The sequence below is a fragment of the Amycolatopsis sp. NPDC033938 genome (genome assembly GCF_055575975.1).
The window spans coordinates 91,931-147,687 of sequence record NZ_JBVIRO010000008.1 but is presented as its reverse complement, the minus strand read 5'-3'; the positions used below and the strand labels follow the sequence as shown (position 1 = coordinate 147,687).

Sequence of the window (55,757 nt, the reverse complement as noted above, 5' to 3'; positions counted from 1 at the left end):
GCAGCGGGACCCCCGATCGGCGTGAAGAGCGCGCCGAGGACGCCCAGCACCGGCAGCGTCGCGGGTGCGGGACTCGCCGTCCCGCCCGCGATCGCGTGCCACGGCGCGAGATACGACGACCAGATCTCGCCGAGCCCGCCGACCGGCAGCAGTTTCCCGCCGGAGAGGTCGAGCCCGAGCCGCGAACCGTTGACCACGAACGCGAGCGCCGTCAGCAGGACGAGCATCACCACCGGCGGGGCGAACACGGTCGCGCCGAGCACCCGTTTCCGGTCGACCTCCACGAACACCAGTTCCGGCTCCGGCGCCCGCCCGCCGTCACGCGGTACCGGCGACGGTTTCGGCCTGCCCTCGCCGCGCGGCTCGGCTGCCTGCTCGGGCACCGCGACCGCGACCACCCCGCTCGGCCGCCGCAGACCGGTCCCCCGCGAGCCGACACCGCGCATCGCGCCGGCGGGCAGCGCGCCGGGGCCGACCGGCCGCTCTTGCCCGGCCTTCAACGCTTCCGGTGGAATCCAGGCGCCTTGCTGATCCGCGGTCTCCGGCACGGTCCCGAGCGCGTAATCCCGTTCGACGCCGCGCCGGACGAGACCGACGACACCGGCGCGGACCGCGTTGCGCACCCGCGTCATCCGCCCGGTGAAGAGGCCGCGGACATCGCCGGGTTTGCCGTCCTTCCGGCGTTCGCCGCGGGCCGCGCGCAATCCGCCGCGGCCGCGCAGCAGGTACCGGATCGCCGCGAGTTCCGCGCTCGCCTCGCCGGTGCGGCGCAGCAGCAGGAACGCGAGCGCGCGCAGCACCGCGAAGAACGGGATTCGAAACAAGCCGAACCAAAACGACAACGGGGAGCAGTTGACGAGGAACACCCGGAGTCCGTGCGCGCGGTTGGCGGCGGCGAGCGAAATCCCGAGCGCGTGCGGTTCCCGCTGTCCGGTGCTGAGCGCACGGGCGTGCCGAAGCCGGGCCGACGGCACCGAAAGCACGCGGCCGCCCGCGGCGTTGGCGCGCCAGCCGAAGTCGAGATCCTCGCGCAGCAAAGGAAATCCGGGGTCATATCCGCCGAGGTCGTGCCAACTCTCCCGCCGTACCAGCGATCCCGCGCTCGGCACGGCGAGCACCGCCGCGGCGGTCTCCTCGGGCGAGATCTGCTGCCGGTGGCCGATGGCGTCGGTCGACAGCCCGGCTTCGACGATCAGCCGCGGGTCGCTCCAGTCCACCGCGAGCGGACCGAGCACCGTCGCGGAAGGCTCGTTTTCGGCCGCCGCCAACAGGTTTTCGAGACAGTCGGGTTCCGGTGCGCAATCGTCGTGCAGCAGCCAGACCCAGCCGCCGGGATCACCCCAGCGTTCGACGGCGTACTCGACGGCCTCGCCGACAGCGGCACCGAAGCCCACATCACTCGATAGCGTGAGAATTCCGTCGAGGACCGGCGCTTCTCCGGCGACACCTTCGGCCGCCGCCGCATCGGTCAGGATCCGCGCGGTCCGGTCAGTGGAACCGGTGTCGACGGCGAGCACGTGCCGGGGCCGGACGCCACTGCGCCGCAACGCGGAAAGCGCCAGTGGCAACCAGTTCTCGCCGTTGTGACAGACCACAATGGCCAGAACGGGGACCGTGCGCAGTGCGGGTGACGCGGCAGTGCGGGACAACGGGCACTCCAGTCGTGGCGGCGAAGTCGAGTGCCGCCACCCTACGACGCGACCCTGTCACCCGTTGGTGGCCCCACACTGTGGAATCAAGACCGTGTGGAATCAAGACCGGTGGAAGCGGGCAGGAAGCGATCTCCGGCGCACGGGGTGCCGGAGATCGCCGTCACACAGCTCGTTTCTTCAGTTTCCGACGCTCGCGTTCGGAGAGCCCGCCCCAAATACCGAACCGCTCGTCATGCGCGAGGGCGTACTCGAGGCACTCGTCCTTGACCTCGCAACCGAGGCAGATCCGCTTGGCTTCGCGGGTGGAGCCGCCCTTCTCCGGGAAGAACGCCTCCGGGTCCGTCTGCGCGCAGAGGGCCCGTTCCTGCCAGTCCTGCTCTTCCGCGGAGGCATCGTCGAAAAGCTCGGTGAGATCGCCCAGTTGCTGCTCCGGGACCTCACCCCAACCCACGACTTGCCCCCATTCCCTTCCATCTGCTTCCAACCGCACGTCCGCCTCCTCGCTGTCCACGCACTCCCCAGGCTGGCGGTGTTGAAACACCATCCGCCGCCCCCTTCCAGCGACGAATGACATCACTGTGATTACACCCGTGTAGTGCGGTCAGGTCAAGCGGAGTAGCGAGTTCGGGGGATACTTCGGCGCGGCCGCGCAAGGGGACACGCCGAGAACTTCACATCGGGCATACGGAAGACTGGTGGGGTGCAGAGATCAGCAGTGCGGCCAAGCCCGATCTTCCTCGGCATCCTCGCGGTCACCGTCCTGGGCGGTGTACTGGCGGCTTTCGGTGACACGACCACGATTTCCACTCGGCACTACGACCCGCTGATCATCACCGGCGTGGTCCTGCTCGTGGCGGGCGGCTGGGTCGCGTCACTGTCGCTGCACGAGTTCGGGCACGCGATCGTGGCGTTCCGCGGCGGCGATCACAGCGTCGCCCACAAGGGTTACCTCTCCATGGACGTCCGGAAATACACGGATCCGGTGCTGTCCATCGTCCTGCCGTTGGTATTCCTCATCATCGGCGGCATCCCGCTGCCGGGTGGCGCGGTCTGGATCGAACACGGACGGCTGCGCTCACGCGGGGTCCAGTCCTGGGTCTCCCTCGCCGGTCCGCTCAGCAACCTCGCCGTCGGCGTGCTGCTGACCCTCGTCGTCGCGCTCGTGCCGATGGCGACCGGGCTCGTGATCGGACTCTCGTTCCTGGCGCTGCTTCAGATCGTCACGTTCATCCTGAACATCTTGCCGATTCCCGGCCTCGACGGCTGGGGCGCGATCGAGCCCTATCTCTCGCCCGGCGCGCGTGAGTTCGGTGCCAAGGCCCGGCCGTGGGCGCCGCTCGCGTTGTTCGCCGTGCTGTTCGCCGTCCCCGGAGCCAGCGGGGTGCTCTGGGATGTCTCTTACGCGCTCTTCGACACTGTCGGCGGCTTCTCGCTCGCGGCTCAATACGGGCAGGACGCCTTCATGTTCTGGAGGTGAACGTCACTCGCCTTCGGGATGCTCGGTGAACCACGTGTGCGCCCGCTTCCAGACGCGTTTCAGTCCGGAGCGCTCGCCGAGGTAGTCGCCCGCCATACCGACCACCGGCAGCTTGCCGAGCACCCGGTGGATGAAGCGGCCACGCGGCCGCTTCTCCAGTTCGTCGACGATGCCCAGCAGTCCCCGGCCAAGGCGCCACAGCGTGCCCGCGGCAGCCTTGAAGGTGACTTTGCCGTGCTTCTTCTTGGCATCCTCGAGTTCTTCGGTGAGCTTCGCCGCTTCGTCGTCTTCGGCGGTCTTGTCGTGGTCGGCGTGCTTACCCGCCGCGATCACCGGATCGATGTCGCGTTCGAAGAGCACCCACGCGATCAGCCGGACCCGGGCGCCGACGTCGGTCACGCCGTACTCCCCCGCGATCGCGCACAGCAGGATCCCTTGGGACGCCGAGCCGAGCGCGTCCTGCACCGGCAGCCGGTCGGCGAGCGCGCCGCCCAGCCCGGGGATGGCGGTGATCAGCGCGGTGACCCGGCCGACCCGGTTCACCCACCAATGGGTCCGCTGGTAGTTCGACATCTCCGCCCAGGCCGCGGTGCCGGGCACCTTGACCGACGTGATCCCGTCGAGGAGTTTGTCCTTCAGCTTGGGCTCGACGCCTTCCAGCGCGTCCTCACGACGGCCCCTGGCCTGCAGGCCGAACGGATCCGCGACCCGCAACGCGTCGACCATCGGACCGCAGGCGCGGACGAACGGCCGCAGCACCGCCACGACCTGGCGATCCGAAATCGCTTCACCCATCGTTACCTCCCTTGCCCGCCTTCGCCACCGTGCCAAGACCTCCGCCCAGCGCCAGCGCGCCCGGCAGCGCGCCGCCGCCGATCAGCAGCAGCGCCCGCCAGTCCTGTACCAGCACCAGATCACCTCCCGGGCCCGTCACGCCCATCCCGAGTACGACTAGTACCCAGACGAGCAGCGGAATCACCGAAAAGGACGGGCGGATCACTTTCGCGGTCGTCATGACGAGCAAGGGAGTGGTGAGCACGGCGAGCACCACGGTCAGCGGAATCGGCGCGTCCCCGAGTTTCGGGAGCACGATGCCGTCGAGCCGCAGCGGCAGGAAGAACAACTCGAGCAGCCCCAGCAGGAACGCGTCGAAGGACAGCAGGACCAGCAGTCCACGCTGACGCGGCGTGAGCGGCTGGGGCGTGACCGTCACTTCGCGAGTCCTCCGAACAGATCGGCAGCGGCACCCTCGGCCGGGCCGTGAACGAGCACGAAGTACTCGTCCGGTGTGATCGGCTGGGCGACGTCGTTGCTCAGCGCGAAGTGGTCTTCGGCGGCGGGCACGCTGACCTGGGTCTCGTGCGCCCGCAGCGCGGCGGCCTTCGCCGGGAGGTGCGCGCGGACGTCGAGGACGGTCGTGATCGTCTCGTCCGGCGTCACCGGCAGTTCGCCGTCTTGGGGCACCTGGAACGGCGAGTGCCCGCGCAACGCGGCGAGCCCGGCCGCGACCGCGTCACGCGAAGAAACCGTATGGAACACCCGCTCGACCGACGCGGCCTTCGGCGCGGCGGCCATCGTGATCTCGTGCGCGCGAATGTGGTCGGGGTGCCCATAACCCCCGAAAGCGTCATAAGTGACCACGACCTGCGGACGGACCTCGTCGAGGATCTCGGCGAGCTGAGCCACCTGCTCCTCGACGTCGCCGCCGGAGAAGGCGCGCGGATGGGCCGCGGACGGTGTGCCGGCCATCCCGGAGTCGCGCCAGCGGCCGATGCCGCCGAGATAGCGATGCCGGGAGACGCCGAGCGCGGCGCACGCCGACGCCAGTTCGCCCGCGCGATACCCGCCGAGCTGGTCGGAAGCCCACGAACCGAGCCCGCCGAGAGACGGCGGGATGATCTCGCCTTCCTCACCGAGAGTGCACGTGACCACGGTCACGTCGGCTCCTTCGGCCGCGTAACGGGCGATGGCGCCGCCGGTGGTGATGCTTTCGTCGTCCGGATGGGCGTGCACCAGTAGCAATTTGGCCTGAGCGGAGATCACGGCTTGAAGACTAATTCGAACACGGCGGGCATTCCTTTATAGGGTGTCGGGAACGGAAGCCACGAGCACCGACCTTAGTCGGGCGACTCTCGGTTATCCTCGCGCACGTCCGAGGCACTCTTTACCGCCGAGGACGCGTTGACACCGTCATGGCCGATGCGCCGTGACCATATGTACCCCCACGAAGGGCATCTTGGTGAGCACTGAAGCAGCATCGTCGGACCTCGGCGGCGTGTCGGGTTCGGTTCTGTCCATCTCCGACCTGAGCGTCTCGTTCCCGACCGACGAAGGCGTTGTCGACGCCGTCAAGGGCATCGGATTCGACGTCAAACCGGGTGAGATCGTCGCGGTGGTCGGCGAGTCCGGTTCCGGCAAGTCCGTGACCTCGATGTCGGTGCTCGGGTTGCTCCCGAAGACGAGCCGGATCGCGGGCGAGCTTCGCCTCGGCGACCGCAACCTGGCCGATCTCAAGGAGAAGGACCTCCAGAAGATCCGCGGGAACCAGATCGCGATGATCTTCCAGGAGCCGATGACCGCGCTCAACCCGGTCTACACCGTCGGCTGGCAGCTGCGTGAGGCGCTCCGCTCGCACCAGGACATCTCGAAGGAAGCCGCCGACAAGCGCGCCATCGAGCTGCTGGAGATGGTCGGCATCCCGAACCCGCCGCTGCGCTTCAAGCAGTACCCGCACCAGCTCTCCGGTGGTCTGCGTCAGCGCGTCGTCATCGCGATGGCGATCTCGTGCGACCCGAAGGTGATCATCGCCGACGAGCCGACCACGGCGCTCGACGTCACCGTGCAGGCGGAGATCCTCGGCCTGCTGCGCAAGCTGCGTGACACCCTCAACACCGCGATCGTGCTGATCACGCACGACATGGGCGTCGTCGCCGACCTCGCCGACCGCGTGGTCGTGATGTACCAGGGCAACATCGTCGAGCAGGCGCCGGTGCGCGACCTGTTCGCGTCGCCGCAGGTGGAGTACACCCGCAAGCTGCTCGCCGCGGTGCCGGTGCTGGGCCAGCGCCCCGAAGGACGCCGTCTGCTCGACGACTCCGGCATCGACGCCGACAGCGACGAGGCTTCGAAGATCGCCGAGGACATCCGCCTCAAGGACACCGAACTCGAAGCCGTGATCGAAGCGGACGCACCCGCGCTCGAGATCAAGAACCTCGTGCTGGAGTACCCCGGCCGCCGCGGCCAGGCGAAGAACCGCGCGGTGGACGACGTCTCGCTGAGCATCGCCAAGGGCGAGATCGTCGGCCTGGTCGGTGAATCCGGTTCCGGCAAGTCGACCGTCGGCCGCTGCGCGATCCGCCTGCTGACCCCGACCGAGGGTTCCGTGTCGATCGCGGGCAAGGACATCACGAACATGTCCAACAAGGAACTGCGCCCGCTGCGCCGCTACTTCTCCATCGTGTTCCAGGACCCGGCGTCCACCCTCGACCCGAAGATGACCATCGGCGAGTCGATCGCCGAGCCGATGGTGCTGCACAAGTTCCTGCAGGGCAAGGCGCTGAACGAGCGCGTGACGTCCCTTTTGGACAAGGTCGAGCTCGGCGGCCACTACCGCAACCGGTACCCGCACGAGCTGTCCGGCGGCCAGCGCCAGCGCGTCGCCATCGCGCGGGCGCTCTCGCTCGACCCGGCGCTGCTGATCGCGGACGAGCCGACCTCGGCGCTGGACGTTTCGGTGCAGGCACGCGTGCTGGACCTGTTCCTGGACCTGCAGCGCTCGCTGCAGTTCGCCTGCCTGTTCATCAGCCACGACCTCGCCGTCGTCGACCTGCTGGCCGACCGCGTCGCGGTCATGCAGCACGGCAAGCTGGTCGAGGTCGGCACGCGTGACCAGGTGCTGCACTCGCCGCGCGAGGACTACACCCGCCGTCTGCTCTCGGCCGCTCCGGTCGCGGACCCGGTGCTACAGGCCGAGCGCCGCGCGGCCTGGCAGGCGGGCAAGCTCGCCCCGGTGGCCGACTAGCCTCTGGAAGTACGTGAAGGCCCCCTTCACTGCGTCTGACGCAGTGAAGGGGGCCTTCACGTACTTGGAGGCGAGGGAGCGAAACGCGTGCGGCGGATTCGGCTAATTTGCCCGATTCCGCAAGGGGGTCGTGAGTGTTAAGTCGGGTTCTAACCCTACTTGCCACTCACGACCCTGACGCGAACCGCACATACCGGCATCAATCGGACATCAGGTCGGTGGAAAGCGTCCCTTGTGGACACAGCGCACGACCCCGAAGCGCGTGAAGGCCCCCTTCCCTCGGCTGGTCACTCAAAACCTGAGCCGAGGGAAGGGGGCCTTCACGCGCTAAAGAGGAGCCTTACGCCTTCATCCGGCGCTGCCGCGGGTCGAAAGCGTCCCGCAGACCGTCACCGATGAAGTTGATCGTCAGCGAGATCAGCACCAGCACGATGAACGGACCGAAGAACAACGCCGGCCGGTTCTGCAGCTGCGAGTAGTTCTCGAGGATGACGCGGCCGAGCGAGGTGTCCGGCAGCTGCACCCCCAGCCCGATGAAGGACAGCGCCGCCTCGATCAGCACGGCCTGCGCGATCGCGAGGGTCGCGTTGACCGTGATGAGGCCGACCATGTTCGGCACCAGGTGCTTGAACACGATGTGCATCGTCCCGGCGCCGGACGCGCGAGCGGCGTCCACGAATTCACGCTGGGACAGCGACATCGACTCGGCCCTGGCGATCCGCGCGATCGGCATCCAGCCGAAGGCGGCCAGCACGATCGCGACGATGTACCAGGTACCGCCGCCGAACACCTTCGCCAGGATCGCCGCGGCGGCGATCTGCGGCACGATCAGGAACAGGTCCGTCACGCGGGAGATCGCCGAGTCGGTGAAGCCACGCAGATATCCCGCCATGGCCCCGAAAATGGTGCCGATGGTGGTGGCGACGATCGACACGATGAGCGCGATCAGGAGCGAGTACTGGGTGCCGCGCAGGATCTGCGACACCATCTCCTTGCCGACCTGTGTCGTACCGAGCGGGTAATCCCCGCTGGGCTTGGCGAAGGACGGGAAGGAGCTGTCCTCGTAGTCGTACGGCCAGAAGATCGGCATGATGATCACGGTCAGCACGAGCAACAGCAGGATCGCCGTGCAGACCATCGCCAGCTTGTGCCGCAGGAACTTGCGCAGGACCAGCTTGCCCTGGCTCCGGGGTTCGGGCAGGGCCTCTTCCGGAAGCTTGCCGTCGGCGGACGTCGAGCCTTCCGCCGCGATGAGGGAGTTCAAGTCAGCCAACGCGAATCCTCGGGTCCAGGATGCCGTACATCAGGTCGGCGATCAGGTTGGCGACGATGATGCTGCTGGCGATGAGCACCAGCCAGCCCATCATCACCTGTGTGTCGTTTTTGACGACGGCTTCGACGAGCAGTTTGCCCATGCCATTCCAGTTGAACACCGACTCGGTGATGATCGCGCCCGAGAGCACCGCACCGAAGTTGACGGAGAACAGGGTGGTCACCGGGATGAGCGCGTTCCGGAACGCGTGCCGGAAGATGACCCGGCCGTTGGCGAGGCCCTTGGCGCGCGCGGTCCGCACGTAGTCCGCATTCAGTGTCTCCAGCATCGAAGCGCGCTGGAACCGGCTGTACGCGGCGAAGCTGATGGCCATGATGGACAGGGTCGGCAGCAGATACGCGCCGACGTAACTGGCGAGGAAACCGCCTGGCCCGTCGAAATTCAGTGATTCCGGACTAGTGGTGCGAATCCAGGGATTACCGAGCACATCGGACAGTCCCAGGTCCCGGACCCAGCCGTTGAACTGGATCGCGTAGCCCTTCAGCACGATGGCGACACAGAAGATCGGCATCGAGAACAGCAGGAAGGCCAGCGTGGTGGCGACGTAGTCGAGGATCGAGTACTGCTTGACGGCCGCGACCACACCGACGAGCACACCGAGGATGAGCGCGAGGATCTCGGCTCCGACGACGAGCTTCAAGGTGACCTCGAACGCGGCCATCACCTTCGGGAACACCGGGGCCTGCGCGTTGCCCTGAGCGATGGAAACGCCCCAGTCGCCGGTGACGAAGTTGCCGAGCCACGAGAAGTACCGCGGAATGATGCCCTGGTCGAGCCCGAGCCGCGCGGCCGTTTCCGCGAGTACCTGCGGGTTCATGGCCGGGTTGCTCTTCAGCTCGGCGAGCGGGTCGCCGGTGCCGGCGACCATGATGAAACACAGAAAAGTCCCGACCAGCAGGACGGGAATCGATATCGCCAGACGGCGAAGAATGTAGATCACCAGGTTCAACGAACTGCTCCTCATCCGGGCCTGGCCGCCGAAGTGCTGGACCGTCGCCCGGTTGTCCACCGTAGTGGCGGTAACCCTACGGTCAACAGCTACTTCCGGCGGGTAGGGGGGCCTGGCTTGTGGCCGGGCCCCCCTACCACCAGGATCGCGTAAGCGAGTGGTGAAAAAGCGGGGCGGAAGCCCTACTTCTTCTGCTCCCACTCACCGGCGTTCCACAGGACACCGTTGTACGACTGCATGTAAGTGCGGTCGATGCCCTTGAACGCCCACATGGACGGGGTCTGGAACAGCGGCAGCGTCGCGTACTCGTCCGCGATCGCCTGGTCGGCCTTCTGGTAGCTCTCCAGCTGGACGGACTCGTCGGTGGCCTTCACGGCCGCCTCGAACGCCGAGTCGATCGTCGGGTTGGACAGGCCCTGGTAGTTCTGGCTGCTGTCGTCGACCCGGGTGATGTAGATCGACTTCTGCTCGGCCTTGAACGGAGCGGCGGACCAGCCGAAGAGCGCGGCGTCGTAGTCGCTGGCCGCGAGGCGGCCACCCTTCAGGAAGTTCGCGTCCTGGTCGTCCGTGATCTCGATACCGGCGAGCTTGGCCTGCGAGATGATGATCTCGACGGTCTGCTGACGGCGGGCGTTCTGGTTGTGCGAGATCTTGAACGACGCGCGCTGGCCGTCCTTGGCGAAGATGCCGTCGGCACCCTTGACCCAGCCGGCGTCGGACAGGGTCTTGGCGGCGGCTTCGGCACCCAGACCGGCCTTGCTGCTGTACAGGTCCTTGAAGCCCTGCTCGCCCGGCATGAACACGATGCTGTTCAGCGGGGTCGCGTCGGCCTGGACCTCCTTGAGGAGCTTGTCGGTGATCTCCTGGCGGTTCACGACCTCGAAGAACGCCTTACGCAGGTTCTTGTCCTTGAACATGCGCTTGTAGTTGAGGTCGATGTGCTCGAAGGTCAGCTGCGAGGCCGAACCGTAGGTGACGCCCTGAGCGGAAAGGCTCTTCAGGGTGCCGGCGGCGGTGGCGTCGGGCTGGGTCGAAGCGGCGATGTCGATCTCACCGTTCTGCAGCGCGGTCGCCATGGCCTTGGTGTCCTCCATCGCCTTCACGACGATCTTGGAGGGGCCACCCTTGCCACCGATCCAGTTCGGGTTCTTCTCGAGCGTGACGGCCTTCTGGTTGGCGTCGAACGCGGTGATCTTGTACGGACCCGAGGCCGGCATGTCCTCGGCCTTGAACTGCTTGAAGCCGTTGGTCCAGAAGTCACCCGCCGCCTTGAGCTGGGCCGAGTCGCTGGTCGGCGTCAGCTTGGTGATGTCGGGGATGTTCGCGCGCTTCTCGACGATGTGCGCGGGCATGATCGCCGTCGAGTTGAACAGACCCTTGTAGTCCAGGTACGGCTCGGTGTACTTGGTCTCGAAGGTCAGGTCGTCCTTGCAGGTCGCCTGGTTGATCAGCTGGTAGCCGGTCGTCGAAGCGGCGAGGAAGGCCTGCTTGCCGTCAGAGGTCTTGGCGGCACCGGAGTGCGACAGCCACGACAGGTACATGTCGTCGCAGTCGAACGCCTCGCCGTCGGACCACTTCACGTTCGGCTTGATCTTGTAGACGACGGTCTGCGGCTCCTTGGAGGTGACCTCCCAGGAGTCGAACACGTCGTTGTTCAGCAGCACCTTGTTGTTGCCGTCGAGCACATCGGCACCGGCCAGCACGGCCGTCAGGATGTAGGTGTTGTACGACGTGTTGGTGTCGGGCGTGTCGTTGTTGTAGCCCGAGTACCCGTCGTCGATACCCACGGTGACGGTGCCCTCGTACCCCTTGAGGTCCGCGAGCTTGAAGTTTTCGCCGTTCTGCGCCTTGCCGATCGCCATGCTCTTGATGTCGGTCGACGACCCGTTCTGGTCGGAACTACCGCTGTCGCCACCGCTGCATGCGCTCAGCACAAGCGCGGAGGCCGCGACCAGCGACCAGGCGGAGACTGCCTTGGACTTCCTCATGAAGTGTGCCCTCCTAGCACTGGGTTCCTGAGATCGGAACAGGACCCCACACCGCTCCGGTGAGATGGCCCGGAGCCTATGACACGCCAAGCAACCTCATTTGGCGCACTGCGGGTGCACGCTAGAAAGGAAATGCACTAACAGTCACCAGTTGCGGGGCGATCGTGACCAAAGGGTAACTTCCGGCTGACTTCGAGAAATATATTGGTTACCAGGAGGAATCAGTCAGCCACTCGAACGTGCCGGGAAAGGTCACCCTCCGGCGCGAACTTGACCGCGATTCGGCTACTTCGGACCCCGGGTCCAGTTCACCGCCGACCCGAAAGGGCCCACCATAGGAGGACCAGCGGTTACTCCGGAAATACCAGAGCCGATGGCGAGGGTATCGGCCAGCTGGAACAACGGAATGGCCACATTCCGGCGCCACAATTCCGGTTCGAGGGTCGAAAGCGCGTCGGCGACGGGCGTGGCGCCGGTCAGCGCGGCGTCGATCGTCGGCTGCAGGGCCGGGTCGCAGAAGCCGAGCGGGTTCCCCGGCACGACGGCCTTGGTCTTGTCGGCGAGCTGATCAGGCCTGCAGCCGAAGGTGGACGCCAGCACCGAAGCGACGTCCGCGCCGCCGGTGGCCTGGCCGATCACCGCGATGTCGATGCCGACGTTGCCCGCGCCCTCGGACGTCGTCTGCTGAAGGCCGTTGAGCACCGGCATCGCCAGCAGCGTCGAGAACAGCTCCCTCGGCTGCGGCGCGATCGAGTTGACCTCGATGCCCGCGGCCACCAGTTGCGCCGTCAGCTCCTTGGCGATCGTCGCGTACGGCTCCTGTTTGGCGGGCGAGGCGACGACCAGCGAAAGGTTCTTCCCGTTCTTGCGCCAGGTCCCGGCTTCCTTGGCGTAGCCGGCGGATTTGAGCAGTTCCTCGCCCTTGGCCGGATCGGGCGCCGACGGCGGGCCCGGCGCCGGGATCGTCGGCTGGAAACCGGTTCCCGACGGCACCCGGACCTGGGCGTCGGCACGGAGCTTGTCCGACGGGCCGCCGTCCGCCGTCTCGGTGATCAGCTTGCCGCGGTCGATCAGCGCGGTGACACCTTCGCGCACCTTGGGATCCGACAGCGTCGAACTCACCGGCCGCAGGAGGATCTGCGCGACCGTCGGCCGGGCGACCGTGTGCAGCTGGACGGCGGAACCCAGCTCGCCGAGCCGTTTGAGGCCGGTGGCGCCGGTCCTGGTCATCACGAACTGGTCGTTGCCGCTGCGCAGCGCGGCCAGTGTGCCGTCCTGATCGGCCGCACGCAGCACGATCCGGTCCAGTGCGGAGGGTTTCTCCCAGTAGCGCTCGTTGCGCTCCAGAATCACCTCTCCGCGCGCGGTGTCGAGGCTTTTGATCGAGTAGGGGCCGGCGACGGCCGGGAAGGTGGTCGCCAGCGCGCCCTGCCACCCGTTCGGGGCGTCCTTGAGCAGATGGGCGGGCAGGAGGTTCGTGAACAGCGTCTGCCAGCCGGGGTAGGGCTTGCTGAAGGTGACCTCGACCCGTTTGCCGCCTTCACGCGACTGGATGTCGGAGATCAGCCGGTAGCCCGCGGCACCGATCACGCCGGGCTGGTCGCGCATCGCCTCGCGGAGGTACGCGAAGTCCTCGGCGGCGATCGGCGCGCTGTCGGACCAGGAGGCGTCCGGCCGGATCGTGTAGGCGACCGTGAACGGCTGCTGCGAGACGACCTCGGCGGACTTCATCAGGTTCTTGTCCAGCTCGACGGTGCCGTCGTCCTTCGGGCGGAACACCGACGGGAGCAGAAGCTGCGAGAGCGCCGACGTCACCTGGGAGGCGTCCGCGAGGTTATGCGGGTTGTAGCCGCCGAGAATGTCGTCGACACCCACTACGACCTGCGAAGGGGTCTTCGTGGTCGAGGAGCTCACTGGAGAGGCCGAGGAGCTGACCACGGGCGGGGGTGGCGTATTGCTGCAGGCGGCGAGGAGCACGGCCGCGCACGCCAGCATGGGCGCCGCTGTGGTCACTAACCGCACGCCTGAATCCTCCTGATTTGTCCCTCGCCATGCTGCCACGATGATCCGACCGCCACTGCGAGATTCCCATATCGGCCCGGCCGTCGCCCGACCGGCTTGAGTACCACCCATCCGGTGGACGTCCGGGAGGCCCGCGAGGTTCCTGCTCAGGCCGCGGGAAAACGCTTAGCCGCACGAAGGAGTCGGCCGCTAGCTTGCCGGGGTGACCAAACGCGCGCTCGTCCTCGTGGTCGTGCTCATGTCCACGTTCACCTTCCCGCTGACCATCACGGGCGCCTCGGTCGCCCTCACCGACATCGCCGACGACCTCGGCGCGGGCCTCGCGGCGACCCAGTGGGTCGTCAACGGGTACAACGCCTGCTTCGCGAGCTTCCTGGTGTTCGCGGGCTCTTTGGCCGACGTACTGGGCAGACGCCGGATCTACGTGGCGGGTCTCGCGTTGTTCGTCGGTGGCGGGATCGCCTGCACCGTGGCCGGGAACATCGTCGTGCTCGACATCGTCCGCCTGATCGCCGGGACGGGCGCGGCCGCCGCGGTCACCGGCGGGCTGGCGATCCTCACCGAAACCTTCCAGGGCGCGTCGAGGACGAGGGCGTTCGGTCTGGTCGGCACGGTGCTCGGGATCGGGCTCGCCTTCGGGCCGTCGATCGGCGGCCTGCTCGTCGATCTGCTGGGCTGGCGGGCCGTCTTCGGCGCACCGGCCGCCGTGGCCGCCCTCGTGCTGGCCCTGACGCCGTTTCTCCCGCGAGTTCCCGGGACAGCCGGGCGCCGGGTCGACTTGGCGGGCGCCGCGCTCTTCACCGGCGCGATCATGCTGCTGATCTTCGGACTGGTCGAAGCAGGCGAACTCGGCTTCGCGCATCCGCTCGTCGTCGGCGCCCTCCTGCTGGCCGTCGTGCTCGCGGTGGTCTTCCCGTTCGTGGAGCGGCGGCGCGCCGATCCGCTGTTCGACCTCTCCTTGCTGGCCAACCGCGGCTTCACGTCGCTCGCCGTCGCGGCGGGCGCGCTGGTGACCATCCTGGTGCCGCTGCTGGTCTATCTGCCGTCGTACCTGATCGAGGTCGTCGGGCTCGGCGCCGGAGAGGCCGGGCTGTGGCTGCTGATGCTCACCGCGCCGACCGTGCTGTTCCCGACCGTGGGTGCCGCGCTGGCGCGACGGCTGCCGTCGTCGTGGTTCGTCGCGGGCGCGGTGGCCGTGAGCGGGATCGGCGCCTTTCTGCTGATGACCATGAACGCCTCCTCCGGCGTGCTCTCGTTGCTCGTCCCCCTCGTTCTGGTCGGGGCGGGCACGGGATTGACGATGGGATTGCTGGACGGTTTGGCAATCGGTTCCGTCGGCCCGGAACATTCCGGAACGGCGGCCGGAATGTTCACCACCGCGCGATTGGCGACGGAAACGATCGCGATCGCGGTTGTCGGTGCCGTTCTCGCGTCGATTACGGGTGGGAAGCTCTCCGGCGAGGCCTATACCGACGCATTTCGCATCATTTGTTTCGCGCTGGGTTGTGTCGGCGTTCTCGGCACGGTGTCCGCGGCCGTCCTCTCACCGCGCCGGGAAGCCGTTCCGGTGTTGTGAACGCGAGTCCAAAAAGGAACGCGGAAAAACGCGGGAAATCGAATTTCTCACCGCAGGAGCCCGATCAACTACGGAGAGTAATGCCCCAGGCTGCTCATGGGCGACCGTCCATACAGGACCGTGCGGTGACAGATGTCCGGTCTGCACCTTCTGCGCGGTTCGGTCACGGCTGCGCGTGAAGGCCCCCTTCCCTCGGCTCAGTCGAGGGAAGGGGGCCTTCACGCGCAGCCGTTGTGACTGCCGATGCTCGCGGGCCACATGTGGCGGTCCCGGAGTCCGTGAACCGTCCACAGAGGTACATGAAGGCCCCCTTCCTTGCGCCTGGCGCAAGGAAGGGGGCCTTCATGTACTGCGAGCTGCGGGAGACTAGCCCCGGTTCTTGTTGCGGTTGCGCTCCTTGGCGCGCTGGTTGACGTCCAGCGTGACCTTGCGGATCCGGACGACGTCCGGCGCGACCTCGACGCATTCGTCGACGGAGCAGAACTCCAGCGCCTCTTCCAGGCCCATCTTGCGCGGGCGGGCCAGCGTCTCCATCACGTCGGCGGAGGACTGACGCATGTTGGTCAGCTTCTTCTCCTTGGTGATGTTGATGTCGAGGTCCTCGGCGCGCGGGTTCTCGCCGACGACCATGCCCTCGTACACCTCGGCGCCCGGCTCGACGAAGAAGGTGCCGCGGTCGGCCAGCTGGATCATCGCATACGCGGTGATGGGGCCGGAGCGGTCGGCGACCAAGGAACCGGAGTGGCGGGTGCGGATCTCGCCCGCCCACGGGAAGTAGCCCTCGAACACGTGGTTCGCGATCCCGGTGCCGCGGGTCTCGGTGAGGAAGTCGGTGCGGAAACCGATCAGGCCACGCGCCGGGAGGACGTAGTCGAGCTTGATCCGGCCCGAACCGTGCCCGCCCATGTGCTCCATGCGGCCCTTGCGGGCGGCCAGGAGCTGCGTGATGCCACCGAGGTGCTCTTCCGGGGCGTCGATCGAGAGGCGCTCGAACGGCTCGTGCAGCTTGCCGTCGATCATCCGGGTGACCACCTGCGGCTTGCCGACGGTCAGCTCGAAACCTTCACGGCGCATCTGCTCGACGAGGATCGCCAGCGCCAGCTCGCCACGGCCCTGGACCTCCCAGGTGTCGGGACGCTCGGTCGGCAGCACCTTGATGCTGACGTTACCGATCAGCTCCTGGTCCAGCCGGGCCTTGACCAGGCGTGCGGTGACCTTGTCGCCACCGCTGCGGCCGGCCAGCGGCGAGGTGTTGACACCGATGGTCATCGAGATCGCGGGCTCGTCGACCGCGATCCGGGGCAGCGCCTCGGGGTTCTCGACGTCGGCCAGCGTGTCACCGATGGTGATCTCGGGGATACCGGCGATGGCGACCAGCTCGCCCGCGCTGGCCTCGGTCGCCGGGACGCGGGTGAGCGCCTCGGTGACCAGCAGCTCGGAGATGCGGACGTTCTGGATGGTGCCGTCCTCACGCATCCAGGCCACGGTCTGGCCCTTGCGGAGGTTGCCGGAGTGGATGCGGATCAGCGCGATCCGGCCGAGGAAGTTCGACGCGTCGAGGTTGGTGACCAGTGCGCGCAGCGGGCCTTCCTTGTCCGCGAAGGGCGGCGGCACGTGGCGCAGCAGGGTCTCGAACAGCGGGTCGAGGTTCTCGCTCTCGGGCACCGCGCCGTCGGCGGGCTGCTCGAGGCTCGCCTTGCCGGCCCGAGCGGAGGCGAAGACGACCGGCAGGTCGAGGATCGCGTCGAGGTCGGCGTCCTCGATGTCACCGGCGAGGTCGAGGAGCAGGTCGTGGGTCTCCTCGACGACCTCGGAGATCCGGGCGTCGGGGCGGTCGGTCTTGTTGACCACGAGGATCACCGGCAGACCGGCTTCGAGGGTCTTGCGCAGCACGAACCGCGTCTGCGGGAGCGGGCCCTCGCTGGCGTCCACCAGCAGGACGACGCCGTCGACCATGGCGAGACCGCGTTCGACCTCGCCGCCGAAGTCGGCGTGGCCGGGGGTGTCGATGACGTTGATCGTCACCGGACCGTCCTCGGTCTCACGGTGGATGGAGGTGTTCTTCGCGAGAATGGTGATGCCCTTTTCCCGCTCGAGCTCTCCGGAGTCCATCACGCGGTCGACGAGTTCGGCACGCTCCTCGAAGGCCCCGGACTGCCGGAGCATCGCGTCGACGAGGGTCGTCTTGCCATGGTCGACGTGTGCGACGATGGCGACGTTGCGCAGGTCGGGCCGTGTCTTGCCGGAAAGGCGGCCGGCATCGACTGCGGTGGCGCTGGCTGCGGGCACGCGAGGGCTCCAAAGGTTTCAAGTTCGGGTGTGGTGCCCGCGCCGCCTCGAAGGCTTACTCACGCGATCGAGTAACGTCGGCCGACTTTGGCCATACGCGGACCACACCAGGGTACCTGTAGCCGAACTGTGAGCACCCCCACGCCCCAAGATCGGTTAGCCTCACCTAACGTGAGAGGGCGTGGCGGGCGCCGCCGACGGAGTCCGACGAGGAGCGCGAGTGGGCAAGAAGCTACCCGACGACCCGCACAAGCTCGTCCGCAAGTGGATGAAGGCGGGCAAGGTCAAGAAGAAATGCTGCCGATCCAAATCGCGGTGCGGCAAATGTCCCGTTCTCGCGCTGAAAAAGGCGAAGACGAAGATCGCGAAAGCGGCTTGACCTCAGTTGTCGTGAAAGATCTTCAGCGCACCACCGCCTCGTTGACCGCCCGCAGTTCCGGAGCGGTGCGGGTCGGCGAGAATTCGATCACCTCGTAGGCGGCCATGTGCTTGATCGAGAACGGGTCCGTCGCGAGGATCGCGTCGAGCTTTCCCCTGGTCATGGGCCTGGTGATGATGACCCCGCCGATGCGCGGATTGCGTCTGCCGGAGGCGAGGAAATACCCGTGCTCGTACTGCTTGGTCAGCCAGTCGGCGTGATCAGGGAGCACGTAGTCGATTTCTTCGATGGGTGCGGTGTAGGTCAGCAGGACGACATACATGAGATGAAGGTAGACCCGGATCTCCAATGTGACAGGCGTACTGCCCCGGCCGATATGAAGTGTTGACGCGACGTGCCCGGAATGAGTGACTCACCCTTATTTCACTCCGCTTGCGAGGGTTGCGCTAGCATCGTCGGCATGCGCGCGCAGAACGCCCAGTGGTGGCCGCCCTCCGGCGGCCCCGAAGTCCTGCGCTGAACCAGACGAGCGCACCACCAGGCCGCCCCAGCGGGCGGCCTTTTTCGTGCCCGGACCCTGGGGCGGCCCGAATCCGGAAGGAAGAAGGCAGATGATCAGGTTGTCCGGGATCACCCCGTCCGGCCACGTCCACGTCGGGAATCACCTGGGGGCCATTCGGCGCTGGGCGGACGAGGGCGGGCCGGACGACCTGTACTTCGTCTCCGACCTGCACGCCATGACGACGTCGCACAACCCGGCGAAACTGCGATCGATGGCTTCCGAGCAGCTCGCCGTGCTGATCGCGGCCGGGATCGAACCGGACCGCGTGTTCGTGCAATCCGACATCGCGCGCGAACTGGGCGCGCTCAACTGGGTCCTCGAATGCACCTGCAACTACGGCGAGGCCGCGAGGATGATCCAGTTCAAGGAGAAGTCGAAGGGCCGCGCCGGGGTCCGGCTGTCCCTGCTGACCTATCCGGTGCTGATGGCGGCGGACATCCTCCTGCAGGGCGCGGACGAGGTCCCGGTCGGCGAGGACCAGCGGCAGCACGTCGAACTGGCCAGAACGCTGGCGAAGCGGTTCAACTCCACCTACGGCGAGGTGTTCACCATGCCGAAGGCGGTGCTGCCGCCCGCCGGGGCGCGGATCATGGACCTCTCCGTGCCGACGCGGAAGATGTCGAAATCGACGCGGGAAGAGGCCGGGGTCGTCTTCGTGCTCGACGAGGCCGACCAGGTCAGGCGGAAGGTGAAACGCGCGGTGACCGACGGCGGGTCGAAGCCGGTCTACGCGCCGGAAACCCGTCCGGGGATGGCGAACCTGCTGGACATCCTCGCGGCCTGCGTCAAAGAGAAGCCCGATGTCCTCGCCGATCAGTACGCCTCCTACGGCCAGGTGAAGGAGGCGGTCGCGGAAGCGCTGATCGAAGAACTGCGGCCGGTCCGGGAACGCGCGCTGGCACTGCTCGCCGACCCCGGTGAGCTGGAGCGGGTCCGCAAGGCGGGTGCCGTCCGGGCGGCGGAACGGGGCGAGCACCGGCTCCAGTCCGCGCTGCGGCTCATCGGCGCCGGCTGAAGTTCCGTGAAGGACTCCTTGAGGGACTCTGGGTCCCTCAAGGAGGCCTTCACGGACGTTCGAGCAAGGCGTGCAACGCGGGCAGCAGGATCCGGTCGGCAGGCAGCCAGTCGAGGGCGTCGAGTTCGCGCGCGGAGACCCACCGGACGTCCTTGTGCTCCACCGCCCGCGGCTCGTCCCCCGCCGAGACCAGCGAAGCCGCGTAGATCCGCAGCACCTTCCCGCCCGGCAGCGGGACGTCATCGCCGACCCGGCCCCCGACCGTCACCGCGACGTCGAGTTCCTCCAGGCATTCGCGCGCCAAGGCGGCCTCGTCGCCTTCGCCGTCCTCGACCCGTCCGCCCGGCAGTTCCCATTGCCCGGCGTGGTCGGCGGGCCAAGCCCGTTGCTGTGCCAGCAGCTGTCCGTTCCGCACGATGGCGGCGCCCACGATCACCACGCGGCACACCCTAGTGCGGCCGCGCCGCCTGCCAGACGATCTGGAAGCGCGCTCCGCCATCGGGTGATTCGCTGACGCGCACCCGGCCGCCACGCCGCCGGACGGCCTCCGCGACCATCGCCAGCCCCAGGCCGGTGCCACCGGAGGACCGCGCCCGCGAATCGGAAACGCGATAGAACCGGTCGAAGACCCGCTCCCGGTGTTCCGGCTCGATACCCGGCCCGTCGTCGTCGACCACCACCCGCACGGTGGACCGCGCCGCGAGCACCGACACCACGATCTCCCCGCGCGCGTACCGGCAGGCGTTGCGCAGCAGGTTGCTCAGCACCAGTTCGACCTCGGCGTGCGTGGCCAGCGCCCACGCGGTCCCGACGGTTCCGGTGACCCGGATCTCCGGCGCGTCCGGAGACGACCGTGCCAGCCGCGCGACCACCGCCCGGACCTCGCTCACCAGCTCGACCGGTTCCGAGGGCGGGACCTCCCCCGCGTCCGACCTCGCCAGCGTCAGCAAGCCGTCGAGCAGTGAGGAAAGCCGTTCCGCTTCCTCGAGGATGTCCGACAGTGTCTCCTGGGCGAGATCGGGATCGGGGTTGGTGACGGCGACCTCGGCCTGTACGCGGATCGACGCGACCGGCGACCGCAGTTCGTGCGCCGCGTCCCCGGTGAACCGCCGCAGCCGCCCGGCACTCTCTTCCTGCCGGGCCAGCAGCGCGTTGAACTCCTCGGCCAGCGCGCGGAGCTCGTCGTGCGAATCCGGCAGCGGCAGCCGCGCACCCGGTGGGAGCGCCCGCACCGACCCCCGCATCCGGGCCACCGGCCGCAGCGCGAACCGCACCAGCAGCCACGTCGCGATCCCAGCGCCCACCGCGCCGACGGACGCGACCAAGAACAGCCAGAGGCCACCTGAGTGCACGGCCGTCGCGAAACCGACCAGCCCCGCCCCCGCGACGACGAGCCGTTGCTGCCCGTCGGGCGCGGTGACCACGGTTCCGGCCCACCGCCAGCTGTGCTCGCCGCCGGTCGTGATCGACTCCCCCGCTTTCAGCGCGCGGACCTCGGCGGGACCGAGATTCGCGGGCGGCAGGCCGTCGACCGGGCCGCCCCCGGTGTCGAGGACGCGGACGGTGACCGCCGATCCCGACGGCGTCCTGCCCGCGGCGACGTCGGCGGTCGCGGTCGCCAGCTGGGCGCCGAGTTCGTCGTCGACCGAGCCGATGAGCAGCGGCCGGAGATTGTCACCGGCGACCGCCGCCAGCCCGAGCAGGAAACCGAGCGTGACCGCGGCCGCGAGCAGGGTGATCCGGACCTGGAGCGAACGGCGGCGCCACCAAGACGGTGAGCCGATCACCCCTGGCCCGCCGGGGCGATGACTTCGTCGAGCTGCGGGTCGGAGGCCAGGTAGCCGTGCCCGCGCACGGTCCGGACCAGGGCTCCGGCGCCGACGGCGTCGAGTTTGCGGCGCACGTAACCGACATAGACCTCGACGACGTTGCGGGTCGCGGCCTGCTCGTCACCCCAGACCGCGCGGAGCAGCTCATCCTTGGTCACCACCGTGCCCGCCCGGCCCGCCAGCACTTCGAGCAGCGCGAACTCGCGTGGGCTGAACGCGACCTCGACGCCGTCGTAGCGGACCTGCCGCAGGCTCCGGTCGACTTCGAGCGCGCCGATCCGCAGCGGTCCGCGGATCGCGTCGGGCGAGGCCCGCCGCAGCACCGCGCGCACCTGCGCGACCAGGACGACGAACGAGAACGGTTTCACGAGATATCCGTCGGCGCCGAGGTCGAGTCCGTCGGCCTGGTCGACCTCGCCGTCCTTCGCGGAGATCATCAGCACCGGCGTGGTGACGCCGATCGCGCGCAGCCGTTCGAGCACGCGGTAGCCGGAAAGCCCCGGAAGCATGATGTCGAGCAGGACGACGTCGAAGGAGCCCGTCTGCGCGAGCCGCAGACCGCTGGGCCCGTCCCCCGCCGTGACCACGTCCATGTCCTCGGCGCGCAGTCCGCGCTGCAACGCCTTACGCACGCCGGGCTCGTCGTCGACCACCAGTACTCGAGGTTTCACGTCACTCATCATTCACGGTTTCACCAGGCCACGCGCGAGCTCTCAGCGCCATCTCAGCTGCGAAGGCGGAGTCTGAGTGGTATCTCAGCGTTTCCGGGGAAGCGTTGTCGCCAAGACCCGAGCACACTCCGGGTTCGGGGAAACAGGGAGAGACAGCATGGATCCGAAGAGGAAGGCCATCACCGCGGCGGTGGTGGGGACGGCACTGGGCGTCGGCGGGCTCGCCGTCGTCGCGATGCCGGCCACCGCCGGTGACGCGCCCGTCTTGCCGCAGATCAGCGCGGAAGAGCTGGTGCAGTCGACGCTCAACGCGAAGCCGTCGGCGTTCGACGGGAAGGTCAAGGTCGACAACGACCTCGGCCTGCCGGCGGTCGGCAGCACGCTGCCGGGCGCGTCGGTGCTCAGCATCGACTCGGCGCAGGTCTCGACCGATGGCACGGGCAAGAGCAAGATGTCGCTCACCGAGGGTTCCAGCCAGCAGACCATCGTCCGGAACGGGCAGACCGTCTGGGAGTACAACTCCAAGGACAACTCCGCCACCAAGATCACCGTCCCGGATGAACTGGCCAAGGAGCACCAGAACAAGACCCAGGGCCAGGCCGTCGATCCGGCCACGGTGGCCTCGGAACTGCTCGGCAAGGTGCGGGAGAGCAGCACGATCGCCGTCGACGGGACGTCGTCGGTCGCCAACCGCGCCGCGTACGAACTGGTGCTGACGCCGAAGCCGACCGAGCGGACGCTCCTGCGCGAGATCCGGGTCGCGATCGACGAGCAGACGCGGATGCCGCTGCGCGTGACGGTGCTGGCCAACGGCACCTCCTCGCCGGCTTTCGAGGCTTCGTTCAGCGAGATCAACTTCGCAAACCAGCCAGCGTCGAACTTCGAGTTCACCCCGCCGAAGGGCGCGAAGGTGACCGAGAAGACCGCCGAGATCGACCAGAAGGACCGTGAGCTGGCCGAGCAGGCGAAGAGCGACGTCAAGGTCGTCGGCGACGGCTGGGACACCGCGATCACCGGCAAGATCCCGGCCGACGCGCTGGCGAAGGCCGGAAGCGCGAAGGACGGCGAAGGCAACCAGGTCGACCCGAAGGCGCTGCTTTCGCGGTTCGCCAAGCCGGTCAGCGGCGCGTGGGGCAGCGGCTGGCTGGTGACCACCAAGGTCGGCACCGGCGTGCTGACCGACGACGGCCGCTACGCCGTCGGCGCGGTGCCGGAGCAGGTCCTCTTCGAGGCACTGGCCGCGAAGTGACCACCACTTTCGAAGCCGGGGCGGACGTCTCCCAGGAGGCGTCCGCTCCGGCGGTACCCATGGCGGCCCGCACCAGGGGCCTGCGCAAGGTCTACGGCCGCACGGTGGCCGTGGACCACGTCGACCTCGACGTTCCCGAAGGCGCCGTGCTGGGGATGCTCGGCCCCAACGGTTCGGGCAAGACGACGACCATCCGGATGCTGCTCGGCCTGGTACGCCCGACCGAGGGCGAGGTCGAACTCTTCGGCAAGCGGATGCCCGACGAGGCGGCGCACGCGCTGCCCGACGTCGGGGCGCTGGTCGAAGGACCGGGCTTCCATCCCTTTCTTTCCGGGCGGGAGAACCTGCTGCGCGCGGCCGCGGCCGAACCGAGGCTGGCTTCGGCCGGGATCCCCGGAGCGGTCGACGCGGCGCTCGAACGGGTCGGCCTGAGCGGCGCCGCGAACCGGCGCTACAAGGGGTATTCGCTGGGGATGAAGCAGCGGATGGGGCTGGCCAGCGCGTTGCTCGTGCCGCGGCGGATGGTCGTGCTCGACGAGCCGACCAACGGCCTCGACCCGGCCGGGACCAGGGAGATCCGCCGCATCATCGGTGAACTGCAGGCCGACGGTGTCACCGTCGTGGTGTCGTCGCATCTGCTGGCCGAAGTCGAGGCGACCTGCACGCATGTCGCGGTACTCCAGTCGGGGAACGTGATCGCACAGGGCGAGCTCACCGAACTGCTGGAGTCGGGGAACGCGGCGCTGCTGGTACGGACGCCGGACGCCGAACTCGCGGTGGAAACGTTGCGGGAGAACAGGATCGGCAGCAGGCTCACCCCGGACGGCGTCCGCGTGGACCTGACCGCCGCCGAAGCCCCCGACGTACTGCGGCATCTGGTGACGGCCGGGGTGGCGGTGCACGAGGCGGCACGGGCGCGGACCGGACTCGAGGATCTGTTCGCCAGGCTGACCCAGCCCGAGTCCACTGTGGATACTGAGGGGGAGTCGTGACCCACGCTCTGGCCGCGGCACCCGCGGCACCCGCGGCACGGACCGGCCGGGACAGTGTCGGCCTGCTCCGGTTGTACCGCGCCGAACTGCGCTGGATCTTCCGGCGGCCCCGCACACTGGCCGTACTGGGGCTGCTCGCGCTGATCCCGGTGATCATCGGCGTCGCGCTGACCCTCGTCGACCCCACGAGCGCCGCGAACGAGGGCCGTGGCGGCGGGGACGGCGCGCTGCTCGCCTCCGCGGTCAGCAACGGGTTCATCCTCCCCGTGGCCGCGTTGACCATGACGCTGGCGTTGCTGCTCCCGCTCGCTTCGGCGATGGCCGGGGCGGACGCGATCGCCGGTGAAGCGGCGCACGGGACCTTGCGGGGCTGGCTGGTCGCCCCGGTCGGCCGCGGCAGGCTGCTCGCGATCAAGGCGTTCGGCGTCGCGACCGTTTCGACGATCGCCGTACTGGCCATGACGTTCACCGGTTTCGTCACCGGGCTAATCATCAGCGGTACCGATTCGATGTTCACCCTCACCGGCTCGACGCTGAGTGTCTGGGACGCGCTGGGCCGCATCCTGCTCGTGGCGGCGTGGGTGATCCTGCAGCTGTGGGCGGTCGGGGCGGTCGCGCTCGCGATCTCGTCGTTCACCGAACACCCGATGCTGGTCGTCGCCTCGGTGCTGGCCGGGACGATCGTGTTCACCATCCTCGGCGTGCTGGACGCGGTTTCATGGCTGCATCCGTTCCTGCTCAACGAGAACTGGGCCCAGGCACCGGCTTCGGTGCTGATGGACCCCCTCGACACGGCGATGCTCGGCGAAGGCGCGCTGCGCGCCGCCTGCTACATCGCCATCGGGCTCTCGATCGCCTACGCGCGCCTGACGACGCGGGACGGCTGACCCGTCGTTCCGTGAAGGCCTCCTTCACTACCTTCAGGGTAGGGAAGGAGGCCTTCACGGCGTCGGGGCGCGGTCTGACCCCGCGGCTACCGCGTTTCGTCCTCCGAACGCGGGAGTTGGGCGACGCCGTCGGGGTCCAGAGCGAGCCGGACGGTGTCGCCGGGACGCAGATCGGCCGTGACCGGCGCGACAGCGTCCACAGTGGACAGATCGCCGCCGGGTGCGACGACGAGCCGGACGTGTTCCCGCCGGTGCACCACCGCCGTCACCTCACCCTCGATCCCGCGTTCCGAGACCCGCAGGCCATGCGGCCGCAGTCCCAGCCGGACCGGACCGTCCTTGACGTCGGGAAGCGTGACGTCGCCGAGCACTGTCCGCACCGTGCCGCTGGACGCCTCGCCGTCGACGAAGGTCGTCACGCCGAGGAAGCGCGCCACCCCCTCGTCCACCGGCTGCCGCCAGACGCGGCGCACCGCGCCTTCCTGGCGGATCTCACCGTCGTCGAGGACGGCGACCCGGTCGGCGAGTGTGAACGCCTCTTCCTGATCGTGCGTGACCAGCAGCGCGGTGATCTTGCTGCGCCTCAGCAACGCCGCGAGGTCGATCGCCAGCTGTTCCCGTAGCCCGGCGTCCAAACCGGACAGTGGCTCGTCCAGCAGCAGCAACCGCGGTTCCGGCGCCAGCGCGCGGGCCAGCGCCACTCGCTGCGCCTGCCCGCCGGAAAGCTCGGTCACCCGCCGCCGCTCGTAACCGCTCAGCCCGACCAGTTCCAGCAGGGCACGGACCCGCTCGGCGTGCTCGGCGCGCGGGACGTCGTGCATCCGCAGGCCGAACGCGATGTTCGAGGCCACGTCCTTGTGCGGGAACAGCTGACCGTCCTGGAACACCAGCCCGAACTCCCGCCGGTGCACCGGCACCCCGGCGAGATCCTCGCCGTCCCAGCGCACCGTGCCCGAGGTCAGCGGCTCCAGCCCGGTGATGGCCCGCAGCAGCGTCGACTTCCCCGAACCGGACGGGCCGAGCAGGGCGAGCACCTCGCCGTCGGCGATGTCCAGCCGAGCATCCTTCACTGCGACGAAAGATCCATAGTGGACGGTCAGATCCCGTACCGACAGCGACACTAGAACTCCCCTACCGAATTCTGCCCGCGGACCGCGCCGAACCGGTCGATCAGCACCACCGCCGCCACGGTCACGATCATGAGCAGCGCACAGGCCGCGTAGGCCATCTGGTTGTTCAGCTCACCCGGCCGCGAGATGAGCGTCGCGACGGCGACCGGCAATGTCGGCGCGTCCGGCCTGGCCAGGAAACTCGTCGCGCCGAACTCGCCGAGCGCGACCACGTAACCGAAACCGGCCGCCGCGACCAGCGATCGCGCCGTCAGCGGAAGGTCGATCTCCCGCCACACCCGTGCGGGACTCGCACCGAGCGTCGAGGCGGCCTGCCGCAGCCGGACGTCGACCGAACGCAGCACCGGCAGCACCATCCGCACGATCAGCGGGATGATCACCAGCGCCTGGGCGAGCGGGACCAGCAGCGGCGACGTCCGCAGGTCACCGGGAAGCGCGTCGAGCGTGATGAGATAGCCGAAACCCACGGTCACCGCGGACACGCCCAGCGGCAGCATCAACGCCGCGTCCATCGTCTCGCCCATCCCCCGCGCCAGCCTGCCCGGGGTGCGCCGCAACGCCACCAGCACCACCGAGGCCAGCACCCCGACGATCATCGCGAGCATCGTCGCGTCGAACGCCGTCCGCAGCGACATCGAAGCCGCGTCCCAGCCCGAAACCTGGAGCGCGCCACGGGTTCCCCGGCTGCCGAGCGCTTCGTACCCCGCCAGGCTCCAACCGTCCGAAGTGGACACGGACTCGACGAGCAGCGCCACGATCGGCGTCATCAGCAGCGCGATCACCGCCAGTCCCGCCCCGGCGGCCCACCATTCGCCCCCGCGGGGACGGCGGGCGGTCTCACTCCGCGCCCGCAGCCGCACCGCGTTCTCGCGGCGGCGCCTGGCGAGCGCGCCCACCACGAGCGCGGCGACCACGGCCGCGAACTGCACGAGCGACAGCGCGGCCGCGCCGGAGAGGTCGAGCAGTTCGACCGTGCGCAGGTAGATCTCTGTCTCCAGCGTCCGGAATTTCGCCCCGCCGAGAATGAGCACGACCCCGAAACTGGTAGCGCAGAACAGGAACACGACGGCCGCGGCCGACGCGATGGCAGGCGCGAGCGCGGGCAGCGTCACCGTGCGGAAGGCACGCCATGGCGACGCGCCGAGTGCCCGCGCCGCGTCCACGGTGCGCGGGTCGAGATGGCTCCACAGCCCGGAAACCGTACGCGCGACGACGGCGACGTTGAAGAAGGCGTTGGCCAGCACCAAGGGCAGCAGGCCGCCGTCGGGCCAGAGCGCGCGGAAGGCGAGGCCGACCACGACGGTCGGCAGCACGAACGGCACCAGCACGAGCGTCCGGACCAGCGAGACTCCCGGCAGCCGCACCCGCGCGAGGAGGAACGCCACCGGCAGACCCGCGAGCACCGCGACGACCGTCGAAGCCCCGGCACTGGCGAGGGTGAATCCCGCGAGTTTCCAGGTCAGCGGGTCGCCGATGGCCGCGCCGACCCCGCCGGAGCCGAAACCACGGGCGACGATCGCCGCGACCGGCCAGGCGAAGAAGACCACGAGGAAGCCGAGCGGCAGCACGGCGAGTGCGGCCAGCCCGGCTCCGCGGGAAGTCAGCGCAGGAGTCTTCAGCCCTCGAAGAGAGTGCGCCACTGGGCGATCCACTGCTCACGCCCGGCTTGGATCTTGGCCGGTTCGAGCGTCTTCGGCTCCTGCGGCAGCGGCGCGGCCTGCGCCCAGCCCTGCGGGAGTTCGACGCCCTGGCGGGCCGGGTAGACGTACATGTTGCTCGCCACGGTCACCTGGAACTGCTGGGACAGCAGGAAGTCCACGACCTTGCGGGCCTTCTCGACCTGCTTGCCGCCCGCCAGCACGCCCGCGTACTCGACCTGGCGATAGCAGGTGTCCAGCAGCGCCTTCGTGCGCGGCTTGCCGTCTTCGCCGAGCTCGGCGGCGGGCGAGGACGCGTAGGAGACGACGATCGGCCGCGGCCCCTTGCCGGAGGAGCCGGAGAATTCCTTGGTGTAGGCCTCTTCCCAGCCGCTGACCGTCTTGAGTCCATTGGCCTTCAGCTGTGTCCAGTACCCCTGCCAGCCTTGGTCGCCGAACTGAGCGATGGTGCCGAGCAGGAACGCCAGGCCAGGCGACGACGTCGCGGGGCTCTCGGCGACCATCAGGTCCTTGTACTTGGCATCGGCGAGATCCGCGAACGACTTCGGCTCCGGAATGCCCTTGTCCGCGAAGTACCGGGTGTCGATGTTCACGCAGACGTCGCCGAGGTCGACGGCGGAGAGCCGGTGCCCGGGGTCGATGGAGTACCGCTGCGGGCCGCGATCGGCTTCCGGGCTGGTGTACTGCTCGAAAACGCCCTCGGCGAGCGCTCGGGAGGCGAAGGTCGAGTCGATGCCGTACGCGACGTCCCCGATCGGGTTCGCCTTGGTCAGCACCAATTTGTTGGTCAGCGCGCCCGCGTCACCCTGCTTGAGGACGGAGATCTTGATCCCGGACTGCCGCTCGAACGCGTCGAGGACGTCCTGAGGGGCGAGCCACGAATCATGCGTGACGAGCGTGACCGTCGTCGGTCCCTGCGGGTCTTCTCCGGAGTTCCCGGAGAGTGAGCAGCCCGCGACGAGGGCGGCCACCGTGCCAGCCGCAACGAGCGTGCGGAGGGCGCGTTTCATCTAGCCTCCTGCGTTTTCATGGGGGACCCGTGGCAAACGTGCAGCGTAGCCGACGGCGTACCACCATGGAGTCATGGCGGAAATCTTGAACGACACGCAGGCCGACGAAGCCGTGACGAAGCTCTCCGGCTGGACCCGCGAGGGCGTCACCATCGAGCGGAAAGCGGAGCTGCCGAGCTTCCCGAAGGCCATCGAAGCGGTGGACAAAGTGGCCGAACTGGCGGAGGCGGCCGGCCACCATCCCGATATCGACATCCGCTGGCGGACGGTGACGTTCCGGCTCAGCACGCACTCCGCCGGAGGGCTGACGGAGAAGGACTTCGCGCTTGCGTCGCAGATCGACGGGGTACTCGACGCGGTGTGACGTCCGCGACGATCACGCCACGTCGCCGCTTCTCGGACGTCCTTCCAGTAGGAACAACGAGAAAGGACGAGTGATGACGCAAGCGATCGTGGTGGGGTTCTCGGCATTCGGCACGATGGTGGCGGCCGCGGCCGGAGTGCTCTGGTACACGGCGCGAGGGCGGCATCACCAGCACGATCAGTGACCTTGATCACAGCGGCCCGCCGAAGGTAACGCGGAGCCTGATCAACGCGCTGTTCACGGCGGACCTGTCGCTTCTCTCCCCCGGGGAACCGCCGTGCACAACAACGCCTCCATCACCGCCGCCCAGCGCGCCTGGGTGACCACCTTCGCCACCGCGATCACGTTGCTGACGATCATCGTGCTGGGGCTTCTCGGCTAGCTCTTATCCCGAATACGCCTCACGGGCGGCGACAAGCTCCGGAAGGTGCTTCGCCGCCCACTCGCGGCATGCCTCCATCGCCGGGAACAGCGTCCGGCCGAGCGAGGTGAGCTCGTACTCCACCCGTGGCGGCGTCTCGTCGTACGCCGTCCGCGTGATCATGCCGTCGCGCTCCAAGGCCCTCAGCGTTTCCGTGAGGACCTTCGACGTGACGCCCCGCAGCGGTACCCGCAGTTCGGAGAACCGGCGCGGTCCTTCTTCCAGGCACAGCACGACCAGACCCGCCCACTTGTCGCCGATCCGGAACGGCGTCAGATTCGACGGGCAACCGGGCGCGAACATGTCGGGACTCAACGGCTTCACCCGTTCGAAGCTACCCGCGTCCACGCCGCCAGGTCGGCCGCGGCTTCCCGGTAGGTGCGCGAGCCGGTGGACATCGCGATCACCAGGTCGTAGGCGTCGTCTTCCGGCGCGTCGAGATCGTGTCCGTTGAGCCCGTAGAAGACGAATGTCGCCATCCAGGAAAGACGCTTGTTCCCGTCGACGAGCGGGTGGTTGCGTACGACCGACTCCAACAGGACCGCGGCTTTTTCGTGCAGCGTCGGATAAGCGTCCTGGCCCATCAAGGAAGCCTGCGGCCGGTGCGCGGCGGAGTCGAGCAGCCCGAGGTCACGAACCTTGGGCACCCGGAGATCTTCGGCGAGCGTCAGGAGGTCTTCGACGGTGAGATACTCGATCACTGGGCGAGGCGGTCGAGCAGAGCGGCATAGCGCTCTCGGCCGTCCTTCGACAGTGCCCGGACACGATCGTCGCGAACGCGGCGTCCGGCGGCCTCGGTGATGGCGCGGACCGTGGCTTCGTGCTTGCTCACGCCGTCGGCCTCGGCCAGCAAGGCGAGAGCGCGCTCCTGCTCGTCGTTCAACCTCAGGGTCATGGCCATGCCGTCGATGATACCACTCTGGTAGCACACCCTTGCGCGTATTTTCCCTGGGTGAGCGTCGAGACCCTTGGAGACTCCGAATACCGCCAGGTGTGGCACCGCTTCTACGCGGACTTCGCCTTCCGGCCCAGCACGGACCGGTTCCAGTGGCCAGGGATCAGTGAGCCGTCGGGTTCGGTGACCTGGAGCCTGACCGCCCTCGACGACGATCCGGAGTACCGGCTACTGGACCGGCTGGTTTCCGTGGTCCGACGGGGCCTGACCGCCTGCGCCGACGAGCTGTACGCGCTCGACTGGCAGCACGAGTCGTACCTGTTCCCGACGTCGGCGAAGGACTGGCCGCTCAGCCCGTTCCCGGACGGCGACTACTACAGCTACCTCACGCCGGACTTCCGGCTCGGCACGTTCGGGCATCCGTGGGAGTACACGCTCTGCGTGTTCGGCGAAGCGCTGGTGACGGCGATTTCGGCGGAGCTCACCGAAGTCCTCGGCGAGCCCCTACGCAGGTCCGCGTAGACCGGATTGCCGCTTCCGGGCCGACGCGCCGCACGGCCGGTGGACGGGACTCTTCAGTGGCCATCCGAACCAGTGAGGAGATCCACCATGAACCGTTCCACCGCGGCCGTCGCCAACGCCTTCTTCCTTTTCCTCGGTGTCGCCGGCCTGATCGTCCAGATCGTCGCGGGCGTCCCCGGATTTCCCGACGTCCCGCCCGGCCCGTTCATACTCGGCGTGACCGGGATCCTCGTCCTGACGTTGTCCGCCAGGTTCCGGTGGATCCTCCTCCTCGGCGTCGCCGCACCGGTGTTCATCCTGGTCGGCGCCCTGCTCGAAGGCTCCTTCTGGGGACGGCTCGCCGACGTGCGCGACTTCGGCCCGTTCGCCGGGACCGCACTGCTGATCGGCGGGGTGATCGCGGCCGCGGCCTGCGGTGTCGCCGCCGTCTCCCAGGCCTACCGCCGGGTCGCCGTGCGCTGAACCGGAAAAAGGGGACGATCGGAGGTTGCTCTCCGGGCCCCGCGTCTCTTAGCTACTCGAACGAAGGTTCTTCGAGAAGTGAGGGGTGTTCCATGGCAGGTCTGCGCAGGCGTGAGGTGCTCGCGGGCGCGGTGGCATTGGCGGGCGCGGCGACGATCGGGCTGAACCCCGGCACCGCCGCCGCGGCGACGCAGCAGCGTCCGGGCGCGCAGTCCCCGCCGTCGCTGGACTTCGGCGACTATCCCGTGGTCGCGCGGGTCCGGTCGCGGCGGGCGCTGGAGCATCTGCGAGTGCTCAGCGACCGGATCGGCCCCCGGATCGCCGGCACCGAAGGCGAGCTGCGTGCCAAGGACTACATCGCGAAGGTGCTGCGTGACCTGCGCTACCAGGTCACGGTGCAGCCGTTCCCGATCGCCGACAAGTTCCTCGGTGCCCTGTCGGTCGGGAGCGACAGCTGGCAGACCGGCTCGTCGCCGCAGGGCGCGCAGGACGTCACGCGCGAAGCGGTCGTCGTCGACGCCGGAGACGGGAACACCCTGCCCGACGACCTGACCGGCAAGATCGTGCTGATCGCGGCGGTGGCGAACAAGGCGGACGCCTATCTGACGGCCGCGCAGCGCGGTGCGGTCGCCGTCCTGCTCGGCCGGATCGGCGCCGACCCGGCGCGGAAGCTGTCCGCGTTCTCCCCGACGCTGGCCACCCCGGTGACCATCCCGGTGCTGGGCCTGGCCCAGGTCCAGGTGGAGCGCCTGCGTGAACGGCTCGCCAAGGGCCCGGTGACGGTCAAGGCGTCGGCCGTCCACCACAAGAACCTGACGTCGCACAACATCATCGCCGAGCGCCCGGCCACGTTCCCCGGCAAGGACGACGGCGTGGTCATGGTGACCGCGCACTACGACAGCGTCCCCGGCTCCCCCGGCGCGAACGACGACGGCAGCGGCACCGTGCTGTGCCTCGAACTCGCGCGTGTGCTGCGGTACCTGCCGACGAACAAGACGCTGCGGTTCGCGCTGTGGGGTTCGGAGGAGTACGGCCTGATCGGCTCGCGGTACTACGTCTCGCAGCTGTCCGACCCGGAAGCGAAGCGGATCGCGGGCTGCTTCCAGAACGACATGGTCGCCACCAGCTGGGACCCGGCGATCACCTACTGGCTGCTTTCGGTCGACGGCGCCGACAACGCCACGACCGCGGCCGTCAACGCCGCCGCCAAACGGCTCGGCTACGACCCGCGGGTCAAGGGCCCGGTCGCGCGCGGTTCGAGCGACCACGTGCCGTTCTTCGAGCGCGGGATCGCGTCGGGCAACTTCAGCTGGCGTGGTGAGACGGGCCCGGCGCTGCTGGAGCCGACCTACCACACGCCGGAAGACACCATCAAGGACAACGTTTCGCTTGAGCGGCTTCAGGTCTCGCTGGAGCTGATCGGATCGGCGGCGTACAGCCTGCTGCGGAAGTAGCCAGCCTCGTGAGTGGTGATGACGGTTAGAGCGAACCCCTCTTAGGTACCTACGCGTGGCCTGCGGCCTGGCTCGTGGTGAAGTACATGATGGCCCCCTTCCTTGCGCCTAGCGCAAGGAAGGGGGCCATCATGTACTGGGCAAGGTGTGAAGGTCGAGTTTCCTCGGCTGAGCCGAGGGAAGGGGTCCTTCACGCGCAGCCGGTGCGACTGGTGGTGCTGCTGAGGCTCGTGATGACCTTCCGGGGCGGGTGAGGGGGCCTTTGAGGGACTCTGAGTCCCTCAAGGAGTCCTTCACGGCCCAGCCGCTACGGACCCACCCACCGTAGGTACCTCAAACACCCTTGGCCAGAACCGTCATCACCACTCACGAGATTCGCCTGAGCTGTCATTCTGATTCGGTGACGCCTTCGCACGACAGACAGGACCCGCCGCCCGCAGCCTCACCGACGACCATCACCCAGTACCAGATCCTCGCCACGCGGCGTCAGTCCTTCGACACGCTGATGTGGCAGGTACCGGCTCTGTCCCTGACGGCGCAGTCCTTTCTCTTGTCGCTCGCCTACGGATCGCAGTCGACATCCTTCGCGGCCGCTGTAGCCGGTCTGCTCTCCGTGGCTGTGTCGGCGATGTCGATCCAGTTGCTGCTCCGCCAGCGACAGAACGAGGTAACCGACTCGCTGTTGCTGCACCGCATCGAACAGGAGCACGGCTGGCAGGAGATCTTCGCGACGGGCGAAGTCAGGGCACGGAACGCAGGCCGGAGCCGTCGCCGGATGATCCGGCTGCCGTCATACCGGATCTGGACTGGCGGGTTGGCGCTCTTCGGGATCGCCGGCTTCGTGGCGTTCCTGCGGGCCGTTCTCTAGCTCTGGGTCCGGTATCGCGCGGTATCAGACGTTGAAGCGGAACTCCACCACGTCGCCGTCGGCCATGACGTAGTCCTTGCCTTCCATGCGCACCTTGCCCGCGGACCGGGCGGCGGCCATGGAGCCGTGCTCGATCAGATCGGCGTACGAGACGACCTCGGCCTTGATGAAGCCGCGCTCGAAGTCGGTGTGGATGACACCGGCGGCCTGCGGTGCCGTCGCGCCCTTCGGGATCGTCCAGGCGCGCGATTCCTTCGGCCCGGCGGTCAGGTAGGTCTGCAGGCCGAGGGTGTGGAAACCGGCGCGCGCGAGCGAGTAGAGGCCCGGCTCATGCTGGCCGACGGACTCCAGCAGTTCGCGCACGGACTCCTCGTCGTCGAGTTCGAGCAGCTCGGACTCGACCTTGGCGTCGAGGAACACCGCGTCGGCGGGGGCGACCATCTTGGCCAGCTCTTCGCGACGGGACTCGTCGGTGAGGATGCCTTCGTCGGCGTTGAAGACGTAGAGGAACGGCTTCGTGGTGAGCAGGCTGAGCTCGCGCAGCGCCTCGAAGTCGACCTCTTTCTGCGCCTGGAACAGGGTCCGGCCCGAGTCGAGGATCTCCTTGGCCTTGACCGCGTTGTCGAGGGCGGGTTTGGCTTCCTTCTTGGTCCGCGCCTCCTTCTCGAGCCGGTGCAGCGCCTTGTCGAGCGTCTGCAGGTCGGCGAGGATCAGCTCGGTGTTGATCGTCTCGATGTCGCTCGCCGGGTCGATCCGGTCGTCGACGTGGATCACGTCCGGATCGTCGAAGACGCGGACGACCTGGCAGATCGCGTTGGCCTCGCGGATGTTCGCGAGGAACTTGTTGCCGAGCCCCGCTCCCTCGGACGCGCCCTTCACGATGCCCGCGATGTCCACAAAGGACACGACGGCCGGGACGGTCCGCTCGGAGCCGAAGACCTTGGCGAGCTCGTCCAGCCGCGGGTCCGGCAGCGGCACGACGCCGACGTTGGGCTCGATCGTCGCGAACGGGTAGTTCGCGGCGAGCACGTCGTTGCGGGTCAGCGCGTTGAACAGGGTGGACTTGCCGACGTTGGGCAGGCCGACGATACCGAGGGTGAGACTCACGGGCCAGAAGTCTACGTGCCGCCCGCCGCCGCTCCCGGTGCCGGTCACCGAGGCCTGGACCGCCGTGTCGGATTTCCGCCAGCCGCACCCTCGACCTGGTGGCACGATCGACGTCATGACCGAGCAGACGCTGGCCGAGCGGGCCGTGTGGCGCGACACCGAACGGTGTTACCGCGCCGTCGCCGCCCGTGATTCCCGCTTCGACGGACAGTTCATCATGGCCGTGCGCACCACCGGGATCTACTGCCGCCCGTCGTGCCCCGCGTCGACGCCGAAACCGCAGAACGTCCGCTTCTACCCGACGTCGGCCGCCGCGCAGGCCAACGGCTTCCGCGCCTGCCGTCGTTGCCTCCCCGACGCCGTCCCCGGCTCACCCGATTGGGACATCCGGGCCGACCTCGCGGCGCGGGCGATGCGGCTCATCTCGGACGGGACCGTCGAACGCGACGGCGTCCCGGGGCTCGCTCGGCGGCTCGGCTATTCCGAACGCCAGCTCGGGCGCGTCCTCACCGCGGAGCTCGGTGCCGGACCGCTCGCGCTGGCCAGGGCGCACCGGGCGCATTCGGCACGGCTGCTGATCGAGATGTCTGGGCTTCCGCTGACCGACGTCGCGTTCGCGGCGGGCTTCTCCAGTGTCCGCCAGTTCAACGAGACGATCCGCGAGGTGTTCGCGACGACGCCTTCGCAGCTTCGGGCCGCGAGCCTGCGGCGCGGACGCCGTAAGACCGACGAAACGCCGACCGGGACCCGGCTGAGCCTGCGGCTGCCGTTCCGTAAACCGTTCGACGCGGATGGCGTCCTGAACTTCCTGGCCGACCGGGCCGTCCACGGCGTCGAGCACGTGACGCGCGACGATGCCGGGGTGACCGGCTATGCCCGCACGCTGCGACTCGCCCACGGCACCGGCGTGACGCGGCTGACGGCGAAGGACGATCACGTCCTCTGTGACCTGCGGCTCACCGACCTGCGTGATCTGAGTAGCGCGGTGGCCAGGATGCGGCGGCTGTTCGATCTCGACGCCGACCCCGAGGCGGTCACGCGGGTCCTCGGTGCCGACCCGGCGCTCGCGCCGCTGGTCGAGGCGATCCCGGGAATCCGGGTGCCCGGCGCGGTCGACGGGGACGAACTCGTGCTGCGCGCGATGCTGTCCCCGGCCGACGCGGCGTCACTCGCCGACGCCCTCGGCGAGCGCGTGCCCAGCTGCGACGAGTCACTGGAGGGGGTGACCACGGTGTTCCCGACAGCCGCGCAAGTCGCCGAACACGGCCCTGAGCGAGTGGCCGCGGTGGCCCGCGCGCTGGCGAACGACATTTCGGTCCACGTCGGCCGTGACCCGATGGAGTTACGAGCGGAGCTGCTCGACCTGCCCGGAATCGGGCCTCGGACCGCGGACTACGTCCTGATGCGCGTACTGGGCGCGCCGGACGTCCTCCTGACCGGTGACCCCGCGCTGCGCCGAGGAGCGGCCGCGCTGGGCATCGCCGACGACGAAACGACGCTGGCCGAACGCGGGCGGGCTTGGCAGCCATGGTCCTCGTACGCCGGCATGTACCTGTGGCGCGCTTGAAAGGGAAGATGATGAGCATCGCGTATTGGTCCACAATGGACACGAAGATCGGCCCGTTCACCGCCGTGGTGGCGGGAGACGGCGCCGTGCTCGCCTCGGGCTGGACGGGTGACGTCGGCGAACTGACACCGTTGATCTCGCCGTCACTGGCTCCCGCCGAGGTGAAGCAGCGACGAGACCTGGGGCCGGTGAGCACGGCGATCCGCCGATACCACGGCGGCGACCTCGACGCTGTCGCCGACATCGAGGTGCGGCAGCGATCCGGCGCTTTCCGTGAGCACGCCTGGGAAATCCTGAGGAAGGTGCCCGCCGGGGAGCCGGTGAGCTACGCGGAATACGCGGCGCTGGCGGGGAATCCGTCGGCGGTGCGGGCGGCCGCGTCGGCGTGCGCGAAGAACGCGGCGGCGCTGTTCGTGCCCTGCCATCGGGTGGTGCGGACCGGCGGTGCGGTGGGTAACTTCCGGTGGGGTGTGCCGGCGAAGCAGTGGTTGCTGACCCACGAAGCCGCCTGAGCCGCACCTCCGCGTGCAATGAAAGGTCCTTTCCTTGCAAAATTTGCAAGGAAAGGACCTTTCATAGCGCCTTCTTATCTTGGTTTCGCGGTGCAGACCGTCGCAAGGAGTCGACTACCTGCGAGGTCAGGCCTCGTCCGGCCACTCAGGACCCGTGACACACGCCGCCGGTCAGAGCCACCGCCCCACGTCACCGGGCCCGAAAGCTGGTCGTGAGTGGTAAGTGTCGTTAGAGCGAACCCTCTCTTAGGTACCTACACGTGACCTGCGGCCTGGCTCGCGGCGGAGCGCGTGAAGGCAGCGCTCAGGCGGCGTGGATCTCCACCGAAGAGCCCGTACGCGCCTTCCGCACCCGCAGACGGGTCGGAATCCGCTGCCGCAGTTCCTCGACGTGCGAGACCAGCCCGACCACGCGCCCCCCGGCGCGAAGCTCGTCGAGGATGTTCATGACGATGTCGAGCGTTTCAGCGTCCAAGGTGCCGAAGCCCTCGTCGATGAACAGAGTGTCCAGCAGCGCGCCGCCGGTTTCGGCGGCGACGACGTCGGCGAGCCCCAGTGCCAGCGAAAGGGACGCGAGGAAGGACTCGCCACCAGACAACGTCTTCGCGGGCCGGACGGTGCCGGAGTAGTCATCGAGCACGTCGAGACCGAGCCCGCCGCGGGTGCCGCGGGCACCGGCCGCGTCCGAGTGCACGAAGGAGTAGCGGCCCTGGCTCATCGTCCGCAGACGGTGGGTCGCGGCGACCGCGACCTCCTCCAGCCGGGCGGCGAGGACGTACGAGCGCAGCGACATCTTCCGCGCGTTCTGCCCGCGTCCGTTCACCACCTCGGCCAACGCCTTGAGTTCGAGGTATCGCTCCTCGACCGGCGCCAGCTCCGCCATCACCGAAGCCATCCGCTCGGACAGCTTGGTCAGGTCCGTGTGCCGGGCCGTGGCCGTCCGCAGCGCGACGAAGGCCTGTTCGGCCTCGCCCCGGGTCTCCCGCGCCGCTTCCTCGGAGGCTGCGACGTCGATCTCGTCCTCCGGCGAGATCCCGAAGAGTTCGGGTTCGGCGAGGGCCTGCCGTTCAGCCTGCTCCATCGCCTTGGCGTCGGCGAGGCTGGTCTCCAGTTTCGTGATCTGCTCTTCCGGCCGCGCCGCGGCACGCATTTCGTCGAGATCCGCGAACCCCTTGGCGCGCAACGCTTCCTCGACCAATTTCGCTTGCTCGTCGTGGCGCTCGCGGGCACCGGCGACGGCGATTCTCGCTTCGGCAAGCGCGTCGAGGCGGCTCGCGAAGCCGAGCAGATGCTGCCGTCGCGTGGCGACGTCGGCGAATTCACCGCGTGCGTTGTCCAGCCGCCGTTCCCGTTCGGCCAGGCGTTCCGTGAGACCGCGGACCTCGGTCGAGACCTCGACCACCCGCCGCTCGGCCACCCCGCGCTGGTCGGTCAGCCGCTCGATCTTCTTTTCCAATTCGAGGAGCCGTGTCTCCAGTTCCGGCTTGCGACGCGCCTTTCCGGTCAGCGACGCGACCAGTTCCCGTGCCTCGCCGAGGCCGGTCCGCAACGTTTCCGCGGTGTGCTCACCCAGCCGTTCGAGCAGGACCGTCAGCCGGTTTTCGGCTTCCAGCAACGCGGCTTTCGCCTTCTCGCGCCGACCGTCGGCCTGCTGCTCCGCGAGTTCGGCACGACGTTCGTCTTCGGGATCGACCAGTCCGCCGGTGTGCTTGGCAGGCGTCGGATGCTCGGTCGCGCCGCAGACCGGGCAGTTCTCGCCGGCGTGCAGCCCGGCGGCGAGTTCGGCCGCCATCCCGTCGAGACGACGCTCGCGGAGATCCAAGCGGTGCTGACGGGCCCGCTGATGGACGTCCACGGCCTCGCTGACCGTCGCACGCGCCCGCTCGACGACCTGGCGGGCCTTGGGCAGCTCGTCGGCGTCGCGGACCAGCGCGGTCAGCTCATCGACACGGGTGCGCGCGCCGTCGAGTTTCGCTTCGGCTTCGGCGGCCGCGGTCACCTCCGCGCGCAATGCCGCGACCTTCTCGGGCGCGGAATCGAGTTCGGCGGCGAATTCCTCGGCCTGTTTCTTCGCCTTCTCCGCGGTCGCGTTCAGCTGCTCCCGGCGAACCAGATCCCGTCGCTGCTGCTCGCTTTCCGCCACGAGTTCGGCGAGCGCCCCGGCCTCCTCGCGCGAACCGCCGGCACGTGCGCGAAGTTCGACGGCGGAGCTGTCCGCGGCGTCAGGCACTTCACGGGCCCGGAGGGCTTCCGTGGCCTCGGCCTCCGCGAGCTGCTCCAGCCTGCGTTCGAGGAGATCGGCCTCCGCGACCACTCCGGCCGCACGATGGGCCGCCTCGACCTCTTCCGCCCACTCCGCGCGCTGCCCCGCCTGCTCGGTGATCGCCGCGAGACGCGTGTACGCGGTCCGCACCCGGCGGATGCGTTCGGCGGTGGACCGGTTCTCCTGCCAGATCGCTTCGGCGGTCTTGGCCGCCGTCCTCGCCTTGGCTTCCCGTTCCCTCGCCTCGGCGACGCGCTGTGCCGACTCGGCGAGGACGGCGTCGATCCACTCGGCCTGCCCCTCCTCGGGCGCTTCCTGCTGGGCGACCTGCGCGAACCGCGCGACCCACTCCCGCAGCGACTGCTGCCGCGCCTGCAGATCCCGGCCGCGCTCGGCGCGCAGGTTCGCGAACCAGTCTTCGACGTCTGAAAACCGCTCGGTGCCGAAAAGCCGCTCCAGCAACTCCTCCCGCTCGGCCGTGTTCGCGCGCAGGAACCGCGCGAATTCGCCCTGCGGGAGCAACACCACCTGGAAGAACTGCTCGTGCGTCATGCCGATCAGCCGCTCGACCGTGCGCGCGACCTCGTCGATCCGGGTGATGCCCTCGGCGACGTGCCCGGCGGGCACTGTCCCGACCCAGTTCAGCACCGCCTTCGCCTGCTGGACGGTCATCCCCTCGCCGCGCCGCTTCGGCCGCTGGTACTCGGGGTTGCGCGCGATCCGCATCCGCTGGCCCTGCACGGTCAGTTCGAGGACGACCTCGGTGACCTGGTCGGGCTCGGCGAGATCGCAGCGCAGCCGCTTGACCTCGCCGCGAGCGCCGGGGACCGTGCCGAACAACGCGAACGCGATGGCGTCGAGCAGTGTCGTCTTCCCCGCGCCGGTGTCGCCGTGCAGCAGGAACAGGCCGTCGGCGCCGAGCGCGTCGAAGTCCACCACCTCACGGCCCGCGTACGGGCCGAAAGCGGCGACCTCCAACCGGTGCAACCTCATACTTCGCGCTCCCTGCCCGCGGCGCCGAGAGCGGCCAGCACGAGGCGCTCCTCGCTCTCCGACGGCGCCGAACCACGGCAGTCTTCGAGGAAGCTACGGGTGATCTCGACGTCGGAGCGCCCTCGGACGGCTTCGGCGTACTTCAGCACCGCGCCGTCGTGCCCGCCTTCCGGCTGCCAGTCCATGTGCACGGCGTACGGGAACCTCTCACGCAGTTTGCGCATGGCGTCGATCGGGCGGACCCGGTCGGTGACGGTGAAGGAGAGGAAATGCTCGGTGAGGCCGTCGTGTCCGGGATCCGACAGCAGGTCCGCCAGCTCCCCCCGGAGCATCGCGAGCTGTCGTGGAACCGGCAGTTCATGGCGCCGGACCTCGGCGAGGCCTTCCGCGTCGAGGTCGACGAGCCATACCGATTTCCGTTGGCGTGTCTCGGAAAACGAGTACGCCAGCGGACTGCCCGAATAGCGCAGGTGCTCGGCGAGGGTCTGCGGCCCGTGCAGATGGCCGAGTGCGACGTAATCGACGCCGTCGAACACCGAACCCGGCACCTGCTCGACACCGCCGACCGCGATGGTCCGCTCGGATTCGGTCGGCTCGCCGCCGGTGACGAAGGCGTGCGCGAGCACCACGGAGCGCGTGCCGGACGGCCGCGCGGCGAGATCCGCCCGGATCCGCCGCATCGCCTCGGTGAGGACGCCGGTGTGGCCACGGGCCTCCGGGACGCCGAGCGCGTGGCGCGCGGGCTCCGGTTCGAGGTACGGAATGCCGTAGAGGGCGACTTCGCCGTGTACGTCGGGCAGCAGCACCGGCTCGGCGAGGCCGTCGATCGTGGCGCGCAGGTACAGCCCGCCCGCCGCCGCGAATTCGGCGAAGGCGCCCAACCGCGGCGCGGAATCGTGGTTGCCCGGTGTCATCACCAACTTGGCGCCGGCCTGACGGAGCCTGCCCAGCGCGGTGGTGGCCACGCGGACGGCCTCCGCCGAGGGCACCGCGCGGTCGTAGATGTCCCCGGACACGAGCACGACGTCGACCGACTCGGCGATCACGAGATCGGCGAGGTGGCCGAGCACGGCTTCCTGTTCGGCGAGCAGATCGGCGCCGTGGAAGGTGCGGCCGATATGCCAGTCGGACGTGTGCAGGAGCTTCACGCAGCCCAAGGTAGGGCCGCGCACCGGCCGGAGAGCGGAGGCGCGCCCTTGACGCGGCCGAGGTTTCCGACACGCCGGGGACGGCGCAGGTCAGATACGGAGCGCGACCGCGCCGCTCCGTTTTTGTCGGTGGGTTCCGCCATGATGTCCCCCGACTCGTGTCGGAGGGGAGGTACCGGTGGCGACGGTGATCACCACCGCGGCCGTCGTGCTCGCGTTGCTGCTGCTCGTGGCCGTCGCGCTGCTGTGGCGGCTGTACAACGACGGCATGCGGCGGGCGGACGCGGCGGCGAAACTGGTCGCCGCCGAACGGTCGAAGCTGGATCAGCAGCAGCTCGCGCTGCGCCGGTACGAAGTGGCGTTCGCCTCGATCAGCGGCCGCGGTGAACTGGGCGAACAGGTGCTGCTGGAGACCGCCCGCGCGCTCGGGCTCCGCGAGGAACTGCACTTCACCCTGCAAACGGACCTGGCAGGCGGCGGCGCGGCGAAACCGGACATGGTGCTGCGGGTGGGCGGCGGCCGGACGGTGCCGGTCGACGCGAAGGCGAGCATGGCCTGCTGGGCCGAAGCGGTCGAGACCGACGATCCCGAAGAACGGCTGGACGCGTTGCGCGTCCATGTCCGGCAACTGCGATCGCGGGCGGCCGAACTGGCGGGCAAGGGCTACCAGCGCTGGGCGGACGCGATCTACGGGACGATCATGTTCGTCCCGTCCGACGCCGCCGTGGTGGCCGCGCTGGACACCGATCCGGAGCTGCTGCGCTGGATGCTGGACAGGCGAGTCTTCCTATGCGGGCCGACCGGGTTCGCCGTACTGGCGTCCGCCGCGCTGTTCGCCGCGACCGAGCGCGCGCTGGTCGAGGACGTCGAGCAGGTGCGCGCCGGTGCCGCGGCCGCGCACCGGGCCGCGGGCAACGCGATCGACGCGCTGAACCTGTCGAGCACCCATCTGCAGCGCTTCATCTCGGCACGGCGGCGCGAACTGGAGGCGCTCGAGAGTTTCCGGAGCACGGTCTCCCCGCTGACGGACGCGGCGGGCAGCCCGGCGCAGGTGCCGCTGATCAGGAAAGCGGACGAACTCCCCGCCTCGTGAGGTGGTGATGCCTTCAACCACCTGCGGTTTTCCGGAATCGGAGGCTCCGTTTCGTCCCCGTGACAACCTTGTCGCACCCTCATGCGTACTACCTCCTGGAAGAGCCCGGGCAGTCCGTCCGGGTGGTCCGGAATGACCACTACCAGGCGATAGACATACCGCCTGTTGGCGGTATGTCCGCAGCTTGGATATACGGTGGGGCCTGTGACCGCGATTCGCGATCGCCAGAGCGATCCTGATGCCGACGACGTTCCCGTTGCCTGGGACGAGCGTCCGCTCGTCGGCGCCAGGCGTGGGCTGCCCTGGTGGGCGGCCGTCCTGGTGGGCTTCGGGCTCGCCATTCTTGGCGCCTTCGTCGACATGATGATGCAGAAGGACCTGGGTCTGCTGTTCAAGGCGTGCTACGCGCTCGGCGCGGTGGCCGCCGTGGTGGCCGTCCAGCGCCGCGGGCTGTTCGGCCCGATGGTGCAGCCGCCCCTGGTCCTCGCCGTGACCGTCCCGGGGGTCATCCTCCTGACCTCGGACGGCAGCAAGGGCACCGACCTGCTGTCCAGAGCCGTCGACGTCGGCGGCCCGCTGATCAACGGCTTCCCGACGATGGCCATCACCACCGGCGTCACCTTGGCGATCGGCGTCTTCCGGATCTATCGCGAACGCGATCCCGACGCCCCCGTGAAGCTGAAGTCGAACGCGAAGCCGGAACGTCGTGACGAGGGCAAACCCCCGGCCAAGCCCGCCGCGGGCCGTGGCCGTCCGGCCTCCCGTACCGGCCAGACGCCGCCCCCGCCGTCGCGCCGTGGTGCGCCGCGGGACGCCGCGCCGCCGCGCCGCCGTCCTGCCGACGACGAACGGCGTCCTCGCCGCGACGCCGAGCCCGGCGTCCGTAAACCGCCGCCACCGGGACGTCAGCCCCGGCGGCCGCGGCCTCCCGAGGGCGGCGAACCCCGTCGCCGCGACCCGCGTGCCGACGGCGCTCCCGGTGCCCCGCGCCGCCGTCCGCCGCGTGCGGACGATCCGCGCCGCGGTGGTCAACCGCCTCGCCGGCCGTGGGACGACGAGCGGTGAAGCAAGGGACCTTTGCTCTCGCCTGAGCCTCTGACCAGCGCTCAATCCGAAGAAAGGGCCGTTCGAGGAACTCCTCGAACGGCCCTTTTCCGTATCCGGTGAGGCTCAGGCCTTCGCGGCCTTACGCAGCTCGTGCGGCAGCGCGAACGCGATCTTCTCGTTCGCCGTGGTGACCTCGTCGACGTTGTCCCAGCCGCGCTCGGCCAGCCACGCCAGCAGGTCCATGACCAGCACCTCCGGCACCGAAGCACCGCTCGTGACGCCGACCGTCTCGACACCTTCGAGCCACGCTTCGTCGACTTCGTGCGCGAAGTCGACCAGGTGCGACGCGCGCGCCCCCGCCTTCAGCGCGACCTCGACCAGCCGCTTCGAGTTGGACGAGTTCGTCGAGCCGACCACCAGCACCAGGTCGCACTCGGCGGCCATCGCCTTGACCGCGACCTGGCGGTTCGTGGTGGCGTAGCAGATGTCGTCGCTGGGCGGGTCGGCCAAGCCGGGGAACCGGTCCCGCAACTGGTCGACGCGCTCCATGGTCTCGTCAACCGAAAGGGTGGTCTGTGAAAGCCAGATGACCTTCGAGGGATCGCGGACCTCGACCTTGTCGACGTCCTCGGCGGTGTCGACCAGCTGCACCTTGTCGGGAGCTTCGCCGGCGGTGCCCTCGACCTCTTCGTGGCCTTCGTGACCGATCAGCAGGATGTCGTAGTCGTCCTTCGCGAACCGGTTGACCTCCTTGTGCACCTTCGTCACGAGGGGGCAGGTCGCGTCGATGGTCCGCAGGTTGCGCTCGGCCGCCTCGGCGTGGACCGCGGGCGAAACGCCGTGCGCGGAGAACACCACCAACGCGCCTTCCGGCACCTCGGAGGTCTCGTCGACGAAGATCACCCCGCGTTCGCGCAGGGTCTCCACGACGTGCCGGTTGTGCACGATCTCCTTGCGCACGTACACCGGCGCCCCGTAGAGCTCGAGCGCCTTTTCGACGGCGATGACCGCGCGGTCGACACCGGCGCAGTAGCCGCGAGGCTTCGCGAGCAGGACACGTTTGCCACCTGCCGGCACACCGGACTCGGTGATCGTCGGACTGCCGGCGGGCGTGATTCCGGGACTCGCAGAACTCATGCCCCCAGGGTACGGGCTGTCCCCGGGGCACCTCGCACTCACGTTCAGGTGACCTGCGAACCCCTCGAAAGTATGTGCGTGGCGTCACGTCCGGTGAGCCGACCCACTCGTTCGGTTGGGCAGGATGGACCAGATACGGCAGGCTAGACGTATGAAGCCTCTCCCGCTCCCCCTCCGGGTCGCCGCGGGCCTCGCCGTCACCACCGCCGAGCGGGTTCGCGAACTTCCCAAGCAGCTCACCGGGCTCCCCGTCACGGTGGTCAGCCAGGTGCTCCAGTTCTCCATGCGCGTGCAGCAGCACGTCACCGAGCTCGCGATCAAGGGTGACGACGCGCTGTCGGGCCTTCGCCCGGTCGAAGACACCCCCAGCTGGGCCACCTTCGACGAAGACCTCCCGCCCGAGGTGAACGAGCGTCGCTACGAACGCGACTCGTGCGTGATCCCGCTGCGTGAGGAGGCCGAGGTCCCCGAGCCACGTGCCGAGACGAACGGGCACCTCCGCGACCTCGAACAGCTCACCGAAGACCCGTGGGCCGAGGAGGAGCGCGCGCTCGCCGAGGATCACGCCGACGGCGAGTTCGACAGCGCGAAGGCGCCCGTGACCTCCGGTCCTGCCGGGCTGACCGACTACGACACGCTCACCCTGCCGCAGCTGCGGGCCCGGCTGCGCCGGTTCGACCTGGCGCAACTGGAGGAGCTGCTGACCTACGAACGCGCGAACGCCGACAGGCCCTCGTTCGTCGGCATGCTCGCGCGCCGCATCGGAAACGTGAAAAAGGCCGAGAGCGACGGCGACAGCGCGGAAGGCCAGTGAGCGCCGAACCCGCCACCGCGGCGGCGGGCCCGTCCACCACCGCGGAAAACCCGTGGCCGGTCCGCACGGTCGCCCGCAAGGTCGGCGAGTGGATCAACCGGCTCGGCGCGGTCTGGGTGGAAGGCCAGGTCACGCAGATCTCGGCCCGCCAAGGCACCAACACCGCCTTCCTGACGCTGCGTGACCCGTCCGCGGACGTCTCGATGTCGGTGACCTGCCCGATGGGTCTGCTGCGCACGATCGAACCGCCGCTGCGCGAGGGCGCGAGCGTCGTGGTGCACGCGAAGCCGACGTTCTTCATGAACCGCGGTTCGCTGAGCCTGCGCGCCAACGAGATCCGCGCGGTCGGCATCGGCGAACTGCTCGCGCGGATCGAGCGGCTGCGGCGGTTGCTGGCCGCCGAAGGCCTGTTTGCGCCGGAACGCAAACGCAAGATCCCGTTCCTGCCCAAGGGAATCGGCTTGATCACCGGCCGTGCCTCTGCGGCCGAGCGCGACGTGCTGGTGAACGCGCAGGCCCGCTGGCCGCATGTCGCGTTCAAGGTGATCAACACCGCCGTGCAGGGATCGCTCGCCGTTCCGCAGATCCTCCAGGCCTTGTCCAAACTGGACCGTGACCCGGACATCGACGTCATCGTGATCGCGCGCGGCGGCGGCAGCGTGGAAGACCTCTTGCCGTTCTCCGACGAGGCGTTGTGCCGCGCGGTCTCCGCGGCCGGGACCCCGGTGGTCAGCGCCATCGGGCACGAACCGGACACCCCGCTGCTCGACCACGTCGCCGACCTCCGCTGCTCGACGCCGACCGACGCCAGCAAGCGGATCGTGCCCGACGTCCGCGAGGAGACCCAGCGGGTCCACCAGATGCGCGACCGCGGCCGCCGCGCCCTGCACGGCTGGGTGGACACCCAGGTCAGGCTGCTGACCCAGCTGCGCAGCCGTCCCGTGCTCGCCGACCCGCTCGGCCCGATCCAGCGGCGTGCCGACGACGTCGAGATCCACCGCGAACGCGGACGCCGCGCGATGCTCACCCTGCTCGCCAAGGACCAGGCGGAGATCGCCAGTGCCCGCGCGCGGCTGACCGCGCTCGGCCCGGCGGCGACCCTCGAACGCGGCTACGCGGTGGTCCAGTACACCGACGCCGAAGGCAACCTCCAGGTACTCCGGTCCGTCTCCGAAGTCGCGGACGGCGCGAAACTGCGCGTCCGCGTGGTCGACGGCGCACTCGGCGCCGTCGTGTCGGGCGAGGCGGAGGAAAACTAGGTGACGGCGACCTTTCTGCCTTTGACCCTCGACGCCGCGAAGCGTGCCGACGCTCCCGAGGTGCTGCGCCACGCGCTCCTGACCGACCGTGCGGCCGCCGAATGCTGGACGGTCTTGCTGGCAGGCTGCGAGCTCTCGACCAAGCGGGATCTCGACGCCCAGTTGCGCAGGCTGTCGGAAGCCACGGCCGAGCACGTCGGTACCCAATGGTGGTTCGCGGACGGGGCGGGGCACCGCAAACGGGTGGCGCGGGCCCAGGAGAACCTTGTCGCGGCGATCGCGGAGGGTGACGGACAGGAGTTCGCTCTCGCCTTCGTGGGTTACGACAACGCCATGGCCGGCGCGGTAGTGTGCGCGGGTATCGGCAAGCACCGACGTCCGGTAGAAGGAAGCACAGCGTGAGCAAACCCGGTGGCGAGACCGCCGAACTCGGCTACGAGCAGGCCCGCGACAGGCTGGTCGAGGTCGTCCGCGAGCTCGAAGCGGGCGGGCTGTCCCTGGAGCAGTCGCTCGCCCTGTGGGAGAAGGGCGAGCAGCTGGCGAAGGTCTGCGAACACCACCTCGAAGGCGCGCGCGAGCGGATCGAGGCCGCGCTGTCGTCCGTGGAGGAGGAGACCGGCGACGGTCAGTGACGTTCACCATGCTCTCCGAGTCGCCGATGCACGGCGGGTATCTGAGAGACTGGGACCCCGCCGAGTTCCCTGACCCGGGAGGCCTCATGCCCACCCCCACCTCGTCCGCCGGCTCTTCTCGACGCCCTGAAGCGCCTGACCGCAACCTCGCGATGGAGCTGGTCCGCGTGACCGAAGCCGCCGCGATGGCCGCGGGCCGCTGGGTGGGGCGCGGGGACAAGATCGGCGGGGACGGCGCCGCCGTGGACGCGATGCGCCAGCTCGTCTCGACCGTTTCGATGCGCGGTGTGGTCGTCATCGGCGAGGGCGAGAAGGACGAAGCCCCGATGCTGTTCAACGGGGAAGAGGTCGGCAACGGCGACGGGCCGGACTGCGACGTCGCGGTCGACCCGGTCGACGGGACGACCCTGATGGCCAAGGGCATGCCGAACGCGCTGGCCGTGCTCGCGGTCGCCGAACGCGGCGCGATGTTCGACCCGTCCGCGGTCTTCTACATGGAGAAGCTCGCCGTCGGCCCGGACGCCGCGGGCAAGGTCGACCTGGCCGCACCGGTCGCGGAGAACATCCGCCGGGTCGCGAAGGCCAAGAACTCCAGCGTTTCCGACGTCACCGTGTGCATCCTCGACCGGCCGCGCCACGAGCGGCTGATCAAGGAGGTCCGCGACGCGGGCGCCCGGATCCGCTTCATCTCCGACGGCGACGTCGCCGGCGCGATCGCCGCGGCCCGGCCGACCACCGGCGTCGACATGCTGCTCGGCATCGGCGGTACCCCGGAAGGCATCATCGCGGCCTGCGCGATGAAGTGCCTCGGCGGCGAACTGCAGGGCCGTCTCTGGCCGAAGGACGACGCCGAGCGTGAGAAGGCGCTGGCCGCGGGCCACGACCTCGACCGGGTCCTCGGCAACGACGACCTCGTCCGCGGCGACAACGTCTTCTTCTGCGCCACCGGCGTCACCGACGGCGACCTGCTGCGCGGCGTGCACTACCGCGCGGGTGGCGCGACGACCCAGTCGATCGTGATGCGGTCGAAGTCCGGCACGGTCCGGATGATCGACGGCTACCACCGGCTGACCAAGCTCCGCTCGTACTCGTCGGTCAACTTCGACGGGCACCTCGACGATTCACTGGAAGACGACGTCGTTCCCCCGCTCCCCTAAGGAGAATCCGTGCTGAAGCGCGTGCTCGTGGTCCTGCTGGCGGCGATGGTCTTGACGCCGGTCGGGCAGGCCACGGGCGCGGGCGACCTCGTCGGCGGCAGAGAGGCCGACGAGCCGTATTCGTTCATCGTGTCCCTGCATTCGGCCTCCGGTAAGGCTTTCTGCGCCGGAGCGCTGATCGCGGCGGACTGGCTGGTGACGGCGGGACACTGCGTCGAGGGCAAGAACCCGGCGAATCTGACCGCGCGGATCGGCAGCAACGACAACACCACGGGCGGCGAAATCGCGAAACCCGCCGAGATCATCGTGAACCCCTCCTTCAACCCGGCGCCCGAACACGCGGGCGGCGATCTCGCGCTGGTGCGGCTGGCCGCCCCGGTGAAGTCGGTTCCGATCGCGATCGGGACGGCCGTGGCGCCGGAAACGCCGACACGGTTGCTCGGCTGGGGCCAGACCTGCCCGACTTCGGGCTGCGGCAAGGGCACGGCGAAGCTGCAGCAACTGGACACGAAGATCGTCGAAGGCGTGCGCTGCACCGCGAAATTCGACGGTGCCGTCGAGTTGTGCACCGACAACCCCGGCGGGAAGTCGGGCTCGTGCTACGGCGATTCCGGTGGACCGGAGATCGCCAAGGTCGACGAGAAATGGGTTCTGCTGGGCGCGATCAGCCGTCCGGGGAACGCCGACCCGGTCTGCGCGACTTCGCCGTCGATCGCTACTTCGGTGGTGGCTTACGCGCAGTGGATCGCGGAGAAGACCACTCCTCCGGTGCCCGCTCCGCCGGCTTGACGCGCTATGAAAGGACCTTTCCTTGCAAATTTTGCAAGGAAAGGTCCTTTCATAGCAGCTTTTGCCAGGAAAGAGCCTTTCCTGGCACTCACTACTCCGCGTTGCTCGAATGACCGGGGAACAGGTGCGCGTCCGGGTCCAGCAGCACCGCGATGTTGTTGACCGCCGTCGCCGCCTCGCCGAAGCCGGTCGCGATCAGCTTGACCTTCCCCGGATACGCCGCGACATCACCCGCCGCGTAGACCCGCTCCCGCGGGGTCGCCATGGTCGAGTCGACGGCGATCGCGCGATGGTCGATCCGCAGCCCCCAGCTTTCGATCGGCCCCAGATCCGCGGTGAAACCGAGCGCGGCGACCACCGAATCGGCGGGCAGCACCTCGGGTTCGGCGTCTTTGACCTGGACCTCCACCTCCGCCAGCGCGCCATCGCGGTCGAAGAACCGGGTGACTTCGGCGTCGGTGATGATCCGCACGCCGAGTTCCCGCACCTGCCGCACGATCGATTCGGCCGCGCGGAACTTCGCGCGCCGGTGCACGAGGGTGACGCTCGCGGCGACCGGATGCAGCGCGAGCACCCAGTCGAAGGCCGAGTCCCCGCCGCCGACGACGATCACGTGCTGCCCCGCGTGTGCCTGGAGCGAAGGCACGAAATGCACCATTCCGCGGCCGAGCCAGCCTTCGCCCGCGGGCAGCGGACGCGGGGTGAACTCGCCGATCCCGGCGGTGATCAGCACCGCCCCGGCGCGCAGGACCTGTCCGCCGTCGAGTGTGATGGTGATGCCGCCTTCGACACTCTCGAGTTTCTCCGCCTTGCGTCCGAGCAGATACGTGGGCTTCCAAGGCGCGGCCTGGTCGAGCAGGCCCTGCACCAGATCCCGGCCCCGGATCTCCGCGAAGCCGCCGACGTCGTAGATCATCTTTTCGGGGTACATCGCGGTGACCTGCCCGCCCGCCTCCGGCAGTGAATCCACGACGGCCATCGAAAGGCCGCGGAATCCCGCGTAGTAGGCGGCGAACAAACCCGTCGGACCTGCCCCGATGATGACGAGGTCGTACGACGTTTCCCCAGCGGACTCGCTCATTCGGCACTCTCCCCGGCCGGTGGTGGGCGGCGTGATCGAGAACACAATCGATCCTAGACCTCGCGTGCCGAAAGACACGGAGCGCGCCAGGTGTCACTGCGCGAAACTTGAGGCATGGCTGAACAGGAATACCGGATCGAACACGACACCATGGGCGAGGTGCGCGTCCCCGTCGACGCCCTCTACCGCGCGCAGACGCAGCGCGCCGTCGAGAACTTCCCGATCTCCGGCCGTGGCCTGGAGCGGGCGCAGATCCGCGCGCTCGGCCTGCTGAAGGCCGCGGCCGCGCGGGTCAACGCGAAACTCGGTGTGCTGGACGCCGACGTCGCCGAGGCCATCGCGAAGGCCGCCGACGAGGTCGCCGAGGGCGAGCACGACGCGCATTTCCCGATCGACGTGTTCCAGACCGGTTCCGGGACCTCGTCGAACATGAACGCCAACGAGGTCATCGCGACGCTCGCGTCGCGGGCGCTCGGCCGCGACGTGCACCCGAACGACCACGTCAACGCGTCGCAGTCCTCGAACGACACCTTCCCGACGACGATCCACGTGGCCGCGACGGAAGCCGTGCTGTCCGACGTCATCCCGGCGCTGGAGTACCTGGCCGGCGCGATCGAGACGCGGGCGGCCGAATGGGCGGACATCGTGAAGTCCGGCCGCACGCACCTGATGGACGCCGTTCCGATCACCCTCGGGCAGGAAGCCGGCGCGTGGGCGTCGCAGGTCCGGTTCGGTGTCGAGCGGCTGCGTTCCGGTCTGCCGCGGCTCGGTGAACTGCCGATCGGCGGCACCGCGGTCGGTTCCGGGCTGAACGCGCCAGAAGGGTTCGGCGCAGCGGTCTCGCAGGAACTGGCTTCGGTCACCGGTCTCCCGCTGACCGAAGCGCGCGATCACTTCGAGGCGCAGGCGACGCAGGACAGCGTCGTCGAGACCTCCGGTCATCTGCGCACGGTCGCGGTGTCACTGAACAAGATCGCGAACGACCTGCGCTGGCTGGGCTCCGGCCCGCGCACCGGACTGGCCGAACTCGCGCTGCCTGATCTGCAGCCGGGCTCCTCGATCATGCCGGGCAAGGTGAACCCGGTGATCCCGGAGGCGACACTGCAGGTGGTCGCCCAGGTGATCGGGAACGACGCGGCGGTCGCCTTCGCCGGCGCCGCCGGCAACTTCCAGCTCAACGTGAACCTGCCGGTGATCGCGCGCAACGTGCTCGAATCGGCGCGGCTGCTCGCAGCGGTTTCGCGACTGCTGGCGGACAAGGTGTTCGCGGGGGTGACGGTGAACGCCGATCGCGCGCGGGAGTACGCCGAGGGTTCCCCGTCGATCGTGACGCCGCTCAACAAATACATCGGGTACGAAGAAGCCGCCGCGATCGCGAAGCAGGCCCTCAAGGAACTGAAGACGATCCGCGAGGTCGTGATCGAACGCGGTCACGTCGCCAACGGCAAGCTCACCGAAGCCCAGCTCGACGAAGCACTCGACGTGCTCCGCATGGCGCGCGGCGGCCGTTAAGCACCGAGGGCGACCACAGCCGCATGGAGCGGTGAGGCGAGCGAAGCCGCCAATCCGCCGGAAGGCGGCGGCTCGGTGAAAAGGTGCAGCCACGTCAGTACCGGGCCGAGCAGCATCGCGTGCACGAGCGCCGGATCGGGCCGTCGAGGGAGTTCGCCTCTCTCGACGGCCCGATCCAGCATCAGGACCAGATATCCGCGTTCCCGCCCGAGGAAGACCTCGCCGAACCGTGCTTCCAGCGTGGGATCCGCCCGGACGTCGGCGAGCAGCGACGGCAGCGCCCGCCGCAGCTCCGGACCGTCCAAAGAGGACTGGATCACCTCGAGGACCGCCGCCACGTCACCCCGCAGCGAACCGGTGTCCTCCGGCGGGGCCAAGTCCGCCGAATGGATCACCGCGGTGAACACGAGTTCCGCCTTCGACCGCCACCGCCGGTACACGGCGGCCTTGCCGACCCCAGCCCGCGCCGCGACCGCGTCGATCGTGCAGCGCTGGTAACCGGTTTCGGCCAGCAGTGCCCGCACCGCGTCGCGGACCGCGTCGTCGATTCCTTCTTCTCTCGGCCTGCCTCGCACCATGCACCCAGTTTACGAGACTGCCAGTTCCATATATCGTCCGGGGATGACCTGGACCAGAACCTCCCGCGAAATCCTGCCCTGCTCACCGGCCGCGCTTTGGGCGCCGCTGGCCGACTTCACCCGCTGGCCCGCTTGGGATCCCGACCTCGTCAGCGTCGAACTCCACGGACCCACGGAGGTGGGAACGACCGGATTCCTCGTACCGACCGGATTCCGCGGCCGGCTGCACTCACGGTTCGCTGACCCCTTCACGATCACGTCCCTGGCCCAGCACCGCGAGATCGCCTTCCGTCAGCCGATTCCGCTGGGCGCCATGGCTCTCGAACTGAGCCTGACCGCGGTCGACGGCGGGACGGAGTTCGTCCAGAAGGTCACCTTCGCCGGGCCGCTGCGCTCGGTCATGGTCGCGATCATCGGCGGCGACCTCGTGAAGCACTTCGACTTCAAATGCGCCAGGCTCGTCGAGCTCGCGGCGGCGCAGGCCGATCACGACGCCTGAAGACACCAGCGCGACCCCGATCACTTGGGAGAAGCGGAAATCCTGCATACCGAGCAGGAGCGAGACGGCGAGCCCGGAGACCGGCATCAGCCCGACCAGCACCCCGGCCCGGTCCGCGCCCAGCGCGGAAACCGCCGAGTACCAAAGAAGAAACGCGATCGCGGTGACGACGACCGTCAGGTAACCGAGCGCGATCAGTTCACGCCCGTCCGGCCACGCCCAGGCGCCGGACGGGTCGGCGATCGTGCCGACGACAGCGCCGCCGATCCCCGCGGCGAAACAACCCCAGGTCGCGGTCGCCAACGGCCCGAGCCTCTCGAGCACGCCGACTGCGAGCAGCGTGAACAGCGCTTCGCACACCATCGCCAGCGCCGCGAGCACCAGCCCCTGCCAGCGCGCCGCGCCGCCGCCGGACAGGACCGCGATCCCGAGTCCGGCGAGCACCGCCCCGGTCACCGGCGCCCAGGACGGGCGTTTCCCGCTGGCCAGCGGGCCGGCGAGCGCGAGCACGAGCGGTGTGCCGCCGAGGAACGCCGCGACCAGTCCGGGTTCGGCGTAGCGCTGCGCGAACAGCAGACAAGCCTGGAACCCGATCATCCCGGTCGCCGCGAGGGCGAGCAGCGCGGGCAGGTCACGCCGACCGGGCAACGGCAACGGGCGCCCGCTCAGCCGCGCCCACGCCAGCAGGATGACTCCCGCCAGCGCGTAGCGCAGCGCCTGTCCGGTGATCACCGGGTAACCGTCGAGCATTCCCGTCACCGGCACGGACGCGCCGACGACCAGCACCCCCAGTACGCCGATCGTCACACTTCTTCGTTCGCTGTCCATGGGTCCACGATGTCGGCCAATTGGTCCGAAGCACAGGGCCAGATCGTACCCAAGTGAAAGGACCATAACTCGACGCAACCGGAACGGGCCCGGTTTCCGTCTCCGCGGTATGCGCCTGGGGCTCGTTTTCGTGTCGTTGTTCGCGCTGGTGGCCGCCTGCGGTGGTGGGCCGCCACCACCGTCGGATCCGGACACGCTGCTCTTGCGCGCCAAGACCTACGTCGGCATGCCGAGCCCGAAACCCGCACTGCTCCCCGAATTCAGCCTCTATGGCGGCGGGAGACTGCTCGTTCCCGGTGAAGCCGAGGGGGCCTTGCAGGTCGTCCGCGAGAAACACCTGGACGACGAGGCTGCGAGAAGCGTCTACGACGCGGCTTACGATGCCGACCTCGACCGCGACGAATACGTGCGCAACGACGTGATCGACGGCTATCTGCTCGTCTTCACGCTGTACGGCGGACATCAGGTCCGCGCCGCCACCCCGGAGAGCGAATCCGGTGGCAGGCTTGAAGAACTCGCCGATTTCCGGAACGACCTGGCCAAGGTGGCAAAGGGCGCCACTGAGACCGCTGGCTCTTACCGGCCGACCCGGCTGGCCGCTGTCGCCTGGGCGTCCGATCAGCATCCCGAGAATTCCGATGTGCGGCCGTGGCCCTTCGCACCCTTCGCCGGTACCACGCATGTCGACGGCGGCCTGTGCGTCCTCATCGAAGGAGACGCCGTGCGCGAGGCCGAGAAGCTGGCGCGGTCCGCCACCGCCGGGACGCGATGGCGGACCGCGGAAACGACCTGGCTCGTCGTCTTCCGCCCCCTCCTGCCCGACGAGAAGTCCTGCGCGGATCTCGTCGTTCCGCCCCAGGGGTAGGTCTGGCAGAACCAGGCACGCGCCCGCGGCGTCCGGGATACTCGACGGCATGAGCGACACGGCCGAACTGGGCGATTTCCTCAAGGCGCGCCGAGCCGCGCTGGACCCGGCGGACCTTGGTCTGCCGACGGGCTTCAACCAGCGACGGGTCGCCGGGCTGCGGCGCGAGGAGCTGGCACAGCTGGCCGGGATCAGCGTCGACTACTACACGCGGCTCGAACAGGGCCGGGCGCGCAACGTGTCCGATTCGGTCCTCGAATCGCTGAGCCGGGCGCTGCGGCTGCACCGCGACGAGGAGACCTACCTCCGTAACCTGGCCGCCCCGAAACGCAAACGCGTCGCGCGGCCGCGGGCGCAGCGCGTCCGGCCGGAGCTGCAGACGATGCTGAACGCCATCCAGTCACCCGCGTTCGTCTTCGGCCGCTATCTGGACGTGCTGGCCTGGAATTCGCTCGGCGGCGCGCTGTCGTTCGACTTCGCCGCCTGCGCTCCCGGCGAGCGCAACATCCCGAAGATGTTCTTCCTCGACGAGAACGCGAGAGAAATGCATCCGGAATGGGAGACCGTGGCCAAGGAGGTCGTGGCGAACCTGCGATCCGAGAGCGGGAAGTACCCGGACGACCCGTATCTCGCGCAGCTGGTCGGCGAGCTCTCCCTCGGCAGCGAGGAGTTCCGGAGGCTGTGGGCGAAGCACACCGTGCGCGAGAAGGCGCACGCGTGGAAGGTGATGATCAACCCGATCGTGGGCGAACTCCGGCTGCGCTACGAGACGCTGCGGTTGCCCGACGACCCGGACCAGGCATTGGTGATCTACACCGCCGAGCCCGGCTCCGACAGCGAGCGGGCGCTCAGCCTGCTCGCCAGCTGGGTCGCGGATCCCGCGCACGCCTGAGGGCCCGCGGGCCCGGCCGGGCCCGGCAAAGTCGCATGACTGCTGGTCGGCTCCGCCGCCAGAGCGGGACAAGGCGAACGTGTCGTGGTGGACCCGGCGGGGCGGGCGCGCACAAAGGGACCACTCTTGACTGTCCCCAAGGGACACTTTGCGGGCAAATGCGCCTGGTTTGGGCAAATTGCGCGGTTTGAGCCGGGGTGGGGGGGGGGGGGGGGGGGGGGGGTGGGAGAATCGGACGCCACGCACCCCCCCCCCCCGGCCGCGACGGAGCCTCAAAACCACGCGACCGCAACAATCGCGGCGGACCAG

53 protein-coding genes and 1 pseudogene (1 of these 54 cut by a window edge) are annotated in these 55,757 nt (G+C 68.9%); 27 read left to right on the top strand and 27 right to left on the bottom strand.

What is annotated here, in order from left to right; all coding sequences use genetic code 11:
* Positions 1–1,649: the beginning of a glycosyltransferase gene (locus tag ACZ5ZX_RS21675; protein ID WP_465503786.1), read on the bottom strand. It extends 1,651 nt beyond the left edge of the window; only the first 1,649 of its 3,300 coding nucleotides appear in the window; it begins with the start codon at positions 1,647–1,649; its stop codon lies beyond the left edge, outside the window.
* Positions 1,650–1,812: 163 nt separating this feature from the next.
* A complete protein-coding gene (locus ACZ5ZX_RS21670; RefSeq protein WP_007028952.1) occupies positions 1,813–2,196 on the bottom strand; it encodes a WhiB family transcriptional regulator in 384 nt (127 codons plus the stop codon).
* Between the two features lie 171 nt (positions 2,197–2,367).
* Between ACZ5ZX_RS21670 and ACZ5ZX_RS21665 the strand changes: the two genes are divergently transcribed.
* On the top strand, positions 2,368–3,129 hold the full coding sequence (locus ACZ5ZX_RS21665) for a site-2 protease family protein (protein ID WP_465503939.1): 762 nt from the start codon (positions 2,368–2,370) through the stop codon (positions 3,127–3,129).
* Between the two features lie 3 nt (positions 3,130–3,132).
* On the opposite strand, the gene ACZ5ZX_RS21660 is transcribed toward ACZ5ZX_RS21665, so the two are convergent.
* Genes ACZ5ZX_RS21660 through mshB form a run of 3 tightly spaced genes read right to left on the bottom strand, consistent with a single transcriptional unit; the run spans position 3,133 to position 5,172 of the window.
* Positions 3,133–3,924 (bottom strand): hypothetical protein, encoded by a 792-nt coding sequence (locus ACZ5ZX_RS21660; protein WP_465503785.1) that lies wholly within the window; start codon positions 3,922–3,924, stop codon positions 3,133–3,135.
* Positions 3,917–4,342, bottom strand: a complete 426-nt coding sequence (locus tag ACZ5ZX_RS21655) for a hypothetical protein (protein WP_465503784.1) — start codon at positions 4,340–4,342, stop codon at positions 3,917–3,919. Before ACZ5ZX_RS21655 ends, ACZ5ZX_RS21660 begins: the two co-directional genes overlap by 8 nt.
* Positions 4,339–5,172, bottom strand: a complete 834-nt coding sequence (mshB, locus tag ACZ5ZX_RS21650; protein WP_465503783.1) for an N-acetyl-1-D-myo-inositol-2-amino-2-deoxy-alpha-D-glucopyranoside deacetylase — start codon at positions 5,170–5,172, stop codon at positions 4,339–4,341. The genes ACZ5ZX_RS21655 and mshB overlap by 4 nt, the downstream gene beginning before the upstream one ends.
* Before the next feature lie 196 nt (positions 5,173–5,368).
* Between mshB and ACZ5ZX_RS21645 the strand changes: the two genes are divergently transcribed.
* Positions 5,369–7,150, top strand: a complete 1,782-nt coding sequence (locus ACZ5ZX_RS21645) for an ABC transporter ATP-binding protein (RefSeq protein ID WP_465503782.1) — start codon at positions 5,369–5,371, stop codon at positions 7,148–7,150.
* Between the two features lie 340 nt (positions 7,151–7,490).
* Here the strand turns inward: ACZ5ZX_RS21645 and ACZ5ZX_RS21640 are convergent, their stop codons facing one another.
* From ACZ5ZX_RS21640 to ACZ5ZX_RS21625, 4 genes are all read right to left on the bottom strand, one after another.
* Complete coding sequence (locus tag ACZ5ZX_RS21640; protein ID WP_465503938.1) at positions 7,491–8,414, bottom strand: ABC transporter permease; 924 nt, start codon at positions 8,412–8,414, stop codon at positions 7,491–7,493.
* 1 nt (position 8,415) lies between these two features.
* The gene (locus tag ACZ5ZX_RS21635; RefSeq protein WP_465503781.1) at positions 8,416–9,432 is read right to left on the bottom strand and encodes an ABC transporter permease; all 1,017 of its coding nucleotides are present in this window, start codon (positions 9,430–9,432) and stop codon (positions 8,416–8,418) included.
* Positions 9,433–9,614: 182 nt separating this feature from the next.
* The gene (locus ACZ5ZX_RS21630) at positions 9,615–11,420 is read right to left on the bottom strand and encodes an ABC transporter family substrate-binding protein (RefSeq protein ID WP_465503780.1); all 1,806 of its coding nucleotides are present in this window, start codon (positions 11,418–11,420) and stop codon (positions 9,615–9,617) included.
* Positions 11,421–11,705: 285 nt separating this feature from the next.
* On the bottom strand, positions 11,706–13,415 hold the full coding sequence (locus tag ACZ5ZX_RS21625) for an ABC transporter family substrate-binding protein (protein WP_465503937.1): 1,710 nt from the start codon (positions 13,413–13,415) through the stop codon (positions 11,706–11,708).
* Positions 13,416–13,644: 229 nt separating this feature from the next.
* On the opposite strand from ACZ5ZX_RS21625, the gene ACZ5ZX_RS21620 reads away from it, so the two are divergent.
* Positions 13,645–15,018, top strand: coding sequence for an MFS transporter (locus ACZ5ZX_RS21620; RefSeq protein WP_465503779.1), 1,374 nt, complete (start codon positions 13,645–13,647; stop codon positions 15,016–15,018).
* A 366-nt stretch (positions 15,019–15,384) separates the two neighbouring features.
* On the opposite strand, the gene typA is transcribed toward ACZ5ZX_RS21620, so the two are convergent.
* The gene (typA, locus tag ACZ5ZX_RS21615) at positions 15,385–17,307 is read right to left on the bottom strand and encodes a translational GTPase TypA (RefSeq protein ID WP_465503778.1); all 1,923 of its coding nucleotides are present in this window, start codon (positions 17,305–17,307) and stop codon (positions 15,385–15,387) included.
* 220 nt (positions 17,308–17,527) lie between these two features.
* Between typA and ACZ5ZX_RS21610 the strand changes: the two genes are divergently transcribed.
* Positions 17,528–17,686: a hypothetical protein gene (locus tag ACZ5ZX_RS21610; protein WP_465503777.1), complete on the top strand. Its 159-nt coding sequence runs from the start codon at positions 17,528–17,530 to the stop codon at positions 17,684–17,686.
* A gap of 22 nt (positions 17,687–17,708) precedes the next feature.
* On the opposite strand, the gene ACZ5ZX_RS21605 is transcribed toward ACZ5ZX_RS21610, so the two are convergent.
* Positions 17,709–18,008, bottom strand: a complete 300-nt coding sequence (locus ACZ5ZX_RS21605; RefSeq protein ID WP_465503776.1) for a YciI family protein — start codon at positions 18,006–18,008, stop codon at positions 17,709–17,711.
* A 289-nt stretch (positions 18,009–18,297) separates the two neighbouring features.
* Here ACZ5ZX_RS21605 and trpS point away from each other — a divergent pair, with 289 nt between their 5' ends.
* A complete protein-coding gene (gene trpS, locus ACZ5ZX_RS21600) occupies positions 18,298–19,263 on the top strand; it encodes a tryptophan--tRNA ligase (RefSeq protein ID WP_465503775.1) in 966 nt (321 codons plus the stop codon).
* A gap of 49 nt (positions 19,264–19,312) precedes the next feature.
* Here trpS and ACZ5ZX_RS21595 read toward each other — a convergent pair whose 3' ends face one another.
* From ACZ5ZX_RS21595 to ACZ5ZX_RS21585, 3 genes are read right to left on the bottom strand one after another with little or no spacing between them, the layout of a single operon-like run.
* Entirely contained in the window at positions 19,313–19,702 is a 390-nt protein-coding gene (locus tag ACZ5ZX_RS21595; RefSeq protein ID WP_465503774.1) for a (deoxy)nucleoside triphosphate pyrophosphohydrolase, read from the bottom strand.
* Positions 19,703–19,712: 10 nt separating this feature from the next.
* Positions 19,713–21,050 carry a sensor histidine kinase gene (locus ACZ5ZX_RS21590; RefSeq protein WP_465503773.1) on the bottom strand — a complete coding sequence of 446 codons (1,338 nt, stop codon included), beginning with the start codon at positions 21,048–21,050 and terminating at the stop codon, positions 19,713–19,715.
* Positions 21,047–21,775, bottom strand: coding sequence for a response regulator transcription factor (locus ACZ5ZX_RS21585; RefSeq protein WP_465503772.1), 729 nt, complete (start codon positions 21,773–21,775; stop codon positions 21,047–21,049). The genes ACZ5ZX_RS21590 and ACZ5ZX_RS21585 overlap by 4 nt, the downstream gene beginning before the upstream one ends.
* Positions 21,776–21,920: 145 nt before the next feature.
* On the opposite strand from ACZ5ZX_RS21585, the gene ACZ5ZX_RS21580 reads away from it, so the two are divergent.
* Genes ACZ5ZX_RS21580 through ACZ5ZX_RS21570 form a run of 3 tightly spaced genes read left to right on the top strand, consistent with a single transcriptional unit; the run spans position 21,921 to position 24,891 of the window.
* On the top strand, positions 21,921–23,012 hold the full coding sequence (locus tag ACZ5ZX_RS21580; protein ID WP_465503771.1) for a LolA family protein: 1,092 nt from the start codon (positions 21,921–21,923) through the stop codon (positions 23,010–23,012).
* Positions 23,009–24,004: an ABC transporter ATP-binding protein gene (locus ACZ5ZX_RS21575; protein ID WP_465503770.1), complete on the top strand. Its 996-nt coding sequence runs from the start codon at positions 23,009–23,011 to the stop codon at positions 24,002–24,004. Before ACZ5ZX_RS21580 ends, ACZ5ZX_RS21575 begins: the two co-directional genes overlap by 4 nt.
* The gene (locus ACZ5ZX_RS21570) at positions 24,001–24,891 is read left to right on the top strand and encodes an ABC transporter permease (RefSeq protein ID WP_465503769.1); all 891 of its coding nucleotides are present in this window, start codon (positions 24,001–24,003) and stop codon (positions 24,889–24,891) included. The genes ACZ5ZX_RS21575 and ACZ5ZX_RS21570 overlap by 4 nt, the downstream gene beginning before the upstream one ends.
* 86 nt (positions 24,892–24,977) lie before the next feature.
* On the opposite strand, the gene ACZ5ZX_RS21565 is transcribed toward ACZ5ZX_RS21570, so the two are convergent.
* The 3 genes from ACZ5ZX_RS21565 to ACZ5ZX_RS21555 are packed head-to-tail and all read right to left on the bottom strand — an operon-like array spanning position 24,978 to position 28,689.
* The gene (locus tag ACZ5ZX_RS21565) at positions 24,978–26,012 is read right to left on the bottom strand and encodes an ABC transporter ATP-binding protein (RefSeq protein WP_465503768.1); all 1,035 of its coding nucleotides are present in this window, start codon (positions 26,010–26,012) and stop codon (positions 24,978–24,980) included.
* On the bottom strand, positions 26,012–27,625 hold the full coding sequence (locus ACZ5ZX_RS21560; RefSeq protein WP_465503936.1) for an ABC transporter permease: 1,614 nt from the start codon (positions 27,623–27,625) through the stop codon (positions 26,012–26,014). Before ACZ5ZX_RS21560 ends, ACZ5ZX_RS21565 begins: the two co-directional genes overlap by 1 nt.
* 11 nt (positions 27,626–27,636) lie before the next feature.
* On the bottom strand, positions 27,637–28,689 hold the full coding sequence (locus ACZ5ZX_RS21555; protein WP_465503767.1) for a thiamine ABC transporter substrate-binding protein: 1,053 nt from the start codon (positions 28,687–28,689) through the stop codon (positions 27,637–27,639).
* A 73-nt stretch (positions 28,690–28,762) separates the two neighbouring features.
* On the opposite strand from ACZ5ZX_RS21555, the gene ACZ5ZX_RS21550 reads away from it, so the two are divergent.
* Positions 28,763–29,053, top strand: a complete 291-nt coding sequence (locus ACZ5ZX_RS21550; protein WP_465503766.1) for a 4a-hydroxytetrahydrobiopterin dehydratase — start codon at positions 28,763–28,765, stop codon at positions 29,051–29,053.
* Between the two features lie 385 nt (positions 29,054–29,438).
* Here ACZ5ZX_RS21550 and ACZ5ZX_RS21545 read toward each other — a convergent pair whose 3' ends face one another.
* Genes ACZ5ZX_RS21545 through ACZ5ZX_RS21535 form a run of 3 tightly spaced genes read right to left on the bottom strand, consistent with a single transcriptional unit; the run spans position 29,439 to position 30,375 of the window.
* Positions 29,439–29,777, bottom strand: coding sequence for a winged helix-turn-helix transcriptional regulator (locus ACZ5ZX_RS21545; RefSeq protein WP_465503935.1), 339 nt, complete (start codon positions 29,775–29,777; stop codon positions 29,439–29,441).
* A gap of 17 nt (positions 29,778–29,794) precedes the next feature.
* Positions 29,795–30,175 (bottom strand): type II toxin-antitoxin system death-on-curing family toxin, encoded by a 381-nt coding sequence (locus ACZ5ZX_RS21540; RefSeq protein ID WP_465503765.1) that lies wholly within the window; start codon positions 30,173–30,175, stop codon positions 29,795–29,797.
* Positions 30,172–30,375 carry a hypothetical protein gene (locus ACZ5ZX_RS21535; protein WP_037306526.1) on the bottom strand — a complete coding sequence of 68 codons (204 nt, stop codon included), beginning with the start codon at positions 30,373–30,375 and terminating at the stop codon, positions 30,172–30,174. The genes ACZ5ZX_RS21540 and ACZ5ZX_RS21535 overlap by 4 nt, the downstream gene beginning before the upstream one ends.
* 51 nt (positions 30,376–30,426) lie before the next feature.
* Here ACZ5ZX_RS21535 and ACZ5ZX_RS21530 point away from each other — a divergent pair, with 51 nt between their 5' ends.
* From ACZ5ZX_RS21530 to ACZ5ZX_RS21515, 4 genes are all read left to right on the top strand, one after another.
* Complete coding sequence (locus ACZ5ZX_RS21530) at positions 30,427–30,891, top strand: DUF2716 domain-containing protein (protein WP_465503764.1); 465 nt, start codon at positions 30,427–30,429, stop codon at positions 30,889–30,891.
* A gap of 87 nt (positions 30,892–30,978) precedes the next feature.
* On the top strand, positions 30,979–31,353 hold the full coding sequence (locus tag ACZ5ZX_RS21525) for a hypothetical protein (RefSeq protein ID WP_465503763.1): 375 nt from the start codon (positions 30,979–30,981) through the stop codon (positions 31,351–31,353).
* A gap of 92 nt (positions 31,354–31,445) precedes the next feature.
* Positions 31,446–32,807 carry a M20/M25/M40 family metallo-hydrolase gene (locus ACZ5ZX_RS21520; RefSeq protein ID WP_465503762.1) on the top strand — a complete coding sequence of 454 codons (1,362 nt, stop codon included), beginning with the start codon at positions 31,446–31,448 and terminating at the stop codon, positions 32,805–32,807.
* A gap of 400 nt (positions 32,808–33,207) precedes the next feature.
* Complete coding sequence (locus ACZ5ZX_RS21515; RefSeq protein ID WP_465503761.1) at positions 33,208–33,675, top strand: hypothetical protein; 468 nt, start codon at positions 33,208–33,210, stop codon at positions 33,673–33,675.
* Positions 33,676–33,699: 24 nt separating this feature from the next.
* Here the strand turns inward: ACZ5ZX_RS21515 and ychF are convergent, their stop codons facing one another.
* Complete coding sequence (ychF, locus tag ACZ5ZX_RS21510; protein WP_465503760.1) at positions 33,700–34,782, bottom strand: redox-regulated ATPase YchF; 1,083 nt, start codon at positions 34,780–34,782, stop codon at positions 33,700–33,702.
* A 115-nt stretch (positions 34,783–34,897) separates the two neighbouring features.
* Between ychF and ACZ5ZX_RS21505 the strand changes: the two genes are divergently transcribed.
* Together ACZ5ZX_RS21505 and ACZ5ZX_RS21500 are read left to right on the top strand one after the other, a co-directional pair.
* On the top strand, positions 34,898–36,349 hold the full coding sequence (locus ACZ5ZX_RS21505) for a DNA-3-methyladenine glycosylase 2 family protein (protein ID WP_465503759.1): 1,452 nt from the start codon (positions 34,898–34,900) through the stop codon (positions 36,347–36,349).
* A gap of 11 nt (positions 36,350–36,360) precedes the next feature.
* On the top strand, positions 36,361–36,861 hold the full coding sequence (locus tag ACZ5ZX_RS21500) for a methylated-DNA--[protein]-cysteine S-methyltransferase (RefSeq protein ID WP_465503758.1): 501 nt from the start codon (positions 36,361–36,363) through the stop codon (positions 36,859–36,861).
* A gap of 304 nt (positions 36,862–37,165) precedes the next feature.
* On the opposite strand, the gene ACZ5ZX_RS21495 is transcribed toward ACZ5ZX_RS21500, so the two are convergent.
* Positions 37,166–40,117, bottom strand: a complete 2,952-nt coding sequence (locus tag ACZ5ZX_RS21495; protein ID WP_465503757.1) for an AAA family ATPase — start codon at positions 40,115–40,117, stop codon at positions 37,166–37,168.
* The gene (locus ACZ5ZX_RS21490; RefSeq protein WP_465503756.1) at positions 40,114–41,265 is read right to left on the bottom strand and encodes an exonuclease SbcCD subunit D; all 1,152 of its coding nucleotides are present in this window, start codon (positions 41,263–41,265) and stop codon (positions 40,114–40,116) included. The genes ACZ5ZX_RS21495 and ACZ5ZX_RS21490 overlap by 4 nt, the downstream gene beginning before the upstream one ends.
* A 178-nt stretch (positions 41,266–41,443) precedes the next feature.
* Here ACZ5ZX_RS21490 and rmuC point away from each other — a divergent pair, with 178 nt between their 5' ends.
* Both rmuC and ACZ5ZX_RS21480 read left to right on the top strand, forming a co-directional pair.
* On the top strand, positions 41,444–42,358 hold the full coding sequence (gene rmuC / locus ACZ5ZX_RS21485; RefSeq protein ID WP_465503755.1) for a DNA recombination protein RmuC: 915 nt from the start codon (positions 41,444–41,446) through the stop codon (positions 42,356–42,358).
* A 204-nt stretch (positions 42,359–42,562) separates the two neighbouring features.
* A complete protein-coding gene (locus tag ACZ5ZX_RS21480; protein ID WP_465503754.1) occupies positions 42,563–43,423 on the top strand; it encodes a DUF6542 domain-containing protein in 861 nt (286 codons plus the stop codon).
* A 105-nt stretch (positions 43,424–43,528) separates the two neighbouring features.
* Here the strand turns inward: ACZ5ZX_RS21480 and ACZ5ZX_RS21475 are convergent, their stop codons facing one another.
* A complete protein-coding gene (locus ACZ5ZX_RS21475; protein ID WP_037306513.1) occupies positions 43,529–44,542 on the bottom strand; it encodes a 4-hydroxy-3-methylbut-2-enyl diphosphate reductase in 1,014 nt (337 codons plus the stop codon).
* A 151-nt stretch (positions 44,543–44,693) separates the two neighbouring features.
* Between ACZ5ZX_RS21475 and ACZ5ZX_RS21470 the strand changes: the two genes are divergently transcribed.
* The 6 genes from ACZ5ZX_RS21470 (at position 44,694) to ACZ5ZX_RS21445 (ending at position 49,193) form a co-directional block, all read left to right on the top strand.
* Positions 44,694–45,356 (top strand): lipid droplet-associated protein, encoded by a 663-nt coding sequence (locus tag ACZ5ZX_RS21470; protein ID WP_465503753.1) that lies wholly within the window; start codon positions 44,694–44,696, stop codon positions 45,354–45,356.
* Complete coding sequence (xseA, locus tag ACZ5ZX_RS21465; RefSeq protein WP_465503752.1) at positions 45,353–46,615, top strand: exodeoxyribonuclease VII large subunit; 1,263 nt, start codon at positions 45,353–45,355, stop codon at positions 46,613–46,615. The genes ACZ5ZX_RS21470 and xseA overlap by 4 nt, the downstream gene beginning before the upstream one ends.
* A complete protein-coding gene (locus ACZ5ZX_RS21460; RefSeq protein WP_465503751.1) occupies positions 46,616–47,017 on the top strand; it encodes a hypothetical protein in 402 nt (133 codons plus the stop codon).
* Positions 47,014–47,247, top strand: a complete 234-nt coding sequence (locus ACZ5ZX_RS21455) for an exodeoxyribonuclease VII small subunit (RefSeq protein WP_037306508.1) — start codon at positions 47,014–47,016, stop codon at positions 47,245–47,247. The genes ACZ5ZX_RS21460 and ACZ5ZX_RS21455 overlap by 4 nt, the downstream gene beginning before the upstream one ends.
* Positions 47,248–47,333: 86 nt before the next feature.
* Positions 47,334–48,404, top strand: a complete 1,071-nt coding sequence (gene glpX / locus ACZ5ZX_RS21450; RefSeq protein WP_037306507.1) for a class II fructose-bisphosphatase — start codon at positions 47,334–47,336, stop codon at positions 48,402–48,404.
* A gap of 9 nt (positions 48,405–48,413) precedes the next feature.
* Positions 48,414–49,193 carry a S1 family peptidase gene (locus ACZ5ZX_RS21445; protein ID WP_465503750.1) on the top strand — a complete coding sequence of 260 codons (780 nt, stop codon included), beginning with the start codon at positions 48,414–48,416 and terminating at the stop codon, positions 49,191–49,193.
* Positions 49,194–49,284: 91 nt separating this feature from the next.
* Here ACZ5ZX_RS21445 and ACZ5ZX_RS21440 read toward each other — a convergent pair whose 3' ends face one another.
* Entirely contained in the window at positions 49,285–50,274 is a 990-nt protein-coding gene (locus ACZ5ZX_RS21440) for an NAD(P)/FAD-dependent oxidoreductase (RefSeq protein WP_465503749.1), read from the bottom strand.
* 114 nt (positions 50,275–50,388) lie between these two features.
* Here ACZ5ZX_RS21440 and ACZ5ZX_RS21435 point away from each other — a divergent pair, with 114 nt between their 5' ends.
* Positions 50,389–51,786 carry a class II fumarate hydratase gene (locus ACZ5ZX_RS21435; RefSeq protein ID WP_465503748.1) on the top strand — a complete coding sequence of 466 codons (1,398 nt, stop codon included), beginning with the start codon at positions 50,389–50,391 and terminating at the stop codon, positions 51,784–51,786.
* On the opposite strand, the gene ACZ5ZX_RS21430 is transcribed toward ACZ5ZX_RS21435, so the two are convergent.
* Entirely contained in the window at positions 51,783–52,364 is a 582-nt protein-coding gene (locus ACZ5ZX_RS21430; RefSeq protein WP_465503747.1) for a TetR/AcrR family transcriptional regulator, read from the bottom strand. The two genes, ACZ5ZX_RS21435 and ACZ5ZX_RS21430, sit on opposite strands and share 4 nt — an antisense overlap.
* On the opposite strand from ACZ5ZX_RS21430, the gene ACZ5ZX_RS21425 reads away from it, so the two are divergent.
* The gene (locus tag ACZ5ZX_RS21425; RefSeq protein ID WP_465503746.1) at positions 52,363–52,863 is read left to right on the top strand and encodes an SRPBCC family protein; all 501 of its coding nucleotides are present in this window, start codon (positions 52,363–52,365) and stop codon (positions 52,861–52,863) included. The two genes, ACZ5ZX_RS21430 and ACZ5ZX_RS21425, sit on opposite strands and share 2 nt — an antisense overlap.
* On the opposite strand, the pseudogene ACZ5ZX_RS21420 reads toward ACZ5ZX_RS21425, so the two are convergent.
* Positions 52,861–53,691 (bottom strand): annotated as a pseudogene (locus ACZ5ZX_RS21420) (DMT family transporter); the annotation flags it as partial. The gene ACZ5ZX_RS21425 and the pseudogene ACZ5ZX_RS21420 overlap by 3 nt on opposite strands.
* Before the next feature lie 109 nt (positions 53,692–53,800).
* Between ACZ5ZX_RS21420 and ACZ5ZX_RS21415 the strand changes: the two are divergent.
* Together ACZ5ZX_RS21415 and ACZ5ZX_RS21410 are read left to right on the top strand one after the other, a co-directional pair.
* Entirely contained in the window at positions 53,801–54,556 is a 756-nt protein-coding gene (locus ACZ5ZX_RS21415) for a hypothetical protein (RefSeq protein ID WP_465503745.1), read from the top strand.
* Between the two features lie 49 nt (positions 54,557–54,605).
* Complete coding sequence (locus ACZ5ZX_RS21410; RefSeq protein WP_465503744.1) at positions 54,606–55,448, top strand: helix-turn-helix transcriptional regulator; 843 nt, start codon at positions 54,606–54,608, stop codon at positions 55,446–55,448.
* Positions 55,449–55,757: the final 309 nt, after the last annotated feature.

What these genes read in the sequence shown, in the direction of transcription:
- ACZ5ZX_RS21670 (WP_007028952.1), bottom strand. Translation starts at nt 2,196, where the DNA reads ATGGTGTTTCAACACCGCCAGCCTGGGGAGTGCGTGGACAGCGAGGAG.
- ACZ5ZX_RS21660 (WP_465503785.1), bottom strand. Translation starts at nt 3,924, where the DNA reads ATGGGTGAAGCGATTTCGGATCGCCAGGTCGTGGCGGTGCTGCGGCCG.
- ACZ5ZX_RS21630 (WP_465503780.1), bottom strand. Translation starts at nt 11,420, where the DNA reads ATGAGGAAGTCCAAGGCAGTCTCCGCCTGGTCGCTGGTCGCGGCCTCC.
- ACZ5ZX_RS21625 (WP_465503937.1), bottom strand. Translation starts at nt 13,415, where the DNA reads ATGCTGGCGTGCGCGGCCGTGCTCCTCGCCGCCTGCAGCAATACGCCA.
- ACZ5ZX_RS21605 (WP_465503776.1), bottom strand. Translation starts at nt 18,008, where the DNA reads ATGTATGTCGTCCTGCTGACCTACACCGCACCCATCGAAGAAATCGAC.
- trpS (WP_465503775.1), top strand. Translation starts at nt 18,298, where the DNA reads ATGATCAGGTTGTCCGGGATCACCCCGTCCGGCCACGTCCACGTCGGG.
- ACZ5ZX_RS21585 (WP_465503772.1), bottom strand. Translation starts at nt 21,775, where the DNA reads ATGATGAGTGACGTGAAACCTCGAGTACTGGTGGTCGACGACGAGCCC.
- ACZ5ZX_RS21580 (WP_465503771.1), top strand. Translation starts at nt 21,921, where the DNA reads ATGGATCCGAAGAGGAAGGCCATCACCGCGGCGGTGGTGGGGACGGCA.
- ACZ5ZX_RS21555 (WP_465503767.1), bottom strand. Translation starts at nt 28,689, where the DNA reads ATGAAACGCGCCCTCCGCACGCTCGTTGCGGCTGGCACGGTGGCCGCC.
- ACZ5ZX_RS21550 (WP_465503766.1), top strand. Translation starts at nt 28,763, where the DNA reads ATGGCGGAAATCTTGAACGACACGCAGGCCGACGAAGCCGTGACGAAG.
- ACZ5ZX_RS21545 (WP_465503935.1), bottom strand. Translation starts at nt 29,777, where the DNA reads ATGTTCGCGCCCGGTTGCCCGTCGAATCTGACGCCGTTCCGGATCGGC.
- ACZ5ZX_RS21535 (WP_037306526.1), bottom strand. Translation starts at nt 30,375, where the DNA reads ATGGCCATGACCCTGAGGTTGAACGACGAGCAGGAGCGCGCTCTCGCC.
- ACZ5ZX_RS21525 (WP_465503763.1), top strand. Translation starts at nt 30,979, where the DNA reads ATGAACCGTTCCACCGCGGCCGTCGCCAACGCCTTCTTCCTTTTCCTC.
- ACZ5ZX_RS21520 (WP_465503762.1), top strand. Translation starts at nt 31,446, where the DNA reads ATGGCAGGTCTGCGCAGGCGTGAGGTGCTCGCGGGCGCGGTGGCATTG.
- ACZ5ZX_RS21505 (WP_465503759.1), top strand. Translation starts at nt 34,898, where the DNA reads ATGACCGAGCAGACGCTGGCCGAGCGGGCCGTGTGGCGCGACACCGAA.
- ACZ5ZX_RS21500 (WP_465503758.1), top strand. Translation starts at nt 36,361, where the DNA reads ATGAGCATCGCGTATTGGTCCACAATGGACACGAAGATCGGCCCGTTC.
- ACZ5ZX_RS21495 (WP_465503757.1), bottom strand. Translation starts at nt 40,117, where the DNA reads ATGAGGTTGCACCGGTTGGAGGTCGCCGCTTTCGGCCCGTACGCGGGC.
- ACZ5ZX_RS21475 (WP_037306513.1), bottom strand. Translation starts at nt 44,542, where the DNA reads ATGAGTTCTGCGAGTCCCGGAATCACGCCCGCCGGCAGTCCGACGATC.
- ACZ5ZX_RS21470 (WP_465503753.1), top strand. Translation starts at nt 44,694, where the DNA reads ATGAAGCCTCTCCCGCTCCCCCTCCGGGTCGCCGCGGGCCTCGCCGTC.
- glpX (WP_037306507.1), top strand. Translation starts at nt 47,334, where the DNA reads ATGCCCACCCCCACCTCGTCCGCCGGCTCTTCTCGACGCCCTGAAGCG.
- ACZ5ZX_RS21440 (WP_465503749.1), bottom strand. Translation starts at nt 50,274, where the DNA reads ATGAGCGAGTCCGCTGGGGAAACGTCGTACGACCTCGTCATCATCGGG.
- ACZ5ZX_RS21435 (WP_465503748.1), top strand. Translation starts at nt 50,389, where the DNA reads ATGGCTGAACAGGAATACCGGATCGAACACGACACCATGGGCGAGGTG.
- ACZ5ZX_RS21425 (WP_465503746.1), top strand. Translation starts at nt 52,363, where the DNA reads ATGCACCCAGTTTACGAGACTGCCAGTTCCATATATCGTCCGGGGATG.
- ACZ5ZX_RS21430 (WP_465503747.1), bottom strand. Translation starts at nt 52,364, where the DNA reads ATGGTGCGAGGCAGGCCGAGAGAAGAAGGAATCGACGACGCGGTCCGC.
- ACZ5ZX_RS21415 (WP_465503745.1), top strand. Translation starts at nt 53,801, where the DNA reads ATGCGCCTGGGGCTCGTTTTCGTGTCGTTGTTCGCGCTGGTGGCCGCC.
- ACZ5ZX_RS21410 (WP_465503744.1), top strand. Translation starts at nt 54,606, where the DNA reads ATGAGCGACACGGCCGAACTGGGCGATTTCCTCAAGGCGCGCCGAGCC.